Below are 57,504 nucleotides of genomic sequence, written 5' to 3'. Positions count from 1 at the left end.
ATTCAGAAAGCACGCGTTATCGTTGACGTTTTTCGCGAGCAAGCTCGCTCCTACAAAAAAATCCTTAACTGACTGGCATTACACCAACAACAGCCAGCCTTCGCACATCCCTACTTGAGCTCCTTCACCAGATACTGCGCAGAAATCTGCGTAATCCCGGTCAACGCCCGGCGCAAAGCTTCAGGGTCGGTGCGGTAAGTGAGCGGCGTGTAGCCATAGACATTCTGACCATTGAACGGCGTGACCGCTTCAAAGGTGCGCCAGATCATCTCATCGCCGCGATCCATCTGCGCTAACACGTTAAGGGTCGGATAAATCACACTGCTGAAACCCTGGGTCAGGCGAAAGCCCCACTCGGACACGGTCAGCTGAATCTGCGCATCAGCCGGCTCATCGTCGCCGACCACCTTGAGCGTCGACGTCTTACCCAACTCATCGACAAAGCCCTGCTTGAGCAACACGCCTACATCGAGTTTTTCCGCCTCCATCACCGTCAGAATAGCCACCGGCGTCGGCATCTCGGCCAACTGCCCAAGCTTCATGCCGCCGGCAAACCCGGCACCGCTCAACGCCGCAGTACCCAGCTTGGACGCCCCGCTGGCCATGCCAACACCGGCGCCAACCCCGGCACCCAGGGCCGCGCCCCAGGCCTGTTCGCGGCCGAAGTACACCATGTTCTTTTCCCACTTCACGGGCAGGACTTTGACGGTCTTGATCTGCGCGCGGTTTTCGGGAGTGAGGGGGTGGCTGACGCAGCCGCCGAGGATGAGGGTGGTGAGGAGAATGAGGAGGAGGTTTTTCACATCAATCCTTTAATGCTTGCAGTGAATACGAGAAGTCGGCAAGGCCTGGACCCTGCCGACACACTGGCTCAACTCATTTGCTTTCTTTGGCAATGGTGCCCAAGGACGCATCCTTGACCAGATAACGGCCTTCAACTTCGCTCAGCGCTTTGAGGCTGTTACGCGCCACGGCGAAGCCCATTTCGACTTCCTGCTTGAGGTAAACCACCTCACCCGCTTTGACATCAATCGGCATGTCCGCCCAGTTTTCAGCCTTGGAGCTGATCACGTGTTTGCCCGGCGTCACGAAAAAATAGATGTACTGGTTACCACGGTTGTAACCCATCTCCGAGTCGGCTTCCTTGTCATCCAGGAACACGTTGAACCGCACCAACATTCCTACGTTGCTCGGGCGCACGACGTACACCAGGCCTTTATCAGCCACGGCAGCCTTGGGCAGCGAATAGTTCGCCACGTCAGCCTGCATCTTCTCCACCGACGGCGTCGAGGAACAGCCAAACAGCGTGGCCAGGGACAGAACGACAGCGGCTTTGCAGAACAGCTTGATCATGTATTTCTTCCTTGTGGGTAACGGTGGAGCGGTTTTGAGAGTGCCGATGATGGCGGGATCTCATTTTTATGGCATGGCCCGAAGCATTGTGCCATTGCTGTGATGCCTTGCGCGGTTTTGGGTGAGGGGCTTATAGTCCGGCCGTCGCCCAACAGGGCGATCGGATTTGGCGATCCGTTGACCGTATGCGAAAGCTTTCTGCTTGCTTGCAGGGGCTTCCGTACCCGCATTGCTGCTTTATGGCAGCTGTGCGCGGGAGACCTTCGGGTCTGCCGGAACTCGGTCCCGGTTCGCCAACCTGCGTACAGCTGTCACCCATTCGTTTGGCGACGACAAGTGACAGCCTCACTTACTGACCGAGGTTGTACCCATGAATAGATACATGCCCCTAACCGGCCACGACTGCACCGTCCCAGCCCTGATCATCGACACCCAGGCACCTCTGGACGTCCTTCACGACGCCGCCGTGCACCGTATTCGGGCCGTCACCCAACTGCTGGAAAACCTGGCCTTCCGCGAACAACTCAGCAGCGATGCCGTAGTGCTTTCAGACTTCGCCCACTTGCTGGCCATTCCGCTGCGCGATGGGTGTGATTTGCTGGATGTCATCAGTCGCAGGCTTAATGCCGATCCGTCCTGAGTGAAAACCGGGCGGCCTTTGTGTCGCCCGCTTTGGCCTCGTGCGGGGAGGGTAAAGGCTAAATAAACCTGCCCTTTCGCACTGCTCCGCCTTGATGACCAAGCGTTTACAAAGAACCTTCACAACTAATAAAGGGGACAGATTTATTTAATAGGCTTTTCAACTCTATTTTAAATAAATTTTTCCCCCTTTTTTTCAGTCCCCTTTTTTCATTTCCATATTATTGCTAACACACCCTCATCTCTACCCCAAAAAATCTATCCTACCTTTTAAAATACAACACTTGGAAATACTTTACGAAACATATGCTGTATCGCTGGCAACCGGGCTAGCTCGTCCAACATTTCGGCAGCCGAAAGCGGCATATCGGAGGGTACCGTGCCACGGAGCAGTGCTATTCCATACAAAGCATATTCCTCGTTTTTAGAGTGACTCCATTTTGGAACATAGCCAATTACTTTGTAGATCTTGAAAATAGGCTCATCAAATTCAATCAAATCATATAAAAAATCTGGAGCTCCCTCCGCCCCTAAAAATCCTGCGCACCACGATTGTAACTCTGATATATCAATAGCCTCGCAGAACAGACAGGTAATTACAAACCCTAAAAGTTCATCACTGTAACGCTCAGTTTTTTCTATAATCACTTTCCGCCCCCCATAGTTTCACCACCTATGGGTCCAGTTTTGCAGTGAATCAGCTCCGGAACGAGCTGCATCCGTCCGCTATCTTGGTGATGATGCCAAAAACAAAAGGGGACATCTGATACCGATGTCGCCTTAGAAATTAAATTTTGTCCGACACCACCTCCCATTAGATCCTTCGAAACTTCTTATTATTCGGGCGGCCGCTCAAATAACTGGTCTAAAAATTTTGAAAATGAGGAAGCGACAAATGATAGTTCTGAATCGCTACCTGGAACGGCTTCATGATGCCACATCATAACTTCTGGATCATCAGAAAGCCGATCTTTACGATAGTCAAAACAGAGCGCATCTCCGTTCCCTAATACTGAGAAAATAATTAGGCCTTGAACAAAATCTTCTGGCGGATGACGGTATTTCACCTCCATTGTCTCGAATGAGCCTTCGATTTCACCGAAAGGTAAAAACATACCAGCGCTGCTCGTAACATCTTCGCCGAGAAGACGATTGTAAAAATTGAAAACAGGTTTATTTAAAATAAACGCGCCATTAAATTTCGCTGAAACTTCTTTGTATTTCGCAGGAAAAACTATACCCGCCAATGCTTCAAAAGCTTCTATGTCAGCAGCATTACCTTGACCATAATAAGAATCAAAACTTACTCCAGCGATCATTTATTGCCCCTTACTCATCGATTCCCACCCGACGTGACGCGCACCATTATGAAAAACCTCGCAAAAAGGGGACAGATTTATTTAATAGATCCCAGCGCAAATTTAAATAAATCACCCCCCTTTTCTCGCGTCATTTAACGCAGCACACCTGATCATCAGAAAGATAATAAAGTCCCTCCAGCTTTCCGCAAATGGAAGGAAGACCGAAAACCGATTCCGAGGCATAAGAAATAGGCAGCTCGGATCTAATCGAACCGGCAAACTCTGAACTTTCCCACGCGGGAGTTACTATATCGCTCCAAAAATTTACGACGGCTCCCTTATCAGACAATACAACAGGCTTTAAGCATTCAATTGCGGAATTGGAGTTCCAATACAAATAGCCGCGATACACAGAGTGTCTTTCACCAAAAAAATCAGCTCGAACGATAATCTGAAAGTCTGAGCACGTTTCCTGCTCGGCGAGGGGGCGTACAGTTAACTCATCCTCCACGGTATCGTCCATCGGAAAAAACCAAACGCTGTAGCGATCAAGATCATCAATCGTTAGCTCATATACTTGTTTGTCCGACACAAATCGCCCCCCCATGTAATTAAACACAACAAAAGGGGGCAGATTTAATCAATGGTCTTTGCACTACCACCACGAATTAAACAAATTCGCCGCCTTCCCCCAACTACCTGACTAACTAGGTAACGGTTTCTTGATCACCATTAACAGAATCAAACAGTACGCCGACAACACCAGCTGCCACAAGTCGCCGTTTCACTTCTTCACTTACTATGATCGCACCCAAATATTTTTTAAGTCTAAATATATGACTTGATCCGCCCCTACCCGGGTCAACCACCAAATTGTAGAAAGCACGATAGTTGCCGGCCATATCTGGCCTAACAGGATCATCTACCTCAAACTTTTTATAGCGAGAGCGCTTTTCATCCACGCAATCAATTTGCGTTTCAATAATCATCAAAAAATAGCTCTGGCAAACCACTTTATTGTTTATCTTCACCGGCTCAAAAACGACATGCTGATAAAGTTCGTCTGTCTCTGGCAAACCGGCGAGCGAATTTTTTGCCCTCTCGCTTAAAACAGGAATACTGGCGTATCCAGCGAGGGAATAATCAACTTCTTTACCGTCGAACCTTACATCGAGGGTATATGTGCCTGGCTCCATAAAATTAACTGGAGGATCACTGAAATGCCAGTTATCTACATGATGTACATCTCCGAGCACCCACCTATCGCAGACAGTTACATCTTGTCGCATTAAGTAATATCTCATTTCAGTCCCTCGTAAGCCATTTATTAACTTCACTACCCACGATTACTGCTTCTGACTTAATCCCTTCCAATATTTTTGTCACGAATCAACGAAAAAAGGGGACTGTCTAGTCCTGAAATAGGTTTACACCTGCTTCAGGACTAGACAGCCTTTAAACTCTAGTCTAGATAAATCTGCCCTCTTTTCTTGTCCCTTTTCTTCAGTCCCCTTTTCTTCAACTTATTCATCATCCCAAAACTGCCCCGGCGGCGCATAGTTACCATCTTCCAAGATGCTGCACCATCCAAAAAGCCTATAAAACATTTCAAGATCCAATATTTGGTAGATATCAATATCAACTTTTTTTAACGACACCCGACCGTGTGCATAGTGAGAGTATTGCCCACCTACCCCACCTATCGCTCTTTTTTCAAGTTCTGCACGATCCCACTCCAGAACGGTTCCTGCAGCTTCTGGCAAAGGGTCCAAAAATTCAATTTCAAACTCCGTTGCAATTTTGCAAATGCAAGGAATCAGCCTTTGCTCGAGCAGGCTGTGGGTTAACAAATTCTCGGGAAACTTAATGCTTAATTTCATTTCAGAGCATCCTTTGGAACAACAACATAACCTGAAAAATTCTTTTCAAAAGTAGTCGCGGGGCTAAAGTACTGCTTACCATGAGGATCACTGCAAAAGGGGACAGATTTATTTAATGCGCCTTTAAACTCTAATTTAAATAAATCTGTCCCCTTTTCTCGTGAGATTAAAAGGTGGTACCTACCCATCCATCTTTACTGGATACCCACGCAGACCGTGACGGCGCGCAACCCACAATCAGAAATACAACTACCATTATTACGCTAATTTTTTTCACGTTTTCTCTCCGTGAAAATGTGAAAAATGGGACATATTTATTTAATACGTTTTTCAACTCTAATTCTAAATAAGCCTTTCCCTTTTCTCACTTTTTTATTCATCTCCGCTCTGGCACCGACTCAACTTTTTCCATTTATATGATTTCGCCACGGCACGAGCAGTCCCTCCAACAAGACTCGATCAACAACACCATCATCAATGGCGCCGACAAAAGTTGTATCCAACTGAAACTCAAAGGAAATATTTTCCTTTTCCGATAACTTTTTTACGGCACAGACTATTTCTTCCACTTCATCTAGATTTTTTGAATCCATATCAACAGACAGTATATTCGGTTGCAGTGCTGAATAAATCTCCAACATTCCACCCACCACTTCCGCGCCCCCTTCGTCTATCGCGTCAATAAAGGTTGGCGGGGCAATGCTCCATATTCTTGACGCAGCGAGCTCATTCACGAGCTGCTGCACATTAGATCTAATAGACTGATCTAAGTCTTGAGCCACGTAGAAAATCAACTTTTGCTTCTCATGTTCTAGCGGTACGGAATGCATTATTCAGCTCCTTTTTTTGGAGGGTATGCCGGGAGAACCGACCCTGGCCCCCCTTTTCTACTGATATTTTGCTCATTCAGGATATCTATTGCCCTATCGAACAAAAGGGCGAATAAAAGGGAACAGATTTGTTTAATAGTTTTTTCAACCCTAACTCAAATAAATCTGCTCCCTTTTTTCACTTCTCTAGCTAGATCAAACAAACCGCCTCCTTTTGTTCTCAATTATTTTTTGGCAAATTTATCGAAAAAGCCGAAAGGAAAGTCTCAATAATTTTTCGATCTGCATCACTCTTTGCAAAACGCTTAAGCACTGGGACAAGATGATAAAACAATAGCTCGAGCCTGCTAGGATCTTTGGGCAATGCATCGTTAATGCATGCAACCATTAACTTAACTGGCATAATTGACGCGAACGCTTCATATCCTCTAGCGCTAGAGAACGGAATTTTCTTAAAATAATAATCCGCTAAACGTTTCTGCTCTGGTTTTTTCCAAGATCTATGAGGAAGGAGTAATAAAGCTTCACCCCAATTATCTGAAGCAAGCGGGTACCGGCTCAATATCCAAGCTGCCGCCTGATCAGAAGTCATTTTCGCCAACTCTTTACAGAGTGATATCAATCTTGAATCCATACCAAACTATTTCCTTCGAATAAAGGGGACAGATTTATTTAATACAAATAAACCCACCCCTTTTATATAACCCTCTTTGACACAAACCAAATGGACAATCAATCACACTCAAACATTAATTTCACACTTTTACTCACGGATAAACGAAATTCGTCTTTACTTGCCCACCAACATCGTAACTCATCACAAAAGAACTCCAGTTCTCACCCCGCGATGCTGCGCTAGCCTTCAACTCCTTAATTAATCGATACAAAACAGCACCATTGAAATCAGTTTGCGGCTGCTCATTTCCCACCCCATTTTTCTCAATGGTGACTTCTTCAACCATGTATCTATCGCACAACTCAGCTTCATACCTGAATGCATCATAATCTTCAACAATTCCTGACTGAAGCAATTCAAAAATACTTTTAACAATTTCTATATCTTTGGTAATCATTATTTATGCTCCTGTATTCTGCGAGCTTCATTTTCGGAGAATAAAGGGATAGATTTATTTAATACGCTTATCCCAGTACAAATTTAAATAAATCTGTCCCCTTTTTCGCTTCCAATTATGCCTCGCGATGCAGCAGTACGGTGCCGACGAACAAGACGATGGGGTACCGAATTTACTCAGGTTGATCGCCAGGAAACGTGTCGGAAACCGGCCGGGACGGATTGAGCCTCGCGCCATAAAACGAAGGCCCAAGCCTTACCCGATGCTGATGCAGACGCGCTCGGCGGCTAGGACCGAGGTCAGGAGAAATGGACACCCGAAGAAGGTTAAGTAAGTGCCATTCAAATCCGCCCCCATTTCTCCGAAATTTTATCCCGCAGGAACCGCATCGATATCAAACTCACCTTGCTCGTCAATTTCGGCGTCTGCTCTCAACACCTCAAAATCGCAGCCCCCTAAATTCAAATGGACATTTATTTCATACACTCCACTTGAGGAGGGTCTTATAAATTCGACCTGAAGAGAATAATCTCCTTCAGGCAGTTCTAGAGGAACCGTACTCGAAATACTACCAACCTCAATATTTCTATCTCTCACCGCGAAGGGAACTTTAAAGGCCCGAACCACGTCTGCGCTTATAGCGGGCACTTGTTCGTTAATGAAAAGGCTAATTATATGGTCCCCTTCGTCAATCAAAGCTCTAAAAGAAACACTCCCTAACCTCCACGCAAATCCTTGCGCATAACTACGATCACTCCAATCATTATACGGCTGATCAAGCGAACTCAAAAACACGCAAAATTGCGAATAAGACAAATATATACTTTCTCTAAACCTAGCCATTAGTCCACCACCTTAATTCTGACTTTCTCGCCATCGGGCAGTCCGCGACATGCATTACCTATACATGCGCCAGCCCCCATATTATCTTTCGGGCTTATGGGTCTAACACTCGCTCCAGTCCCACCCTCTTTAAACATTGCCGGTGGATACTCATCTAACTGTTTCCCAGGGACCTTAGGAAGACCACCAATTGAGTCCTTTCTGTTCCCGGGAGCACCAGGCCTATCAATTGTTAATACATCAGGATGACCGGCGTTTTGCGCATCTGAAATATGCTCTGCCGCTTCCCCATATTTCCCCCGGGATATTAATATTTCCTTTGACACTAACGGTACTTCAGGAGACGCAGTTTCACCCTGAGTAGCCTTCCCTTTCCCTCCCCCAGAGCGAGACGGTAATGCTACTCCGACTCCAGCCTTTATAGCCTCTGCACCCAGCTTAACCAATGCTCCGCCACCTGCGGAGCTGATATCTGCTGCAATTTTGCTAGAAGCGTCGAGATTGTTCCCTATCACGAAACCTACAGCGGAGGCAGCGCCACCCTGCTTTTCGGATCTAAGCTTACCTACCAGATCGACAAGTTTCTGATCATCGTTCGCCAGGGAAGTGGCAATACCTCGGCAGCGTTGAGGATCGCGTGCGCAAAGCGCATCCAACTCGTCATTTCTCTGCTGATCAAGTTCCGCATAGCGCTGCCTGACCTCACGCTTCTCTTGCTCCGTAGTCTTGCTATCTACCTCCCGAAGCATTTCCTCGACTTCTTCGTGGTAAAGATAGTTGAACGTCGTCGCCTTCTGAGCAATCTGAGAGCCTTTTTCCAAATCTCCATCGACCGCCGCAGCTGCTAACAAGCCTGTCAGCTGTGAAAGCATCAGCGTGATGTCGTCATTGCCTTGAGCAGCCCACACCAACTGATTGATGAGTGCCTCATTCAGCCCGGCAGCGGCAGCCCCGGTTTTGAAATCGCTACCTGTGGCTTCAGCCAGCAATCCCCCCATCAAAGCGTGCGCAATAATCTTTTGAGGGCTGCCATTGGGGAACGTGACGTAGTCACCCACCCAATTAAAACCGGTAGCCATTGCAACGTTGCCAGCCTCTCCCAACAGGGCCGCATTGAAGTTGTCGCCGAAGCTTCCCCCTTGAATGGCCGTCGATATTCCGCTAGAGATTACCGCCCGGCCACCGGTACGCAGCGCGATATCGCCTGCTGACGTCCAGGTGAAAATATCTTTGGAGGAGTTCGTAACCGCCAAGGTTGAACCCGTACTCGGGGTAACACCTTGGACTGTGCTTGTACTTGTGCCTGCACCTGCACCTGCACCGTCAGCACCAGCGAACCAATTGGTGTCGGCATACTCAAGAGCCCCCGCCGTGAACCCGGCGACTGCTGCGCTTTTCAGGCTATTGGCGCTGACCGTTTCCTTAAGCGCTGCACCCAAATTGCCTTTGTTGTTGATGGTGCTAGTGACTGCCGTCGTACTCAGGCTGGTGCTCACCGCAAGGGTGGCTCCCTGCAACCCGAATCCTACCGGCCCCATGATCGCCGCCATCATGATCGCAATCGCAATCTTGGCACCGGCGCCCAACCCTGAGTTGTCGTACTTGAAGCTCTCGTGAATCTCCTTTACCTGGCGCCAATCAATGTCGCCACGTGCCTCAGCTTGCTTGAGCCAGGCCAAATTAGGATCAGCCTTGACCATCGCATCAACGGTCTGGCTTACAGTCTGCTGATCGACCTGTTTGACGTCGATACGAATGCCTTCGGCGGCCTTGATGACAAGCTGTCCTTGGGCAACCAACTCGCTCTGACGCAAGGTTTCGTCTGTATTACCTTTGCCCTTAGCGCTGAACCACGAGAGGTCGCTTTTGCTCTTAGTGTGGCTCTCATCGTGCAGGTCCTTGACGCCTTCAAAGACAATTGCACCACCGCTATCAAGGATGATGTCCTTGCCGCTATTAAGCTTCGCAACTTGATACAGCTGGTCGCCGTCGCTTTTAAGGACTAGGTTGCCACCTGTCTTGATCTCGGTCCCTACCTGGGTGGTGCGGGTCACTTCATCCATCTGCGCCTTTTTAGCGCCCCAGCTTCCCTTCTCCTTCATGTCATACAACGTATGCGTACTGTTCTCAGCCGCCAACAAACTCAACTTATCCCCGCTATACAGATAAGCCTCATTCCCCGCACTGATCCTGCTCGCCACAATCGTGGTATCACGCCCCGCCTGGCTGACAAAATCCCCACCCGCCGTCAGCACGCTTGCCACTTGAGTAGTCTGGTCGTCCGAGGTCTTGATGCGTTTTTTGCCGTCCTTTTCCTTGCCCTCGACGTTGTGCATGTCGCTGACCGAGGCGACGTTGAGGTCGCGGCCGGCGGCGATGTTGAGGTCTTTGCCGGCGGTGGCATTGCTGCCGATGATGTTGACGTCTTGCCCGGCCTGCATGTTGAGGTTGCCGCCCGCCGTGACGCTGGCGGCGAGGTTTTTGACGTCGGTGGTGATGCTGGATTTCTCGCCGCCGTCGCGGGTCTCGTGTTTGACGCGGGTGTCGCTGGCGGCGATGAGGTTGAGGTCGCGGCCGGCGGTTAAGTTGGCGTCGTTACCAGCGGTGAGTGCGCCTCGGTTGGTGAGGTCGCGGCCGGCGTCGATGGCGAGGTTTTCGCGGGCGACGATGGTGCCGGCGCTGGTGTCGGTGAGGGTGCGCATGCCGGCGCCGTCACGCACCTGGATGGCGGTGGTGTCGTTGGTGATGTCGCCTTTGAGCGCCGTGAGGCTGACTTGTTTGCCGCGGATTTCGCCGGCCATGGCGTTGCGGATGCTGTCTTGGGCGAGCAGGTTGAGGTTGTTGCCGGCTTCGACCAGGCCACCGGTGTAGATACTGCCGCTGCTGATGGCGGAGAGGTTGTTGCTGGCGCGCAGGGTGCCGACGTTGATCAGGTCGCCGCCGGTGACCAGGTTGAGGTCGCGGCCCTGGATGAGGCTGTTGCCGCGCACATTGCGCGAGTCGGTCTGGGCCAGGTACAGCACTGGCACGAGCACGGTCTGGCCGTCGATGACGCGGTTTTCCATCCACACGATGTCGTGGGTCAGGGCGCCGACTTGCTGGTCGGTGAGGGCCACACCCAGGCTCAGGCGCAGGGCGTCTTTGCTGGCAAGGCCGTTGTCCATCAGGTAGCGGAACTGGTCGGCGTCGCTGTACAGGCCGCCGGCGAGGAAGCGCTGGCCGGTTTGCGCGAGGACGGCGTCGCGGATCAGGCGGGTTTCGTACTGGCCGTCACCGAGGCGGCGCCAGGCGTTGTCGGCGGTGAAACCGAGTTTGCCGAGCATGTAGTCGGAGCTGAAGAAGCCCGACACCGAGGTGAACTCGGGGTTGGTCTCGATCAGGTAGTGGCTGGTGGGGTCGGCGTTTTTGACGAACAGGCCGTACTCGCCCTTGGGCAGTTGGAAGGTCGGCGAGGTGGTGGGATCGACCGGGGCGAAGGCGGTGCCGGTGTAGTCCACGGGCACGAAGCCGCCACCAGGGGCCACGCCTACCACGGGCAATACGCTGCCAGGCGCCTGGGCGCTCGGGTCGTTGGCGTGTTTGCTCAGGTTGATGTTGATGCCGCCGACGGGGATGCCGGCCTGATCGTCGCCGAGGGTGCCGGTCAACTGGGCCAGGGTGTTGTTGTGCAGCGTGCCGTTTTGCAGGGTGCGGGCGACGTTGAGGTTGACCGTGCCGCCCGCTTGCAGGGTGGCGTCGTAACCGGGGCCGCTGTTGTTGGTCCAGGTGGTGACGTCACTTGCGTAGGCGAACGGCAGGCTATTGGGTGAGCGGCTTTTGAGTTCTTCGAAGCGCGCCTTGTCGAAATTCCCGGCCGCCGTGGCCGCATTGAACGCGGGCACATCGACATATTGCATGCGCTCAAACAAATCGTCGGAGACGTGACCTGGCGTGCCAATGACAAGCTTGCGCTGGCCCGTGCGCGTGGCGGCGCCCTGGTTGAGCAGGTCACCGGCAGTGATGCTCAGGTCGCCATTGGCGGCCATCAGGCTGTAGCGGTTCTGCACAGTGTCGCCTTGCAGCAGCATGTTTTTGCCCGCCACCAGGCGCGCCGCTACCGAGTCCTTGGTGGCCGCCTCAAGGTACGTCTCGTAGATGGTGATCTCGCCACGTTCCCAGTTGTCGCTTTCGCCGCAGTGCTGGCCACAGATCCAACTCAAGCTGCCGGTGGTCAGTGTTTGCCCGAGTTCGAATTCATCTTTGGCGTTTTCGATAAAGCCCGCATTGATGCCGATCGAGCCTTCGCTTTCCACGGTGCCGGAGCGGTTGCTGAACAGCACGGCACGCCCGCCATCGCGGGCGGCGAAGCTCAGGTTGCCTTTGCTGTAGACATCGCCATAGCTGTTGCTGAAGCCATTGCTGCGCAAGGTCATGTCGCCGCCGCTGAACAGCAGCGTGTTGGCGGCATTGGTGATGCCGTTGACTGCGGTGAGGTTCACCGCGCCCTGGGCACCGAGAGTGCCACGGTTGTTGATTTGCGCGGCGGCGATGTCCAGTTGCTGGCGGGCGGTGAGGAACCCGAGGTTGTCCAGGGTGCCGCCCAGGGTCAGGCGCGTATTGGTGGCTGCCAGGCGGCCGCCGTTCTGGCTAAGGTTGTTGGCGGCGACGGTGAGTGTTTGCAGGGCCGAGACGCGGCCGCTGTTGGTGATATCGCCGGTGGTGATGCTGATGTCGCCGTCGCTGAGCAGTTCGCCGCCGTTGTCCAGGCTGGCCACGTTGAGGATCAAGCCCTTGGCGCTGGCCATGCGGTCACCGGCCTTGAGGACCAGCGCCTGTTCGCTTTTGTAGGTGAGCACGTCGTTAAGTTGCACGCGGCCCAGTCCGTCGACCTTGCCGAATGCCCAGTCGGCGCTGCCCATGCCCTGGATATTGCCCTGGCTGCCTTCGAGGCTGGCGGTGTTGAGGTGGAACAGGCCGGTGCCGGCGTGTTGCAGCATGCCGTTCTGGTTGTTGAGGCTGGCGGCGTCAAGGCTGAAGGCCTGGCTGCCGAATTCGAGGGTGCCGTTCTGGTTGTTCAACGCGCCGCTGAGGTTGAGCTTGCTGCTGGCGCCGCCCAGGGCACGCAGTTGGCCGTTGGCGCTGTTATCCAGGTTGCCGCCGGTGAGGGTCAGGCCCTGGTTGGCTTCGATCAGGCCGCCCTGGTTGGTGAGGGTGTCGCGGGAGGTCAGGTTGATCTGATTGCCGCTGACCTGGCCGCCCGCGCTGTTGTCGAGGCTGGCGCCGCTGACGGTCACTTGTTCTTTGCCGAACAGCTTGCCGCCACGGTTGGCCAGGGCTTCTACGGTCAGTTGCAGGTTGCCGACCAGGCTGGCCATCAGGCCGCCGCTGGCGTTGTCGACGCTGTTGGCGGTGACGCTCAGGCTATCGCCCTGCACGGTGCCGCCCTGGTTATCCAGGCGGGTGGTGTTCAGTTCGGTGAGGGCGCCGCCGCTGAGGATCAGGCCCTTGCGGTTACTCACATCCTGGCCGCTGGAGCTCAGGCCTTCGGCGCCGGCCAGCAGTTGGCCGTTGTCGTTGTTCAGGTGCTGGGCGGCGATGTCCAGGCGCTTGCCGCGCAGGGTGCCGCCGTCGTTGTTGAGGGTGGTGAGCTGCTTGACCAGCACGCTGCGCTCGCCCGCGTCGATCTGGCCGCCGACGTTGGTGAGCAGGTCGCTGACCTTGAGCACCACATCACCGCCATCGCTGACCAGCACGCCTTTGTTGCTGTTGTTGAAGGTCTGCGCGGTGACGTCGACGGTCTGCCCCAGCAGGATGCCGGCGCTGTTGTCCAAGCGCTCGCCTTGCAGTTGCAGCAGGCCCTCGCTCTGGATGCGGCCCTGGGCGTTGAGCAACTGGCCAGGGCCTTTGAGCAGCAGGCTTACGCCCTGGGCACCACCGGCCAGCAGGCCGGCGTTGCGGTTGTCCAGGCCCGAGGCGCGCACGTCGAGGTGGTCGCCCAACACGCGCCCGGCGCGGTTGTCGATATCGCCGCCAGCCACGTCGAGCAGCAGTTGCTTGCCGACGATTGTGCCGCTCTGGTTATCCAGGTTGGCGGCGTGCAGTTCGATATCGCCCTGCCCGGCCTGCAAGCGGCCCTGGGCGTTGTTGAGCTGTTGTGCGGCGGTGAGGGTGAGCTTGCCGGTGTCGGCGCTCAGTACGCCGCCTGCGTTGCTGCTGAGGGTGCCGGCCGTAACGTTCAGATCGGTGCTGGCCTGGGCGAAACCCTGATTGTTGTTGAAGGTGTTGGAAACGGCGAGGTTGAGCGCGCCGCCGTCGGCCTGGATCAGGCCCTTGAGGCTGTTGTCGAGGTTGCTGGCAGTGACGGTCGCGGTTTTGGCCACCAATACACCGTTCTGGTTGTTCAGGGTGCCGGCGTTGACGGTCAGGTCGTTGGCGATGACTTGCCCGCCGCTGTTGTTCAGGTCGGCACTGGTGAGCACCAGGCTGCCGCCGGCCATTTCGATACGGCCCTGACGGTTGTCCAGGGACGCGCTGTTGAGCGTAGCAGCCTGGCCTTCGCCGAAGCGGATCAGGCCGCCGAGGTTGACGATGGCCGGCGAGTTGATCGCCAGGCTCTGCTCGCCAAACAGGCGAGCGCTGGCGCCCTGGTTGGTGAGTTTGGCGCTGCTGACCTCGACGGTCTTGGCCTGGATGATCGCGCCCTGGTTGGTCAGCGCTTGTGCGGCAGTGATCGCCAGGGCGCGGCTGGCCAAAAGGTTGCCGCTGGTGGTGACGGTCTGCGCGTTCACCACCAGGTCGCCCGTGGTGTTGCGGCTGTTATCGGCGGCGACGCCGGCTTCGATGATGCCGGGGTTGTTCACGCTGGCCGCGTTGATCTCGATGCGCTGGCCGGCGGCGATGCTCTTGCGGTTGACCAGGGCCTGGGCGCTGGTGACCTGCACGTTGCCGTTGGCGTAGACCTTGTCGGTGAGGTCGACGTTTTGCGCGGTGACTTTGACGTTACCGGTGGCCACCGTTTGCGCCATGCTCAGGCGCCCGTTGGCGTCGAGCTGAATATCGCCACCACTGGCCGCCAGGGTGCCGTCGAGCTTCACGCCCACGCCGGCCTCGGTGCCCACCAGTTTGATTGCGCCGGCATACATGCCGCCCAAGGCCGAGGAGTCGATTGCCAACTCGGGCTTGGCGCTGCCGTCATCGGCGCGGGCGGTGGTTTTCAGGCTTTGCGCATCGACGTCGTTGCGCCCGGCGATCACGTTGAGTTCGCGGGCGTTGATTTGTGCGTTGATCTTGGCCGAGCGGGTGATGATGTCGAAGCGTTCGACGTTGCTGGCGTTCAAGCCCTGGCCGTCGATGGTCACGGCGCCGCCATCCACTTCATAGCGCTGCAATTGACCGCTGGCGTCGAGCACCGGTTTGCCGGTGGTGAGGGTGACGTTGGGGGTGTTGATAAAGCCGCAACCGCTGCACGTCACGCCGTACGGGTTGGCGACGATGACCTTGGCCGACTGCCCCGCCACTTCGGTATAGCCGCGCAACTGGCTGGGGCTGCCGCCGTTGACTTCGTTGAGGATGACGTTCGCCGCGCCGCCCTTGAGGTTGGGGTTGCCGACAATGATCCCGCCCAGTTGGGTGTTGACCATGGCGGTGTTGCCGTTGTTGAGGATCACACCGTTGGGGCCGACGTTGTAGTCCTTGAACTGGTTATGGGACAAGCCCGCGCCATTGGGGGTGGCAATGTTTACCACCGGCACGCCATTGCCTGCCGCGCCCACGGTGGTGCCCGGCGCACTGACCACAATGCCCTCGGCCTGGGCCAGCAGCGGCTGCCAGAACAGTGCGTTGGCAAGGATCAACGCCAGCCCGCGCTTGGGCAGGCCGAAGAACGCGTCCCGGCGCTTCAGGGCGGCAGAAGGTTGGCGGGCCAGGAAGGCGAATTGGCGAACATCCATTGTCAGGCTCTCATGCAGCGGGGCGTTGAATTACAGGAAGAAATCCATGCGAAAGTAGATCGGCGCTTCGCGCTCGGTGACTACACCGGGTCTTTCTAACGAATGAGCAAAGGTCACGCTGGTGCTGACGTGTTTGCCACGGGCGAACAGCTCCAGGGAGTTGCTGGACACCCGGCCATGAACGTTGTCGTTGTAGCGGTCGTTGCGGATCACGCCTTGGTCGTAGCCGACACTGGCGCCGTACTCGGCGAAGGCCGGGCGCATCCAGTCGAGGGTCACCGGGCGCGCCCAGCGCACTTCGTTGCGCCAGTAGCCGCCGCTGTCGCCGGTCAGTAATTGGTCCTTGAAGCCACGCACCGAGGCCGAGCCGCCGAGGCTCATGCGTTGCGGCGAAAACAGCGGGTCTTCGCTGCGCTGCCCGGTGGCCAGGCTGCTGAAGCTGAACGACTCGCCCCACAGGCTGAAGGGTTGCAGGTAGCTGACCGTGGCGGTGTATTTGCGGTAGCGCGAGTTCGGCTGGCGACGGCCTGCTGGGTCACGCTCGTCTTGCGCCTGGGCGTCGAGCAGGCCGATGCCGCTTTGCATGCCCAGGTCCAGGTTGACGAAGGCACTGCCGATGCGCCGCCCGTGGTTGACGCCCAGTTGCAGTTCGCTGAGGCGGTTGCTGCTGGGCGCGGTGCGCACGTCGAGGATGTAGTTGTTGGTGCGCAGGTGCGCCAGGCCGACGTTGACCGAGGTCTTGCTGACGTCGTCGCGATGGATCACCCGCTCGGCGCGCAGTTGGTGGTTCTGGTTGTCGCCGTCCTGCTTGTATTTGAAGCCGTCGGCGATGCCGTAGGTGCGGTAGTCGCTCTCGCTGTAGGTGTAGCTGAAGTTCCACCAGCCCCATGGCACGTTGTAGTAGAGCATGGTGTTTTTCGAGGTTTTCTGGTGGTCGCTGATGGCGTCGTGGCCGCCGCGCAGCATCAGTTGGTCGCCAAGGCCGAGTGGGCTGTCCCACTCCAGGCCGGCGCCCCATTGCTGTTCGCCGGTGCTTTTCTGCCCGTCGTTGTTGCGCGACAGGCTGGCGCGCCAGGGCTTTTGCGCAGTGTTCTTGACCACCACATCGCTGCCGCCGATTTGCTTGCCGGGGGTGAGTTCCATCTGCGCCTGTTTGGACGGCAGGCGGTTGAGTTGATCCACCAGTTGCTCGATTTCACGCAGGTTCAGCGCTTCGCCGACTTTGCCGGGAAAGGCCATGGCCAGTTCGCGGTCGGTCACTGTGCTGCCATCGGCGCTGCGCAGGGCTTCGAGCTTGCCCTCCACCACCAGCACTTGCAGATGGCCGGTGGAGAGGTCTTGCTGTGGCAGGTAGGCACGGCTGGTAACGCGGCCTTTGCCCAAGTAGTAGTCGGTGATGACCTTGAGCAGCTCGTTGAGCTGGGACACGCCCAGGCATTGGCCGATATAGGGCTTTAGCAGGCGCTCGCGGTCGGCCGCCGGCAGGCTGTCGGCGCCTTTGAGTTCGATGGTTTTGATGGGGAAGCAACGGGTGTCGGCCGGGGTTGCCGGGGCTTGGGGCTTGTCCGCTTTGCCGGGCAGGTCCTGGAGTTCCTGGAGCCGCCGCTGTTGCTCTTCAAGCAAGCGGTTCTGCCGGTCGCGGATCAAATCCTGATCGCCAGGCGTGGGGGCGGCGGATGCACTGTTCAGGCCCACGCAGGTGAGCAGGAAGGTGCAGAGCAATAACCGGGTCCATGGCAATAACGAAGACATGTTCGATCCATCGAAAATCAAGGGCCGCGAAACTAACATCGAACTTCCAGCTCGCCTAGAAACGGGCGAAGTGGGGCCGTTCGACTGATTAGTTTTCTAACCTGTTGATTATTAATAATAATTTTTCATCAAAAGAGTTTAAGTCGGGCACTTACAGTGATTATTCCGACAAGCGGCAACTGTTTTGATGGCGATTCGACGAATGACTTTCTGACTGCCATTACTTAGCCATCAGGTGTTCGTCGAGTTAGGTTAGTACCGGAGAAGGGGGAAAAGTTCGCGGGGGTTTTGTGAATTGGATCCCATTTATCGGAATTCCAACAAGAGGAGTGAACCACTGCAGCGATGGGTGGAAATACTACCTGTGGGAGCGGGCTTGCCCGCGAAGGCGGTGTGTCAGTTAATAAAACTCTTACTGCACTACCGCTTTCGCAGGCAAGCCAGCTCCCACATTGGATCTTCATTGCTTTGAGCATTGCGTTCGCTTAACGCTAGCCAATGCCCTTGTCTTTGTCGGGCACCAGGGTCAGGCCGGGGCGTTCGACGTCGCGGGAGACGTGGGATTTCACTTCTTCGACGCCGCCTTCTTCGTCGTTGTGGATCACCAGCACGCCAGGGCGGCGCAGTTGTTCGAGGTCGCCATCGCCCAGGTTGAAACTTTCACTCAGGTGCTGGTCGCTCAGTGCATTCGCCTCGGCGCGGCGCTGGGCGAATTTGCGCCCGCGATGCTGCTGATAGCGTGCCCAGCTGATCAGGATCACCGCATTGAACAGCGCGATCCACAGGTAAACCTGCAAGGTGTTGAGCGCAGCAAAGATAGGCGCCTCAATGCGTGGGCCGCCGTGGGTTTCAAGCATGGCGCTGATGCCTCGCGCCAGCAGCCAGATCAACCCACCCCAGGCCAGCAGGGTCAGCAGCACATCGACGACCCACATCAGTGTGTTTTGGCGAGTTCTGACCAGTTTCATGCTCACGCCTCCTCTTGTGCAGGTTTGATACCGCGGTCCGGGCTGACCCAGCGGGCGCGTTTCTGGTGTTGGTTGAACAACACCTTGGGAAAGCTGACCAGGGTGGTGAGCAGGCTCACCAGCCAGAACACCATCGGGTACCACACGGTCCAGAACAGGGTTTTCCACAGGTCTTTTTCGTAGCGCCGGTCGATCAGGATGCTCACCGCAAACTGCAGCAGGCACACCATCGCCAGCACCAGGCCGGTGAACGCGGGCGGCACCAACGAGCTCACGGTGATCGCCGCCGGCAACGTGACGAATTTACCCACGGCCCAGAAGATCACCGACAGCAGGAAGGTGAAGGCCCAGCCGGTGGACAGGCAGTATTCGAACAACAGCGGCCACAGGTAGCGGTGGCGCCATTGCCAGATGCCACGGATGTTCTTGAACAGCACTTCGGCGCCGCCCTGGGCCCAGCGCAGGCGTTGTTTCCAGAGGCCGCCGACGGTTTCGGGCATGAGGATCCAGCACAGCGCGCGCGGCTCGTAGAAGATCGCCCAGTGATCGAGTTGCAGCTTCCAACTGACATCGATGTCCTCGGTGATCATGTCGGTGCTCCAGTAGTCGATGCGGTCCAGGGCCTTCTTGCGAAACGCCACCACCACACCGGAGACCGTGAAGATCCGGCCAAACACCCGCTGGGTACGCTTGATCAAACCGATGATCGAGGAGAACTCGCCCACCTGCACCCGGCCGATCAGGGTGGAGCGGGTACGAATGCGTGGGTTGCCGGTGACGGCACCCAGGCGCGGGTTGTCGAGCATCGGCGCGACCATGTAGGCGGCCGCGTTTTTGTCGAGCAAGGCATCGCCGTCGATGCAGACCAGGTATTCGCTGCGGGCAGCCACGGCGCCCATGCGCAGGGCCACGGCCTTGCCCTGGTTCTGTGCCAGATGCAGCACGCGCAAGCGCGGGTGTTGCAGCGCCAGGGCATCGAGTACTGCGGCGGTGTTGTCGCTGGAGCCGTCGTTGACCGCGATCACTTCGATGTTCGGGTACACCTGGCCGAGGGCCGCGCCAATGGTGTCAGCGACGTTATCGCCCTCGTTGTAGCAAGGGATGATGATCGAGATCAGCGGCTCGCCGGCCAGGGTCGGCGCCGGCGTGTCTTCTTTCCACGGCCAGTGGCGTTCCCAGTGCAGCCAGAAATACAGGCCACCGGCGATCCACAACGCCGACATGAACAACGGGTAGAAGAACACGAAGTCCATCAGGAACTGCCCGGTCACCAGGAAGATCAGGCCCAGGGGCAAGCCCAGTACCAGTGCCAGCACGAATATAGCCAGGATTCTGTCAACCATGATCAAGGGTTCCACTGGTTGGAAAGGGCCGGACGTATGGTCTTCAAGTCCGGGGAGTTTTCCAGGAAGTTGTCCGGGTAGTAGCCGAAACTGGTGACGCCCTGGCGTTTGAGTACACCCATCCACTCTGCCAATTGCTCAGCGCTGATATCCGGCGCGGCTTGGGTGCGCCAGTCTTTGGCTTGCAATTCGAAGATGGTTTTTTCCATGGCGCCAGGGCGCGTCTTGACCGTGGCGATGAGTTTTTCCAGCCAGGCGTTGGAGGTTTTCACTTCCTGGCCTTCCATCAACGGCATGGCCATCGGCGCGGTCCAGTCGTAGGCCTGGAGGAAGTCATCGAGGTTCTGCGCGAACCAGGTTTCGCTGCCAGGGTTGAGCATGGGCTCGGCGAAGATATTGCGCGCCGTCAGCACCTGCGGGCCACGGATGGCGCGGACCTTGGCGGTGAGCTCATGGGTAAAGTCGATCAGGTAGCGGCTTTTGAAGCGGGTCCAGCGCTGCATCACGGCAGGGTCAGCCCGCAGGGCGGCGATGCTGTCCGGCAAACCTTGGGCCGCATAGGCCTTGAGCGCTGCGGGGCTGGCGTCCTCGAAGTCGTTGAAGACCGCGTCATCGTGGTAAAGGATGCCGTCAATCGGCCCTACACGCGCCAGGTCTTGGTAGATCTCACCGATGATCTGCCGCACCTTGGGATCAAACGGCGACAGGCGTTTGTATTGATCCGGGTCGGGGCCGACCTGGCCGGTTTTCGGGTCCCAGCGGGTGACACGCGGCAACTTGGGGTCCAGGGCAAAACTCAGCACCGGCATCCAGGCGTACACACTGGCATGGGCGCGGGTGTGCAATTGCCAGGCAACCCGGTTGAACAGGTCGGCACGCATCGGCAGGTGGCGGTTGGGGAAGTACAGCGAATGCACCAGGCCGTCGCCCTTGGGGTCGGCAAAGGCTTGCAGGAAGACGGTGCCAGCGCCCATGTCCACCACGCGCTGAACCAACACGTCGAGGTTGCGCGCCTGTTGGGCTGGGTCGGGGTCGTACACGTTGTCCAGGTCTACGTGCAGCACGCGCATCGGCGCCTTGGTCTGCACGGCCACCATGCTGTTGGCAAAATGCTCGCCGTCCGGGTCGGAGGCCACCAGAAAGCGTGGGCTGTTCATCAGGTTGCCGAGGTCGTCGAGCCCGTCCTCCAGGGTCAACGCCATTTCATAGCCGTGCTCGCCGACCACCGCCAACGAGGTGCCATCGGCGGCCCCGTACGGCCACACCCACACACGCGGCGCCTTGCCGGTGACGGTACGGATTTTGTTCGAAATCGCGGCGACGTCAGCCCGCATGCGCGCCTGGAACTGCGCTTCGCTTTCATAGCCGTTGGTCTTGGGGTCAAAAACCCGCGTGGTGGCGGCCGGTTCCAGGTTGCCCTGGGGGTTGGCCAGGATGCCCTTGTGATTGGCATCGGTGTGGGCGGCAATTTCCACCAGGCCCGACTGCGACACTTCGCGAATCTGCTGCCACGTCAGGAACTCTGCGCGTGGTCGTGGTGTACCGGCAAAATCCACCGGTTGATTCAACGGCGTGTCGATCCAGGACCCCACCGGCGCCAGCAATGCAGGCCAGTGGTAGGCGCGCAGAATCGGCATCACGCGGGTGTAGAAGCTGGAATAACCGTCATCGAAGCTGAGCATCACCGCCTTGGGCGGCAATGCCGGGCCGCCGCGCCGGGCTGCCAGGATCTGGTCGACGCTGACCGCCTGGTAGCCGTTTTCGCGCAGCCAGGCCAGCTGCTCGATCAATCGCTCTGTGCGCACCGCCACCACGGCTTGATCGGGGTCGCGATCTTCCACGTCGTGATAGGCAATGCCCAAAAAGTGGTTCTTCGGCCACGGCGCTTCGTTGGGCGCTATCGGCCGTTCGGCGGGTGGGGTGTAGGGCGCGGGTTGTTGGGCGCAGGCGGCGGCCAGCATTACACCCAGGACCAACAAGCAACGGCTGAGGACGGTCATGGTCAGGCTCTTTTAGAAACGGTAAGTGAGGTCGACGAGCAGGCGCAGATCGCGTTCGCGATCACCGTCATAAGGTCGGCTGATCAGGCTGAGGTTGGCGCCCATTTCCAGTACGTCGTTCCAGCGATAGCGTTGGCCGTAGCCAATCAAGCCGATACCGCCGGTGGAATAGTCACGCTGACTGTAGGTACCCGCGCCGATTTGGAACTGCTGACTCCACTGGGTTTCGTAGCGGTGATAGAGCACGTGATTGACGTTGATCATGGGCAACACTGTGAAGTCCGACTTCGGGTTGAAGTACACGGTGTCTTCCTTGCTGTTGCGGCTGGCGCCCACTTCCAGGCCCAGGTCCACTTGCACATGGGGCGAGCTGTAGAGGCCTTCGCGGCCGGTGAGCAAGGCTTCGAAGCGGTCGTTGCCATCGCTGAAATGGGACGGGCTGAGGGTCAGCTTCCATTCGCGGCTTTCGTTGGCGCGCCAGCGGATAAAACCGCTGCCGCCGTTGGCTGTGACGCCGTCATTCAGGGCCCGCAACGGTGTGGTGCTGAGCAAATAGCCAAGGCTGCCGCCGTATTGCCAGTGGTCGTTGATGTCGCGGGCAATCGACACGCTGGCGCCTTGCTTGGAACCGTCGCCATAGGAGTGGTTGGACACTTCGGCTTCGATGGTCATGTCACGGGTACGACGCTCCACGCCCACGCGCTGCCAGCGATGTTGGCCAGTGCCTTCCTCGAAGTCGGCGGTGGCATAGCCGGCACCGGCGAACAGGCGCCAGTCTTCGTCGATGGGCGGCGTGTAGATCACGCTTTCAATGCCCCAGTCTCGGCTGCCGGAGACGGCACCGGCGTCGTTGTTATTACCGCCACCGTAGCTTTTGCCGGTGTAGGCCTCGACACGCAGCTCGGCCATGTCGTGCACATCGCGCAGGCGGCTCAGGCGCTGCACCTGACGGTTGTCCGGGTTGCGGGCGAGCACGTCGTCGGTGAGCGTGTCCATCTGCCGCCACTCTTGCAAGTCCATGGCGGTATAGGCTTGGGAGACTTCCAGGCCGATGTCGCGGGGGGCCTGGGTTTCGGTTTCCTTGAGCGTGCCTTCGGCGCGGCGCGGCCAGTCGCGGGCACGGTACATGTCGGCCTGGGCCAGGCGCAGACCCACGTTGCCCGGTGCCTTGGCCACCAGCGCTTCCAGGCTGGCCTCGCTGCCAGGCAGGTCACCGCCATAGGTACCGGCCTGGGCGGATAATTGTTGGGCGTCCATCCAGTTGTCATTGGGGTTGCCAATGGGCAAGCCCTTGAGTTCAACGCGGGGGTTTTGCTCCTTGGCCAGGTTGTTGGCGACCTGGCGGGCCTCTTCGACCTTGTCGCTTTCCAACAAGGCGTAGAACAGCGCCGTGCTGTCATCGACCCGATAGCTGGCGTCGGTGTCGGGGGCGGTGAGTACCTGGCGATACAACGGCTCGGCCTTTTCCGGCTGGCGCTGTTCCAGGTAAGAGCCGGCGACCCAACGCAAGGCGTAGGTGGGCAGTTGCACGCCTTCGCCAGTGAGGGTCTGGTAATCGCGGATCACCTCGGCATGCCGTGCTCGCGCTTTGAGCGCGCCCAGACGGTCGATGCGCCAGCGGATGACATCGCCCTTCGCTGTGGCGTCGGGGGCCCAGCGGCTGATCAGTTTGTCGTAGTCCTGCAGGGCACGGTCAGCGATGACGTAGCGTTCCTTTTCGCTGCGCGTGGCGAACTCGGCCATACGCACACGCTCGGCGGCAAGGTCGCCTTCGAGGCGGCGCTGGGTGACGGCGTCCACCAGCCCCGGGCGCTTGGCTGAGAGGCGCAGTGCCGGCTCCGGCAGCCGCGCCTTTTGCAGGGCGACGATGTATTCACGGGCCACTTCGGGCTTGTCACCGGCGCGGATAAAGGCTTGGTCAAATTCGAACAGCGCGTCGTAGTTCAAACCGGCACGTGTCAGCGCATAGCCCAGGGCCATGCGGCGGTTGGGGTCATTGGGTTGGGCCGCCACCAGCGTACGCAGGCGTTGCACCGCTTCGTTGGCTTTACCGCCATCGGCCTGGGTGAGGGCCTGGCCTAGTTGCAGGTCGATGTTATTGGGTTCACGCAGCAACGCCTGGCGATAGACCGCTTCGGCCTGAGCCCACTGCTTTTGATTGCGATAAGTGCGCGCCACGGTGGCGAGTGCCTGGGTGGTAAGGTTGCGATGCTTGCCCTGCGCTTCGTACACCTTGAGCACTTCGGCGTCTTGCCCGGCCCAGCCGGCAATCACCAGGTGGTCACTGACCTGGCCTGGGGTCTGGCGTTCGGCGGAGAGTTGGCGCAGTTGGGTCAGCGCCGGCGTGAAGTGGCCGTTGCGGGCCTGGATGATCAGGGCGTCGTAGGCTGGGTCGGCAAACGCAAGGCCTGGAACCAGCAATTGGCTGCACAGGGCGGCCCCGATAAGCAGACGCAACCGGCCTGAGGCACTGTAGGGGTGGTTTCGCAGCATATCGTGAGCTTCCTTACACACGGAAAGCCCTAACGATAGATGGTCCTGAGCGAAACGCATCAGGGTGTCGGCGTCTCGGGACCCGACCTAGCTTTCCTGTAGGAACTATCTCTTAGCGAAGTAGGGGGAAGCACAATTTCGAACAATTGTTCAGAATTGTACGATTAATATTTTTTGCCCCTCACAAAAAACAAACGTGGGAGCCGGATTCGGGTGGGAGCCGGGCTTGCCCGCGATGCAGGCACCTCGGTTATTCAGCCAGACCGAGGCGATGCTATCGCAGGCAAGCCAGCTCCCACACAAGCCCGCTCCCACATTTTTTACTGCATTTCAGGTTTATTGGGCGCCGCTGACCGCACCGGCTTTGGACATCACAAAGCTGAGGAACTGCTCAACGGTCATCTTCTGGCCGTTGAAGGTCACTTCGTTATTGGCGTAGTGCAGCTTGGAGACCACATCGGTACCCACCAGGGTCGCCAGTTGAGTGCCGACCGCCATGCTGCTGACCATCTCGGCCGCCATCTGCGATTGCTGCTCGATGGCTTGCGGGTCGGTCACGCCGCCCACCTGGGCTTGCAGGGCCGCCACGTCGCTGATCATCGGCTTGGACAGGGTGAGGTTGGCATCCAGCAGCGAGACCATTTGCTTGCCCAGCTCAACCGGTGGCAGTTCCATGGACGTTGGCTTGGTCAGGTCCACCACCAGGTTGAACTTGCTTTCGCCACGGGTGGTTTTGAGCGACAGGTTTTCCACGGCCAGTTGCGGCTTGGCGGCCAGCACCTGGTTGACGTTGGCTTCGGCCAGGGCTTGCTCGGCTTCGGTCATTTGCAGCTCCGGCACCGGTTGACCGGCAGCGGCGGCGGCTTGCACCGGTTGCATTTTGTCCTGGTAGAGCTTGGTCAGCACCAGCATCGCCGGGATGTCGACGTTCTTCATGCTCACGGCCATGGCGGCCGAACCGACTGCTTTGCCCTGGTAGCCGATCTCGTCGATCTTGTAGTCGACGCGGCCAGCCAGGTTGTTGTCCTTGGTCTCGCTGGAGTCTTTCTGCTCGAAGCCTTTGAGGGTCAACACGGCTTTCTGCGGGCCGAAGGTGACCTTGGTGTCGGTCAGCTCCACGGTGTTCTGGCCGGTGTAGAAACCGAAGGTGGTTTTTTCCAGGTTGCTGGCCACGGTCAGGCCGGCCAGTTCCGCTTCGAACGGTGCGCCTTCGGCGTCCACTGCGGCAACTTTGAGGCTGTTCATGAAGCCTTCGGCCTTGACCTTCTGGCCTTCGGCGCTGCTGTCGAAGTTGAGGTTGGCGCCGGAGAAGCTCACCGACGAGGTGGCATCCTTGAATTCCAGAGGCAGCAATTCGATGTTGCCGCTGACCGAACGGCTATAGCCGATATTCGCCACGCCTTTGAGCGGCGACACGTCTTTGCTGGCGGCGAACCATTTTTCGGTGGTGGGGTTCTTTTCCAGTTCGTAGTGACTGGTGGCCATGACCGGCAACCACTTGAGGGTCACCAGGCGCGAGAACGGCAGCGGGCCGTGTTCGATATGGTCGACGAACAGCAATTCAGGGTTCGGGTTGTCTTCGCCGAACACGCTGCCTTGGCCCTTGAGGCGATAATGCGCGGTGCTGCTGAACACGCCACGGTCCAGGGACACCAGCTCCAGGGTCACGCTGCCATCGACGCCGGCCATGGAGGTCTGCAGTTCTTTATTGGCGCTCTGGATAGCGGTTTGCAGGACCGGCTCCAGTTGTTTACCGGTGTACCAGGCACCGCCCGCACTGACGGCGCCGACGGCGACAACAAAACCCAAGAAAACAACGGCTGGCTTATTCATGAAGTGACCTGATCAAATCCTGTGAGAAGTGGGCTGTCTTCCTTGAACCCCTGAGGGGATTGGCTCAAGCCCGCCGAAAACGGGGGAAGATTAGCACTGGCGGGCGTAAACGGCCCAGCCTTTCAGAGGGATCAGTTCAGCAGGAGTTCAGGAGTACTCTTGTTCGACTTCATCCAGTTGGTGATCAAAACTCTTCAAGCGCGCGGTCCAGGTGTACACCAGCACCTCGAACTCGCGGTGTATCACGGCATTGCCGGGGGTGTCGGCCTTGGGGTCGCAAAAGTCCAGCTGGTAGCGCTCGCGGGCCATTTGCGTGGCCACGTCGGACAATTCCCGCGCGTTATCCAGCCAGTGCCTACCGTCAGCAACCTGTCGGTCCAGCAGCACGCATTGTTTTTTCAGGACTTCGAGGCTTTTTTCCAGCGGCGTGCCGGTGAGGTCGCCCATGACTTCCTGGAACGTGCGCCCCGGCTGCCAGTAACTGCCCCAGAAATAGCGGTCGAACACGGTTTCGACGCGGCGCAGGGCGACCTTGGTGTCCCAGATCGCCACGCGGGTCTTGCCCTGTTCGAGGAGTTTTTTCTTCACCCGCTGGTTTTGATACGACGCCCAGGCCACCACGCCGATGGATAAGGTGCCGATCACCAGGCAGGCGCTGTCGAGGAACACCATGGCCTTGTCGAGTTGATGGGCGAGCATGACGCCGTAAAAATACGCGGCCGATAACAAAACCAGTGCGAAGAGCACGCACCAGAAAGCGGGAGCATAAGGGTTTTTCATTCTTGGAATCCCCATGAGCAAACGCGAGCTTTGTCGGGTGAAGCGTCACGACGCCTCACCTGACAAAGCATAGCAATCACCTCACGGTTTGCCGGGTTTGACCCCTTGCGTTCGTCCGCTTTCCCAACCGCCGCCCAGGGCCAGGAACAGATCGATCTGGCTCATGGCAACCTGGGTGTTGGCCGCCGCCAGTTGCGCACGCATATCGGTGTAGGTGCGCGTGGCTTGCAGGTCGGCCAGGAAGGATTCGCGGCCGGCCTGGAAGAAGCGATGGGTCTGGCCGGCGGCTTCTCGCGCCGACTGTTCGGCGTCGGCCAGGGCGTCGCGGCGTTGCAACACGGCGGTGTATTGGGCCAGGCCGGTCTGGGTTTCGCGGATGGCGTTGAGCACCACGCCGTCGAAGTGGGCCAAGGCGCCCTGGGTCGCGGCTTCAGCTTCATGCACGCGGGCGCGGGCGCCGTTGGTCGGTACAGTCCAGCTGATCATTGGGCCAAAGCCCCAGCGGTTGGTAGCAGGCGTGCCGAGGTTTTCCAGCAAGCCGACGGTGCCGACCGTGGCGCCGATGCTGATATCCGGGTACAACGCGCCGGTCGCCACGCCGATGCGTGCCGTGGCGGCGGCCAATTGGCGTTCGGCCTGGCGCACATCAGGGCGGCGCTTGAGCAGCGTGGCGCCGTCGCCTACTGGCAGCAATTGAGCGATATGCGGCAGCTCAGCGCAGGTGCCCGTGCCGGCTGGCAGTTGGTCGACCGGTTTGGCCAGCAACATCGACAGCCGGAACAGCGCCGCCTGACGCGAGGCTTCATAGCGCGGTATGTCGGCGCGCAAGGATTTGTATTGGGTTTGCGAGCGAGTCACCTGAGTCTCATCGCCCCGCCCGGCATCGCGCAGGCGCTGGGTCAGTTTGGTGCTCTGGGCTTGCAGGTCGAGGGACTCGTTGGCAATCGCCAGTTCTTCGTTGGCCGCGCACACCTGGGTATAGGAGCGCACCACATCGGCCACCAGGGTGATGCGGGCGATATCCGCCGCGGCCTGGGTCGCGTCGGCGCTGGCCTGGGCGCTTTCGATGCCACGCTGCAAGGTGCCGAACAGGTCGAATTGATAAGACGTGGTAATCCCGACGCTACCGATATTGCCGACCGGGACTTTGTCCGGCAGCAAGAAGGCCTCGCCAGACTCCTGCAAGCGCTGGGCCTCGGCCTTGACGCCGGCACTCCAGCCGCCAGCGGATTCAGCCTGCTGCACCTGGTAACGCGAGCGCTGCAGGTTGGCGGCGGCCACGCGCAGGTCGGTGTTGGAGGCCATGGCCTGGCGCACCAGTTCGTCCAGGCGCGGGTCTTTGTACAGCTTCCACCAATCGGCCGGCACCGGTGCCGAGACGACGTTGCTGCCCTCGCCCATGATCGGCCCTTGCAGGTCGCCACGGTTGACGGCGGCCTGTTCCGGCAGTTTGTAATCGGGCCCCACCACTTGGCAGGCCGACAGCAACAACCCCAGGGAAGCGGTTGCCAGAAGCCGCTTCATGGTTTGTCCCCGTCTTTGACCTTGTCGTCGATGATCGACACCGTCGCGGTGCGCCCGGCGATCATGCGAAAGTCCGCCGGCACGTCATCGAAGGCGATACGCACCGGGATCCGCTGGGCCAGGCGCACCCAGCTGAACGCCGGGTTGACGTTGGGCAACAGGTTGGAGCCGCTGCTGCGGTCGCGGTCTTCGATACCGGCGACGATGCTTTGCACGTGGCCATGCAGGCGCGCATTGTCGCCGATCACACGGATGTCCACGCCCATGCCGACATGGATGCCGTCGAGCTTGGTCTCTTCGAAGTAACCGTCGATGTGGAAGGAATTGCTGTCCACCACCGACAGCACCGGGCGCCCGGCGGTGACGAATTCCTGGGTACGCGGTGCGCGGTCGTTGACGTAGCCGTCCACGGGGCTGCGGATCACCGAGCGGTCGAGGTTGAGTTGGGCGGAGTCCACTGTCACCTGGGCTTCGGCCAGGGCCGACTGGGCGCGGGCGACGCGGGACTGGCTCTCTTCCAGTTGCTCGCTGGGCACCAGGTTGCCCAGGCCACGGTTACGCTTGTACTCACGCTGGGCCTGGGCCAGGGTTTCCTGGCGGTCGGCCACGGCAGCCTGGGCTTGGCGCAGGGCCAGCTTGAAGCGGTCCTGGTCAACGGCGAAGAGCACCTGGCCCTTGCTCACCAACTGGTTGTCGCGCACGTCCACGCGCTGGATCAGCCCGGACACGTCCGGAGCGATCTGCACGATGTCGGCACGGATGTGGCCGTCACGGGTCCAGGGCGCAAACATGTAATACATGACCATGCGCCACACCACGACGACCGCGAAACTCACGACCAACAACGTCAGGACGACACGGCCGATAGTCAAAAAAGGTTTTTTCATGTCATCAAATATCGACTGAGTGAGTCCACAGCGCCCAGCAACAGCGCGTAGAGCCCCACATTGAACAATGCCCGGTGCCAGACCAGGCGATAGAAGTGCATGCGCGTCAACAGCCCGTGCACCACCAGAAACAACACATAAGTAATGCCCATCAGCACCAGCAGCGTGGGCAGGAACACCCCGCTGATATCCAGGTCACCGATCATAAAGGCGCTCCATCGGGTAGCGGCGCTTCCATTTCCGTGCCGCCAATGAATTCCACACCGGGCAACAACGCCAGGCGCAGGCCGGCCAAGGCGTGCAGCAGGTGCAGGCGCGTGTCGTCTTCGTCTTGCAGGCCCTGGCCGTTGAGGGCGCGGCGCGTGCGGTCCAGGGTCATCAGCAGACCGCTGGGCGCGGGCAAGCGTTCACCCGCCTTCAGGCACGCCTTGAAGTAACCGCCCACGCCTTCCACCACCTGGTTGAGCAACACCCGTGGCACACCGAGGATGCGTGGCGAGTAGGCCAACAAGTCGAGCAGGTTCAGCGCCACGCGCAGGTCGCGCAGGGCGATGCCGGTGTCCTGGCCGGTGAGGGCCAGGCGCGGCAGGTGCTGCATCAGGCGGTCGAGCATTTGTGCGGCCATGTGCCGGTGCTCGGCCAGGGTGGCAGGCTCGGTGAGGCTGACGATGTCGCGCCAGCTGAAACGGGTGAGGCGCTTGGCCGCCAGTTCAGCGCCGAAGGGTCGGGCGATCAAGGTCCACACGAACGCGAACAGCAGGCCCACCGGCCCCGCCAAGTTGACGTTGGCGAAGTTGAGAAAGTCGGCGTCATAGGCGCCCTGGATGCTGATGAAGGACGACGTATTGACCAGCGTCAGCAACATGCCCAGGTAGAAACGTGGCTGCACCGTAAGCGTGCCGATGCAGATAAACGGCACGGCGAAGGCCAGCACCAGCATGGGGAAGTCATGCAGGTTGGGCAGCACCAGAAACAGGTACAGGCTGGCGAACAGCACCGACATGGCGGTCCAGAAAAAGAACCGATAGATCTGCGGCGCCGGGTCGTCCATCGAGGCGAAAAAGCTGCAGGCGACGGCGGCAAGGATCACGGCGCTGCCGCCGTCGGTCCAGCCCAGCAGAATCCACAATACCGAAGCGACAATGATTGCGGTGACGGTGGAAAACGCCGAGTAGAACATCAGCCCACGGTCGAGGAATGGCGTGAGCCGGCCCAGGCGCCAGTGGCGGTAGACAGCGCGCCAGGTGTCCTGGCTTTCGCACTGAATGGCGGCTTGCAGGCTGCGGCAGTCTTGCCACAGGTCGACCCATTCGCCCAGGCGGTATAGGGCGTTGGAGAACAGCAAGGTGTGACGGTCATCCAGCGCTTCGCCTTGGGGTTGCGCGGCGTCGATCTTGTCACGCAGCACGCGCCAGCGATCCAGGGGCGCTTGTTCGGTGGTGCTTTGCAGCCAGGCATTGGCCTCTTCCAACAGCGGCGTGAGCTGATCGAGAAACTCCGGCGCACGGTGCTCAATGGCGTACACCGCATCATCCAACGCGTCGATCACCGGCAGCAGGTGAATCATGCGCCCGCGCAGTTCCTTGGTGTTGCGCACCGTCTGCGGGCGCGCGCCTTCGTGGGGCAGTTGGCCGATCATCAATTCGAGGGTGTTGAAGGTGGCGACCATGCCGCCGCGCAGGTTGCTGACTTCTTCGGGGTCGACCTTGCGGCTGAGAAAGCGCTGGCTGTAGACCTGCGCGTCGCTGAACCACTTGGCCACCGAGCCATCGAACACCGGCATCAGGCGCCGGGGCCAGAACATCGCGCCCACCACCGCCGCGACCGCAATGCCGAGGAAGATTTCTTCGGTACGCGCCTCCGCCACATCCCAGACCGCCAAGGGGTTATCCACCACCGGCAGAGCAATCAGCGGCAAGGTGTAGCCGGCCAGCATCAGGGCGTAGTTATTCGCGGTGCGCAGGTGCATGGACAGAAACAGCAAAGTGCCGGTCCACAACGCAATCACCACTACCAGAATGTAGGGTGACTGCACGAACATCGGCACAAACAGCACCGCCGCCGCCGCGCCCATCAAGGTGCCGATGGCGCGGTACAGGGCTTTGGAACTGGTAGGGCCGACAAACGGGCTGGAGACGATATACACCGTGGCCATCGCCCAGTACGGACGCGGCATTTGCATAAGCATGGCGATGTACAGCGCGATCATCGACGCGGCGAAGGTACGCACCCCGTAGAACCAGTCGCGGGCAGGCGGGAAGCCGGTAAAAAATCCGTTCAAGACGACACAGCCTCAGCCGCTTCGAAGGCGCGCAAGACACGCAGTGCGGCTTGCAGATCGTCGGGGGCGATATCTGCTAACACATCCTTGCGCAGGCGCACCAGTTGCGCTTCCACCGCTTGCACCAACTCACGGCCACGCTCGGTAAGGCTCAGGGCCTTGGCGCGGCGGTCGTGGATGTCTTCGGTGCGGCAGACGTAGCCGTCACCGCACAGCCGGTCGAGCAGGCGCACCAGTGATGGGCTTTCCATACCGGACGCCTGGGCTACTTTGACCTGATGCACACCGTCGCCCAAGCGACCGATCATCAACAACGGCACGGCGCAGGCTTCGGAGATGCCATAGCTGACCAGCGTGGTCTGGCAGATTTTGCGCCAATTACGGGCGCCCACCACCATGCTGCTGCTGAGGCTCATCTGGAGTTGTTCGAGGGATTGAGGCACTGGATAGTTCGCATACAGTTAGTTTGCTAACTATCAATATGGTGGAGGAAGGGTTCGCCGTCAAGTTTTGAAACAATTTCGCAGATGAGTGGTGGGATGTGGCTTGAGTAAAGCGGGTTTTAGGGTAGGCATCAGCAAATCGCTGATATTCGCCATACGACAAACAAAATGTGGGAGCTGGCTTGCCTGCGAAAGCGGTGGTTCAGTTGAATATTCAGTGACTGACACGCCGCCTTCGCGGGCAAGCCCGCTCCCACATTAGGCCAGCGTCAGCATTTTTTGCTCCATCGCCACACGCTCCAGACTTTTAAAATCTCCGACGCACCGATCAATCCAGCCATTGCCAGCACGTTGTACTGCGGCAAAACTCGAGCGCCAATCAACAGGAGCGAAACGGAGGGGATAACGAGCACAAGTCGTAAGGGGGTTTGAAAAAAGACAAGCCACACGACTGATTTTTTCTGAAGAAAAAACATGGCGCAGGATGCAAAAATTGAGGCCTGTAAAACCAACGCCCCCACAAACATAACTATTTGCACATCACCGTGCGCTCGCAAAACATTTGAAGCGCTTATCACATCACTTAAATACGGAATTCTATTGTTTAAAAAACTATTGGACGCATACCAAATGAGATAAATCGCATCCATCGCTCCCCAAAACAGCCAAATTCTGCGACGGCTCATTTTGCACCCTCCTTTTTTTCATACGCCTCATCTGGTGTGACTGGCTGCCAGTGCCATGATTTCCCGCCAATCTGCCACTTGTCCTCGCCCTCCAGAAACCTTTGCGGAGTATGCCGAAGCTCGCCATATCGACGTACGGCAGAGTCGGCGATGCGGTGCTCTTCGAAATCATTCAGTGGTACCCATTGCTGGATAAGTGTTCTGGTCGTGTTTGCTAAATCTTTGCCGTCAGAACCAAATACTCGACCTTGGTCACCCATAGACCCTAAACGATTGGCAGCTATAATCGCGGTGTTCTTCACTGCGTCATAGTCAATGCTGAAAAAAGCCCATTTTCCCGGCCCTACCTCCTCCTCGCTTTCAAACCGGCCAGAAGAGAACCCACTTGGAATACATCGCTGTGCATGCAAGTGATTCAAAGCCCCCGTCCGTTCTGAAACAAGCAACCACTCTCCGCTTTTAATCTTGTAAAGTATCGTTTTTCGCACCTTCCAATTTACACACGAATTTAAACCTACATCACACTCTTTAATAAGCTCAGACAGCCCAAGCAAACCAGAAGTAAACGGAAGATGAAATTCAACAATTGACGTCGCAGAAAATGGACTTATGAGTTCAATAGTCGAAGGATCAAAACTCTGTAGTTTTCCGCGCGGAATTAGCTTTTGCATGTCGCACCCGCTCATCAATAGGAGATATCCCTTTGATAAGGAAAACCGTCTGCGGCGGCTATAGTCCATTTCCCCATGAAAAATAGGACGTTTCCCATATTTTTTCGTATCCGGGCTTTTTCAGAAAAAAATAATTTGCGCGGTCAAAACCAAATTTTTTTCAACCCTTACCAGATTTTTTCAAGTTAGAGCCTGGCAGCTATTTTTTTTGCACCCCTCGCCCACCCCGCAACATCAGATTCAACTCATCCACCACCACCGCCCAATCCGCATCCTCCAGAATCTCTTCACGCAAAAATGCCTTCTGGGCGTCGCTCCAAAAAAACGCCTCCGCCAGTTTCAAATCCGGCTTGAGCGGCGAATGAGAGGCGACAAATTGCTCAATACTGACCGGGTCATCCGGCAAGCCAAGCTGTTTGAACAAAGCCGGCAAGCTGTGCAGTGGCGATTCCATGAAAGGCTCCTCATCAGTAGGTTGAAGTGAGTCTAGCGGCAGCCTTCAGGTTGCGGCGCCGGTGCGTTGCATAGCACGAACAACCGGGCCCTGGCGCCACCGCCGTCCTGGCGACTGAGTTCGCGCCAGCCGTTGGGCAGTGGCGCGAATTCATCCGGGGCTTCGTTGCTGCTGATCAACCATACCCGTCGCGTTTGAGCAGGCAGTGCTGAGAGGCGGTCCAGATAGATGCGGCCACCGTCCTGGTCCACCAGTGTGCCGAAACCATAGGCGTTCGGGCGAGTGGCAGTGCCGTCGGGCTTGGGCGGCGTGTAGAGCTGCAGTTGGGCGTCGGTCTGGTCGTAATACACGTAGCTGAGGTACCACATCATGTCACTCAGGACGATGCGGTCGCCTTCCTGATAGTTGCGATTGACGAACTCCACCGGCACGTTGAACTGGTCGTGTTCATCCACCTCGAAATTGTTCTTTAACCCCAGCAGTTCTACGCCCACAAACAGCGCGAACAACGCCACGCCCAGCCAGGACAAACGGGAAGGCAAACGGTCGATGGCAAGCGCCAGGACTATCGGCAGGCCTAACGCATACACCGTGAGGTAGCGCTCGATAAACACTGGCGAGATAAAGGACACGCCATAGACCAGCAGCAGCGGCAGCAGGCAAAACAGGGCAGGCAGGCGCGCCGCGCGGTTGCGCCAGGCCTCCAGAACAACCACCACGGCCAGCAGCAGGGGGAACAGCCAGAACAGCGGCGGCCACAGGCCGAGACCGTCATCCTGCAACAGGAACTGCCAGACCATCGACGGCAGCGACAGCAGGTTGACCGGCTCTTCCCAACCAATGTCGCCGCCGACTTTGAGCTGTTCGACGTGCTGCACCAAATCCAGCAGGTTGGGCAGCCAGGGCAGATACAACAACACTATCGCTATGTTGGCGGCCCACCAGGCAGGTCGCGTAATCAAGCGTTGAGCTGGCGCCTGCAATCCCAGATACGCCCAATGCACCAGCACGCACAGCGCGGTGAAGTAGTGGGTATAGAACCCGGCGCTCATTAACAGCACATATACAGCCAAATAACGCGCGCGCTCGGGCTGCCTCACCCAGTACACCAGTGCCAGCGTGGCGCCCAGTAGCCACACGCCCAGCAGCGAATACATGCGCACTTCCTGGCTGTAGCGCACCGCCGTGGGCAGTAGAGCCAGCAGGATCCCCGCCAGCACGGCCGCGCGGCGGGTGGACAGTTGCCGTGTCAGCCAGATGCCCAGGCCCACTACGGCCACACCGGGGATCGCACTCAGGCTGCGAATCGAGCCGATGCTATCGCCGAACACCTCGATCCAACCGCGCAGCAGCAAGAAATACAGCGGCGGGTGCACATCATGGGCTGCGTGAAACCACAGGTCGGCCAGGGCGTATTCGCTGAGCAACAGGCTTGAGCCTTCGTCGCCCCAGATCGCCGCCGAGGTGAGGTGGTAAAACCGCAGGGCCATGGCGAGCGCCAGGATCGGTACCCACCACAGGCGGCTGAGCCAGCCGGCACCTTCCCAGGTCAAGCGATGGAAGGCAGGCAATGCCCCGACTTTTTCGTGTTGCTCTACCACAGACCGACGCATATCGACTCCGCTACTACTGCCCTCTTACAGGACAAACACTGCGCATGCACAAACACCGCCACTCTAGGCCAAAAGCCCTGGCCTCGTCGCTGGAATCGGACAAATCAGCAATTTGTGTAGGCCTTCACCGAAGCACTCGTCGGATCAGGCTATTATTGCCCCTTCTCCAAGGACTCAGGATCAAGGAAACGTTATGCGTATCGGTTTGCTGTCACCTCTGGCCCTGGCCCTGCTGGCCGGTTTTTCCCTACCGGCCCAGGCCAGTTCTGACGACTCGTGCTACCCCGACTGGCGGGTATCGCGTGACGGCTACGAGCCGTGCAGCAACCAACCGTTTCTCAGCCCTGGTAACGACAGCCGGGTGAACCTGCGCCTGTTGCTGGCCGACAAAAAAGCCGCGCCCCTGGCCCCCAATGCCTTGGGCGAAGACGACTTGGCCCAAGGCTTCGGCCCGGTGCCGTTTCCGGTGTATCGCCTGGTGCCGGTTGCGGCCACGGCTGAGGAGCCAGATAACAAGGCTGACGATTCACGCACAGCCGAACTCGACACGCTGCTCCAGCCCCTGGGTATCAAGCGCGAGGAGTACAAGACCGCAGGCCAGGCCTTCCTGAATGGCGAAGGCAGCCGTTGCCGCAGCAATGACGATGACAGCGCCACGGCGTTTATCAGCCAGGTGATCAAGGCCCAGATGCCGCCCGCCGAGCGCGATGTGTTGGTCAAAGCACGCCTGCAATTACTGACCACCTGTGACTGGAGCCGCCAGGTGGTGGACGCACAGCTGACCCCCTCGGCCAACGCCCAGTTGTTTCGTACCTATTTGCAGGCCGCCGGCGATTTCTACAGCGGGCGCTTCGATTACGCCGAGCGCGGGTTCGCCGCCGCCGCCACCAGCGATGTGCCATGGCTGAAGGAAACAGCGCTGTACATGACTGCGCGTACGTCGCTGAATCAGGCCCAGGCCGAAGCCTTCGACGAATACGGCATGCCGCAGCGCGAGCATGTGGATAAGTCGGCCTTGAGCGATGCCGAAGAAGGTTTTCTCAGTTACCTGAAACATTATCCACAGGGCGATTACGTTGCGTCCGCCCGTGGCCTGTTGCGCCGTGTGCACTGGCTGGCGAACGACGACGCCAAGCTTGCCGAAGACTTCACCTGGCAATTTACCGAGGCCACCGACGCCCAGCGCAATGTGAGCGTGGACGAACTGGTGGAAGAGGCCGACCTCAAGTTACTGATGGTCGGCAACAAAGCCGCGAACAGCCCCATGCTGCAAGTGGTCAGCGACCTGATGGCGATGCGCGCACACACTCCGCCGCTGTTGAGCCGTGAAGACCTGGATAAGCAAAAGAGCACCTTCGCCACTGAGCCGGCGCTGTTTGACTTCCTGCAAGCGAGCTATGCCCTGTACGTCGAACACCAACCCGACGCGGCCTTGAAGCACCTGCCGGCGGATGTGCCGTCGAGCCTGGATTACTTCGCCTTCAGCCAACAGACCCTGCGCGCCCTGGCCCTGGAAGCCAAGCAGGACTGGAGGGCCGCCGAAGCCCTGTGGCTGCAACTGCTGCCGCTGGCCAAGCAGCCGCTGCAACGCGACCAGCTGGAACTGGCCCTGGCCATGAATTACGAGCGCAGCGGCCAATTGGCCAAGGTGTTCGCCGCCGACTCGCCGATCAGCGCCAAGCAAGTGCGCTACATCCTGCTGCGCAACGTCGCCGGCCCCGATCTGCTGCGTCAGCAGATCGCCAACGCCAGCGACCCGATCGAGCGCCAGAGTGCGCAATTCGTGCTGCTCTACAAAGACCTGCTGCGCGGCCAGTACGCCACCTTCGCCGATGACCTCAAGCAGGCCTCGCTCTCTGACGACAAGCTCGGCACCAGCCTGGGCTACACCTATACCAGCGGCCAGACCTTGAAGCTGTTCCAATGGAACGGCGACAAGGCCGAGTCCGGCTACGCCTGCCCAAGCATCGCGCAAACCGCGACGACCTTGCAGAACGAGGCCAAAAACCCGCACGCCTTGAACTGCTTCGGCGAGTTCATCCTGCGCAACGGCCTGGACGGCATGCCCCTGGAACAACCCCGCGCCGCCGGCAGCCTGGGCAGCACCGCCTCGGACTTCAAGGGTGAAACCTTCTCGCGCCTGGACGGCTACAAACAGGTGATCGCCAACGCCAAGGCGCCGAAAACCGACAAGGCCTACGCGTTGTTCCGCGCCATCAACTGCTACGCGCCGGCCGGCTACAACAGCTGCGGCGGCGAAGATGTCGCGCCAGCGGTGCGCAAAGCCTGGTTCCGCCAACTCAAAACCGGTTTTGCCGATACCCAGTGGGGCAAATCGCTGCAGTACTACTGGTGAAGCCGCTGTGGCTAGGCTTGCTGTTGCTGGCAAGCCCGGCTTTTGGCGCCGTTAACGCCGGGGACTATGACGCCTTCTGGCTGTGGAGCGGTGTCACGCCGCAGCCAGTGATCAAGCAGGCAAAAACCCTGTACATCCTGCAAGGCCAGATCAACTCCACCCGCCGCGCGCCCCAGCGCGGCGTACAACTCATCGCCCAGGGCATGAGCGTGCCGCGCATTACTCAAGGCCACGTCTGGGTGGTGTACCGCGCCCACACCCTGCGCTGGCCGGAACGGGTCTACACCCAGGTGCTGGGCCAGGTGCAACGCTGGCGAGACGCCGGCAACCCAGTGATCGGTATCCAGATCGATTTCGATGCCCGCACCCAATACCTGCACGAATACGCCGACTTCCTGCGCGACCTGCGCCAACGCCTGCCCGCCGACCTGCGCCTGAGCATCACCGGCCTGATGGACTGGAGCAGCAACGCCGACCCGGCCGCCATCGCCCAGCTCAAGGGCGTGGTGGATGAAGTGGTGGTACAGACGTATCAGGGGCGTCACAGCATCCCGGATTACGCGGCGTATTTGCCGCGGATGAATCGGCTGGGGGTGCCGTTCAAGATTGGCTTGATTCAGGGCGGGGAATGGCAAGAGCCGGGATATTTGCAGGGCAATGAGTGGTTTCGGGGGTATGTGGTGTTTTTGCAGAATCTTTGAAGTTTGGTAACACCTGTAGGAGCGAGCTTGCTCGCTCCTACAAAAAGCCATTAGGGCATCGAGCCGATTTTTTGCAGGTGGCCTTAGAGACTTGGATGATATAAGTTACCTCTACTGCTTTAAAGGGTGATATATCATGCAAGAAACAGCCAAGCCCTACCCCCACAAAGGGTACATCTCAGAGAGAAGCGATGAACTGATGAGAGGTATCGGCAACGGTATCGAAATAGCCCGCATTCGTCGTCGGTTGAAAATTTCCACCATATGCAGCCGCGCGGGCATTACACGGCAGACGTATCAGCGGCTGAGACAGGGCGAGCCCGGCGTCTCCCTCGGCGTGCTGATGAATGTGCTGAGCGCGATGGACTTGGAAGAAGGTATGGCGAGCATTGCGTCACCAGAACTTGACCAGGTTGGCATTACCATGAGCCTCGCCCGTGAGCCTGAGCGAATTCGCACTGAAGGAGAACCCGATGTCCTGGAAGCCGATTGGTAATGCCTTTGTTTTTTCAGCTCACTTAGTCGGTGACCCGGTCCCTGTTGGCGAGGTGGCCATGCATGGGAATGGATTCGTTTTTCGCTACGCCAACAGTTGGCTCGCGCGGCCCGACGCATTTGCGATTGACCCGCTGAGTTTGCCACTGACCCCTAACCAGTATTCCTCGACGCGCATGTTTGGTGTGCTCGACGACGCAACGCCCGACAATTGGGGCCGGCGTGTTCTGCTGGCGACCCACAAACAGCATCCACAAAACGAAGTTGAATGGCTGCTTGCCTCGCGGGGAGCAGGAGTGGGTTGCCTGCTGTTCAGTGCGTCACGAAGTCAGCTGCCACCCCTGCACCACCCCCCGCAATTTGAAGACCTTGAGAAAATCATGGTGGGCCTTGATCGAGTCGAGAAGGGTGACGTCGACCTGCCTGCGGAAATCGCACGGTTATTCGAGTTTGGGAGTTCCATGGGCGGCGCCAGGCCGAAGGTCACCGTGACCCATGAAGGCAAGGAATGGATTGCTAAACTCGGCCGTAGCGACGATGTGTTCGATCAGCCACGGGCGGAATTCGCCAGCCTTCAAATGGCGGATGCAGCAGGCCTACCCGCAGCCGGGCACAAGTTGGTAGAGGTCGCCGGCAAACCGGTGTTGATGGTCGAGCGTTTTGACCGACATGAAGGCGCTGGCCGCGAGCACTATGTCAGCTGCAACTCTTTGGTAAGCACAGAGAAGCCAAGAATGCGGGTTGATGCGGCTGACGGTGCCGTTTCCTATTCCAGGATCGCCGACGTGTTGAAGAAGGTCTGCGACGATGCCACCTTTGACATGCGCGAGCTTTACAAGCGTATGGCCTTCAACGTGCTCATCGGCAATAGCGACGACCACCTGAAACAAACCGGGCTGCTGCTGACCAGCGCCTCGGGTTATTCCCTTGCGCCAGTATTTGACGTGTTGCCCCACCCTACCCAACTAGGCTTGCAGGCGCTCATCATCGGCAATGAAGGCCGGGTATCGTCTGTCAGTAATTTGCTGAGTACGCCTGAACGCTTTGGGTTGGGGGCGGATGAAGCAAGGTCCATCGTCACGGATATATATGCCGTCGTGCGAGAAGCCTCCGGCTTTTTCGAAGCGGCAGGCTGTAGCGGTGCCGAGGTGCGCATGCTTTCCAATGTGTGTACACGATTTGCAGCGGACCTGGTGTAGGGCGGCAACAGAGCGCACCCTTGAAGGGTGCGCGCCGCAGCCAATATCACCTAAACGCTAAGTTACCAATCGTACGTCAGGCTCGACACCACCGTACGCCCTTCCCCGTAGTAGCAATCCAGATCACTGGTGCACTGCGAGACGTAGGTCTTGTTGCTGAGGTTCTGCACGTTCATCGCCAGTTTCACGCCCTTGAGCTTGAGCGGCGAGGCGCCCAGGTCGTAGCTCAGGCTTGCATCGTAGACGCTGTAGGACGGCACGTTGAAGGCGCCTTCGTAGTAGTCGCCCAGGCTTTGACGGGCGTAACGCACGCCAAGCCCTGCACCCAGCCCCGCCAAGGGCGTGTCGCCGAGCACGGTGTAGTTGACCCACATCGAGGCGGTGAGTGGGGAGATGCCGGCCGGGTGGCGACCTTGGCGGCCATCGTTGTCCTTGGTGTATTTGACGTCATTGCGCGCAGCCGAGGCGACCACGTCCCAGGCATCGCTCAAGACGGCCTTGGCTTCCAGTTCAACACCTCGCGAGCGCAGGGCGCCGCTTTGGGTGCTGAAGGTGGTATCCACCGGGTTGGTGGTCAGCACGTTTTCCTGATCCAGTTGGTACACAGAAGCCTGGATGAAGCTCTTCTGGCCCGGTGGCTGGTACTTCACGCCGACTTCGTACTGTTTGCCGGTGGAGGGTTCGAAGGGTTTTCGGTTCGCATCGGTGCCGGCCAGCGGAAGGAAGGATTCCGAATAGCTGACGAAGGGCGACACGCCGTTATCGAACAGGTACACCAGGCCCGCACGACCGGTGAACGCCTGGTCTTTGCTGGCAAAGCGGGTGTCCTGTATCGGCTCCTTGTTCACCACATTCGCCCAGTCGTAGCGGCCACCGAGTACCAGCACCCATTTATCCAATTTGATCTGGTCCTGCAGATACAGGCCGGTCTGGGTAATGGTGCGATCCCAGCGGTACGGTTGGCCGAAGTTCAAGGGCTGGCCGTACACCGGTTTGAACAGGTCAATGATCGGCGGGTTGCGGTCATACAGGCCATGGAACTGCGAGTTGGAATGGTAGTAGTCCAGGCCAACGATGAAGGTATGGGACAGCGCGCCCGTGTCAAATTCAGCCTGGGCGATGCTGTCCACGCCGAACACTTTGTTGGTCTGCGACCAGTCCACGCCGAAGCGTTGCAGGTAACGCTGGTCTTGCACGCCGGTGTTTGGGTTGGCGACGAAGCGGTAGCCGTGCAATGGCGCGGTGTAGCGGTCGTCGACCTCGGCGTAACGGGCGTTTTGCTTGAGGGTCCAGATGTCGTTGAGGCGATGGGAAACTTCGTAGCCCAGCACGTATTGCTCGCGGTTGTACTGGTTGACGCCCGGCTCGCCGATAAACACATCGCGCTTGATCTTGCCGTTGGGGTTGTCCCACAGCGTGCCGGACGCCGGCAGGCCTTGGGCTTCGGGCACGCCTTTATCTTTCTGGTATTGGGCGAACAGGGTCAGGCTGGTGTCGTCGTTGGGGCGCCAGGTGAGGCTGGGGGCGATGAACTGGCGCTTGTTTTCGACGTAATTGATTTCGTCTTGCGCGTCATTCGCCAGGCCGGTCAGGCGGTAGAGAAACTGGCCCTCCTCGTCCAGCGGGCCGCTCAGGTCGATGGCCGCGCTTTTGTGTTCGTAGGTGCCGGCTTCCAGCACCACTTGGTGTATCGGCGTTTCGCTGGGGCGCTTGCTGACCATATTAACAATGCCGCCCGGCTGGTTCTGGCCGTAAAGCACGGACGCCGGGCCCTTGAGCACTTCGATGCGCTCCAGGGAATACGGCTCGATCTGCAACGCACCGCCTGTGCTGCCGCCGCCGTAGGGCAAGTGCAAGCCGTCCAAATACAACGGCGTAGGCGAGAAGCCGCGTGACGTCGGCTCATCGAACAATTTGACCCGGTCGGCAAAACCGCCGGCGCTCATGCCTGGGGTGTAGAGCAACGCCTGGGTGACACTCTGGGCGCCGCGTGCCTTGATCTCGGCGGCGGTGATCACGTTGATGGTCTGGGGGATTTCCACCAGCGCCGAGTCAGTCTTGCTGCCCGAGGCGCTGCGCTTGGCGACAATACCGTCCACCGGACCCCAGGCGCTTTCCTGCTCCTGCCGGCCGCTGATCTGGGTCGCGCCCAACTGCAAGGCTCCGTCGCCGGAGAGGGCCTGCAACGACCAACCGCCCTGGGATTGCACCGCCGCCAAACCGCTGCCCGCCAGCAAGCGCTGCAACCCCGAACCTACGCCATAACGCCCTTTCAAGCCGGCGCTGCGCTTGCCTTCGGTGAGCGTAGCGTCAACCGACAGCAGGATGCCAGAAGCACTGGCGAAACGGTTCAACGCCTGGTCGAGGCTGCCCGCCGGAATGTCATAGCTGCGCAGCGCTTCGGTGCTTTCCTCGGCTTGAACCATGCTCGGCAGTACAGGAGCCGCCGCCAGCAGGCCGGCAAACAGGCCACGACGCAGCGCGCGGGCCAAAGGTTGGATTGGGTGGTGCGACATTGCAGGACTCCCCGTGAGAACGCTTCTTGATTGGCTTTCAAGAGGTATCCCGAACGGGCCACAAAAACCGACAAGCCCTGTACAAAGTATTTTCAGACCCGCGCCTTGATCGTTACCCAGTAACGGGTCACCGCCTGCACGTGCACGGGCAATGAACGCTCCAAGGCCGCCAGGATCGCGTCGGTGTCGCTCAGCGGGAACACGCCGGTCAACAGCAGGTTCGACACCGCCTGATCACAGCGCAACAGGCCAGGGCGATACCGGCTCAGTTGCGCCACGAACTCACCCAACGGCTGGCGCTCGGCAACCAGACGATGCTCGGTCCAACTGCTGGCATTGGCGCTCACTGCCGGCAACGCGGTGCTTTGACGGGCGTTGAACCACAGGCTGTCCCCCGCCTGCATATGCACCGGCGTGCCCTGCAACGGCGTGACCCGCAGGCGACCTTCGTACAAATCCACACGGCTGCCGTCGGGCAGTTCACGTACCGCAAAGCGCGTGCCCAACGCGTGCACATCGCCGGCTGGCGTTTCGACGATCAACGGGCGCAAGGCGTCGTGGCCGCTGGTCAGCAAGACCTCGCCACGGATCAGCCGAATACGCCGTTCGGTAGCGCTGAAACGCAGGTCTACGGCACTGTCACTGTTGAGGTCCAGTTGCGTGCCGTCGCTCAAGGTCATATGGCGAATTTCGCCCGTGGCGGTACGCAGCTCTGCGAAGGCCGCTTGCCAGGGCTCGCTGCGTTGCACCAGATAGCCGCTGCCACCGGCCACCAACAACAGGCCGAGCAGTTTGAGCGCGGCACGGCGTTGGGTATCCGGGGTGTCGCGCAATACTGCGCGAGCGCTGTCGGCAGGTACGCCGCCGAGGGTGTGTTGCAGCTGCTGCAAGCGCTGCCAGGCGCGACGATGCTCCGGGTCAGCGGCCTGCCACCGGGCAAACGCCTGGCGCTGCTCGCCCTTGAGCTCACCGCCCCATTGCAGCATCAACCACTCGCTGGCTTGCTCAACAATCGCGGGGGCAATGGGCGCGTCGTGCTTCATTCTTCGTACACCACCTGGTAGCAGGCGACGATGGCACGGGTCATGTACTTTTGCACCGAGCTGACGGTGACGCCCAGGCGCTCGGCGATTTGCGCATAGCTCAAGCCTTCGAACTGCGAAAGTAAAAACGCACGGCGTACATTATCGGGCATGCGGTCGAGCATGGCGTCGATCTGCATCAAGGTTTCGAGGATCAGGGCGCGGGTTTCCAGGGAAGGCGACTCGGGCTCGGGCAAGTGCGCGATGCTTTCCAGGTAAGCACGCTCGATGCGCAGGCGGCGCCATTGGTCGATCACCAGGTTGCGGGCGATCTGCGCCAAGTAGCTGCGGCTTTCCTTGTCACCCGGGAAACGCCCGGCCACCAGCAGGCGCAGGAAGGTGTCCTGCGCCACATCGGCGGCCTGTTCGCGGTCGCCCAGGCGCTTGCGCAACCAGCCTTGCAGCCAGCCGTGATGGTCGCGGTACAGGATGTGAAGCTGTTGCTGGCCGTCAGTCGCGCTGGCCATGAAAAGCTCAGAAGTGTTATTGAGAGCAATTATCATTACATCTTATTTGGCGACTGACAAAAACTCTTTGTTGCTCAGCGCCCAGCGGTCTGCAACGGGTACACCGACTCCCACCCTCCTCCCAACGCTTTGTACAGCCCGACCATGGCCAATGACACGCCGGTGGAGCTTTCCACCCACTGCTCCTGCGTTGCCAGCAACGCGCTCTGCACGGTGAGTACATTGACGAAATCCGCCACGCCTTCGACGTACTGGTGTTGTGCGGTAGTGAGGGCGATCTGGTTCTGGCGCACGGCTTCAGCCAGGCTGTCGCGGCGCAGTTGGCTGGCGTTGTAGCGGGTCAGTTGGTCGTCGATTTCATGCCAGGCACGCAGCACGGTTTGCTGGTAGGCCAGGGCCGCTTCCTGTTGCTGGGCTTCACGTAAATCCACCATGCCTTGCAGGCGCCCGCCGTTGAACAGCGGCAGGCTCAATTGCGGGCCGAAGGCAAAGGCGCGGGAACCCCAGGAGCCGAAATCCGAGAGTTGCATGGCTTGGGAGCCGAGGCTGCCGGACAGGGTGATGCGTGGGTAAAAGTCGCCCTTGGCCACGCCGATGCTGGCAGTGGCAGCGTGCAGGCGCGCTTCGGCCTGGCGGATGTCGGGGCGGCGCTCGGCGAGTTCCGATGGCAGGCCGATCGCGACCTGGCGCTGGGTTTGCGGCACAGGGGCGTCTTTGGACAACTGCGCGTGCAGGGCCTGAGGCGGCTCGCCCATCAGCAGGCTCAGGGCGTTGATCAACTGGTCCTGGCGCTGCTGTAGATCCGGCAGGCGCGCTTCGATAGCCGCGACCTGGGCGGCGGCTTCGGCCACATCCAGGTCGGTGGCCACGCCGTCGGCCAACCGCAACTGCGAGAGCTTGAGGCTGTGGCGCGCAACGTCGAGGTTTTGCTCGGTGACAGCGCGGGTGTTTTGCACGCCGCGCAGTTGGATATAGTCCTGGGCGGTCTCGGCCAGCACCGACAACAACACGGCGCGACGATCGTTTTCGGCAACTTCCAGCGTGGCGTCGGCTGCTTCGGTTTCACGCTTGACCCGGCCCCAGAAATCCAGCTCCCAAGAGGCCGAGAAGCCCATGTCCCATTGGTTGAAGGCCGAGCGGCCATTCTCGCCGGAGGGGTCGCTCAAGCCTTTGCCGCTGTTGCGCTTGCGCTGGTAGGCGCCGCCGGCATCGACGTTGGGGTAGCGCTCGGCCGTAGTCACCTGGCGGATGGCGCGGCTTTGTTGCAGGCGGCTGCTGGCCAGCTTCAGGTCGAGGTTATCGCTGAGGGCGCGGCGCGTAAGGGCCGAGAGCTGCTCATCGTGGAACACGTCCCACCAGCGTTCCTGCAACGGGTCGCTGACGGCGCGGCTGGCGGCTTGGCGGCCCTGGGGTTCGCTCCACTGGCCGACGCGCGGGGCATCGGGCCGTTGGAAATCCGGGCCGACCGTGCAGGCACTCAGGCTGATCAGGCTCAAGGTGAGCCAGGCGAGGTGTCTCATTGCTGGGCCACCTCACGCTGCTGCTCGACGGGCCGGATATCGACGCTGGCTTCCACCGACATGCCGACGCGCAGGCGCTCGGTCAGTGGCTGGTTCGGCTCAAGCACGATCTTCACCGGAATACGCTGTACCACCTTGGTGAAGTTGCCGGTGGCGTTGTCGGGTTTGACCGAGGCGAAGGTCACACCCGTGGCTGGCGCCAGGCTTTCCAGATGGCCTTTGAGCAGTTCGCCGTCAAGACTGTCGACGCTGACTTGCACCGCTTGCCCCGCGTGCATGTGCGACAGTTGGGTCTCCTGGAAATTTGCCACCACATAGGCTTCGGCCAGTGGCACCACCGCAAGGATCTTGCTGCCCGGTGTCACATAGGCGCCGACCCGCACCGCACGTTCACCGACCATGCCATCCACCGGTGCGACAATGCGCGTGTAAGACAGCTGATAACTGGCCATTTCCAACGCCGCCTGGGCACGCTTGAGTCCACCTTCGGCGGCGTCACGCTGGGCGGTGAGGATTTCCACCTGCTTGCGTTCGGCGGCCAGCACGGCGGTGGATTTAGCCAGGCGCGCAGTGGCCTGGTCGATGCGCGTCTTGGCTTGCTGGGCGTTCTGCACGGTGCCCGCACCGACGCCGGCGAGGTGGTTGTAGCGGTTCAGTTCATGTTCGGCAAAGGCCACTTCGGCGCGATCTGCTGCCACGGTGGCCTGGGCCTGGGCGATCACCGAGCTTTGGCGCTCCAGGGTCGCGCTGGCGTTTTTCAGCTGGGCCTGGGCGACGAGGGTGTCGGCATCGGCGGCCTGGGCGGCGGCGCGAAAATCGCGGTCGTCGATCAACGCCAGCAGTTGCCCGGCTTTGACACGCTGGTTGTCTTCCACCAGCACTTCCTTGATGAAACCGGCAACGCGGGGGGCGACCAGGGTGAAATCAGCCGCGACGAAGGCGTCGTTGGTGCTCTGGTGCTTGCTGCCCAGTACGCCCGGGGCGACCAGGTAAACCAGCACGCCGACGGCAAATACAGCAATAACGGAGACGGCAATTTTGTCTTTGCGTTTCATGGAAAGTCCTTGTGGTCAGGCCGGAGCGCGAGGCGGATAGATCCGCGTGGGCATCCAGAAAATCAGCAGGATCAACGCCACCGCGACACCGGCCATGACGACGTAAAGATCCGAAGAGGTCAGCACCACGGTCTGCTCGTGCACGCGGTGGGCGAGGCCCGGCGCGTCAGCGTCGGCAAGGGGCGAATTGCCCAGGCGGTCCACCAACATGGTTGAATGGAAATGCCCGCGCTGGGTGGTCAATGTATCCAGCACCGCAGTGGCGATTACAGCAGCCAGGCCCTTGACGGTGTTGAACCAGGCCGAGGCGAACGGCCCTTCGATGGGCTGGATGCTGCCGGTGGACAGCATCAGCAGCGGCAACACGGCCATCGGCTGGCCGAAAATCTGCAGCAGGTACCAGCCATAAAAGTCGTCGCGAATCCACGCCGAAGTCAGGTGTGAACTGCCGAGGCAGCACAGCACCAACATACTCAGGCCAATGCCCAGCACCCAGCGGCAGTCGACCCAGCGCAGGTTGCACAGCGCCGCCACCAGCGGCAGCGCGATCAACTGCGGCAACGCCATCAGCAGCATCACCGGTGCGGTCTGCAGCGGCCGGTAGCCCTGGACTTGGGCGAGGAAACTGGACGGGATGATGATCACCGAGGTCAGCACCATCAGCACGCCGGCCAGCACGATCAGGGCAAACGCCAGGTTACGCAGGCCAAGCATCTGCAAGTTGAAGAAGGGCAGCGGCTGTGACCATTCGTTGAGCATGAACAGCACCAGCAACACTGTGCCGCCACACAGCAGGAAGGTAATCAGGCCCGATTCGAACCAGTCCAGGCGATTGCCCTGCAACAGGCCGATCACCAGCATGCAGATCGCCGGGAAGCCCAATAGCAGGCCACGCCAGTTGAATTGCTTGAAGCGCTCCAGGCGCAGCGGGTCTTGTGGCAAGCCGTAGGCCACGGCCGCCATGGCCAGCAGGCACGGCGCGACGATCTGCCAGAACGCCCACTGCCAGCCGACGTATTCGGTCCATAACGCCGCCAGCGGCGTGCCCAGGCTGGGGCCGAAAGTGGCGGTCAGTGCGTAACCGGCCAACCCGTACAATTTGACGTTGGCCGGCAAGAAACGCAGCGCCACGGTCATCAGCATCGGCGGCAGTGCGCCACCGGCCAGGCCTTGCACGGTACGCAGCAGCAACAGGCTTTCGTAGTTCGGCGCGAACGGGCAGAGGATGCCCAGCGCGGTGAACAAACCGATAGCGCACAGCGTGAAGCGACGCAGGGAAAACGTCACCGAACACCACGGCGCGAAGGCCATGGCCGCGACCGAAGTGGCGGTGTAGGCAGCGACCAGCCAGGTGCCTTCGTCAAAACCGATGTACAGCGCACCGCGGATATCGGCGAGGGCGACCTTGGTGACCATCTCGTTGAGACCGGAGACCAGCACCGCCAGCAATACGCCAAGCAGGCCGATGATGATGCGCGGTCCGAACACGGGTGGGCTCAGGGCCGTAGGTTTGGCTGCGGCCTGGATAGCGGGGGCAGCGAGGGACGTCATGAACAGGTAACTCGGAATGAGAAATACCTGAGCAGTTTAATCGGGCACTCTCATGACAAAAAGTTACTTGTTGGCAGGTTATAAGTGCGTCAGACGCAACTTTGAACATCAACACTGAACCCTGTGGGAGCTGGCTTGGCTGCGATAGCGGCCTGACAGATGAAAATATGTTGTCTGACGCGCCGCTATCGCAGGCAAGCCAGCTCCCACATTGATTGCGTTCGCTTTATACCGGCTGGGCTTCAAGCCAGGTGGCATGACAGCTTTCGCGCATGGTTTCACGCAGCCATTTATGGGCCGGGTCTTTGTCGAAGCGCGGGTGCCAGGATTGCGCCAAGACTAGGGTTTGCAGTGGAATCGGCAGGGCAAATGCGCGCAGTGGCAGGTTCAGACGCTTGGCGCTCAGGAGGGCTTCCTTGGGTACCGGCAACAGCAGGTCGGAATCGGGCAGCATGAACATCGCACCGTGAAAGCCTGGGGCGATCATGGCCACACGGCGCTCCAGGCCTTGAGCATTCAACGCGGTATCAATGGGCCCACGGGCGATGCCACGCCGGGAGATGCTGATGTGGGAATAGCTGGCAAAGCGTGCCGCCGTGATTTCTTCGTCGAACAACGGGTGGTCTTGCCGCGCCAGGCCGACAAAGGTGGTGGAGAACAGGTTCTGCACCTTCACTTCCGGGCTGGCAGGCATGGTGTTGCTCACCCGCAAGTCCAACCGCCCTTCGCGCAGGGCTTCATCGTCGGTGTCGCCTTCGGGTACGAAACGCAGCTCACACAGCGGCGCCACGCGCTCCATGGTGTCGAACAGCCGCCCGCCATACACGCCGATGAAAAAGTCATTGGCGCGCACGCTGAAACGACGGCGCAAGGTGCTCAAATCAACTTGGTCCGCCGAACGGAACAACAACGCAGCCTGCTCCACCACATTGCGCACCTGGCCTTGCAGCTCAAGCGCCTTGGGCGTCGGCACCAGGCCACGGCCGGCACGTACCAGGATCGGGTCACCGACCGCTTCACGAATACGCGTGAGGGTGCGGCTCATGGCGGCCGGGCTCAGATTCATCCGCCGTGCGGCGCCCACCACACTGCCCTCGTCGAGCAACGCGTCGAGGGCGACCAGCAGGTTCATGTCCGGTAGTTGCATGCCAAGCACTCGTGGTCCGTTGAGAGTGAACTGGGCGCAATCCTAGCAGGCTTTATCGGGTTAGAAAGGCGCATCCCCCTGAATGGTGGTACGGAACAATTTGCGCCGCAGGTGGCTTGGGCAACCGGCGGCCAGGTGGATCAGCGAGCGGTTGTCCCAGAACACCAGGTCGTGGGGCTGCCACTGATGGCGGTAGATGTTTTCCGGCAGCACGCTGTGGGCATAGAGTTGGCCCAGCAGGTCACGGCTTTCGTCATCGGGCAGGCCGACGATACGGGTGGTGAAGCCCTCGCTGACGAACAGTGCCTTACGGCCGTTTTCCGGGTGGGTGCGCACAACGGGGTGCACCACTTCGGCAACCTGGGCGAGCTGTTCGGGGGTAAGGGTTGGGCGCCAGTTGCCTTCGAATTTGGTCTCGCTGTAGCGCGCCGTGTAGGAATGCGCGGCGCTGCGGCCTTCGACGGCGTTGCGCAGGTGGCCTGGCAGGTGCTCCCAGGCTTTGTGCATATCGGCGAACAGGGTGTCGCCGCCTTCAGAGGGCAGTTCCTGAGCATGCAGCATTGAGCCCAGGCTAGGCAGTTCTTTGTATGACAGGTCCGAATGCCAGAACTTGCCCGCATCCCCCAGGCCGATGGATTGGCCGTTCTCGATGATGTTGGAGACGATCAGGATTTCAGGGTGGTTGGCCAATAGGAATTGTTTGAGCACATGGATTTGCAGCACACCGAAACGGCGGCTGAAGGCGATCTGTTGTGCGGGGGTAATGCGTTGGTCGCGGAACACGATGACATGGTGGTCCAGGTGAGCGCGATGGATGCGGGTGAAGTCCTGGTCGTTGACTGGGCGGGACAAGTCCAGGCCGATGATCTCGGCGCCTACACTGCCGGGGAAGGGGCGGATGTCGAAGGTTTGGGGGGCGGTGGTGGCAGACATTGGATTCATTCCCGGCGGACAGGGGAGTGAATTTATAGGCATAAGGATGGAAGCTTAAATACCGTTAGCGCATATGGATATGGCGTTTGGTTTGAGCTGTAGCGTGATGCTGACGGCCTCATCGGGGGCAAGCCCCCTCCCACATTTTGATTTGTGAACCCATTCAAATGTGGGAGCTGGCTTGCCTGCGATGAGGTCGGTACAGGCGCTGAAGATCAACGCTCGTGCAACGCCTCGGCCCGCGCCTTGATGATCGGCTTGAGCAGGTAGCTGAGGATGCTTTTCTTGCCGGTGATGATATCCACCGAAGCAACCATGCCGGGGATGATCAGCAGCGGCTTCTCATCGGTGCCCAAGTGGCTGCGGTCGGTGCGCAGAGTGATCATGTAGTAGGTGGTCTTCTTGTCTTCATCAGTGATGGTGTCGGCACCGATGCGTTCGAGCTTGGCCTTCAGGCCACCGTAGATGGTGTAGTCGTAAGCGGTGAACTTGACCACCGCTTCCTGCCCTGGGTGCAGGAAGGCGATGTCTTGCGGGCGGATCTTGGCTTCTACCAGCAGGGTGTCATCCAGCGGCACGATTTCGACCATGTCGCTGCCCGGCTGGATCACACCGCCAACGGTGTTGACCAGCAACTGCTTGACGATCCCGCGCACTGGCGAGGTAACCAGGGTGCGGCTGACCCGGTCTTCCAGCGCGCGGCCGGTGGACTCTGCCTTGTTCAGTTCAGTACGGGCTTCGTTGAGTTGGGTCAGGGCTTCGCTGCGGAATTTGCCGCGGGTTTCATCGATCTTGCGTTGCACTTCCTTGATCGCCGATTCAGCACGCGGGATCGCCAGGGTGGTGGCGTCCAACTGCCCACGGGTTTCCATTTCGGCGCGCTTGAGGCGCAGCACTTCTACCGGCGACACCGCACCCTGGGCCACCAACGGCTCGGACATGTTGATTTCCTGGCGTTGCAGCGACAACTGGCTGCGGTATTGGCCCTGCTTGGAGGTGAATTCGCGCAGTTCCTGTTGGCGCTGGACGAGTTGCTCCTGCAAGCCGCCGACTTCGTCTTTCAACTGCTGGCGGCGGCTTTCATACAAGGAGCGCTCGTTGGCGGCCTGGCTCGGCGCGGCCTTGAGCACGTCGTCGGGGATGTTCAGCGGGCGGTCATCCACCTGCGCGCTCAAACGCTCGACGCGCAGTTGCATGGCCAGGCGCAGGGCTTCGGTTTCGCCGGCGTTGGAGACAAACCGCGTGTCGTCGAGACGAATCAACGGCGCGCCGGCTTCTACGATCTGGCCTTCCTTGACGTACAGCTCAGCGACAATACCGCCTTCCAGGTTCTGGATTTTCTGCAATTTTGACGACGGAATCGCCTTGCCGTCGCCACGGGTCACTTCGTCGATCTGAGAGAAACCGGCCCACACCACCAGGAATATAAAGAACGCGATGATCGCCCAGATGGTCAGGCGGATCACCCGCGGCGCATCTTCGATCAGCGCCTTGTTGACCTCGGGCAGCGGCTGGCCCTGCAGCGAATCGGAGCCTTTGAAGTAGCGGCCGACCGCACTCTTGATGGAGTTAAGCAACACTGATCTGCCCCTTCTTCAACGCTTCCATGACCACGGCTTTCGGGCCGTCCGCGAGAATCTGCCCACGGTCGACCACCAGCAGGCGGTCGACCAGGGAGAGCAGTGAGGCTCGGTGCGTGACCAGCACCACGGTCTTGTTTTGCACCACGGCTTGCAGGCGTTGCTTCAAGCGTTCTTCACCGGTGTTGTCCATGGCGCTGGTGGGTTCGTCCAACAGCAGCATGGGCGGGTTGAGCAGCAGCGCACGGGCCAGGGCGACGTTCTGGCGCTGGCCGCCGGACAGGTTCTGCCCACGCTCGCCGACTTGCAGTTCGTAGCCTTGGGGATGTAGGCGGGCAAATTCGTGCACGCCGGCCAGTTCGGCAGCTTGCAGGACCATTTCATCCTCGACGTAGCGCGCACCGCTGACCAGGTTGTCGCGCAGGGTGCCGGCCAGCAATTGAATATCCTGGGCCACATAGCCGATGTTGTGACGCAGCTCGCTCACGTCGATCTGGCGCACGTCCACGCCATCCACCAGCAAGGAGCCGGAGTCGGGCTGGTAAAGGCCAACGATCAGCTTGGCCAGGGAGCTTTTGCCCGAGCCGCTGCGGCCGATGATGCCGATTTTTTCCCCTGGCTTGATCACCAGGTTGATGTTTTTAAGCGCCGGGTTCTGCTGGTTCGGGTAAGTGAAGTTCAGGCCCCGGCACTCGATGGCGCCTTGCAGGGTGCGACGGCTCATGGGGCGCTCTTCGAAGTTGCGCTCCTGGGGCAGCTCCATCATCTGGTCCACCGAGGTCATGGTGACCTTGGCTTGCTGGTAGCGCGTGAGCAGGCCCGACAACGAGGCCAGCGGGCTCAAGGCACGGCCACTGAGCATGTAGCAGGCAATCAGGCCGCCCATACTGAGGTTGCCGTCGATGATCTGGTACACGCCGAACACGATCATGATTACGCCAGCCAGTTGCTGGATCAGCAGGGTCATGTTCATTGACAGGCCCGACAGCAACTTCACCCGCAGCTCAAGCCGGCTCAGGGTGCCGATGGTCTGTTCCCAGCCGTACTGACGCTCGCTCTCGGCGTTGTTGACCTTGACCGCATCGAGCCCGGCGAGGGTTTCGATCAGGCTCGACTGGCGCTCGGCGGCCAGCGCCATGGTGCGCTCCATGGTCGCGACCAGGGGCTTTTGCAAGGCGTAGCCGATGCCTAGGGCCAGAGGGAATGCCAGCACCGGAATCCACACCAGGTGCCCGCCGAGGATGGCGATGACCAGGAAGATCAGCAGCGTAAACGGCAGGTCGATCAGGCTGGTGAGGGTCAAAGACGCGAGGAAGTCGCGCAGGCTTTGAAACTCGTGGATGTTCTGCGCAAAGCTGCCGACCCGCGCCGGGCGGTACTTCATGGACATGCCGACGATGCGCTCGAACAACGTGGCCGAGATGATCAGGTCGGTTTTTTTACCGGCCAGGTCCAGGCAAAGGCTGCGCAGGCTTTTGAGGATCAGGTCGAACAGGTAGGCACCGCAGATGCCCACGGCCAGCACCCACAGGGTAGCGGTGGCCTGGTTCGGCACGACGCGGTCGTACACGTTCATCACGAACAGCGGCGCGGCCATGGCGATGATGTTGATCAGAAAGCTGGCGGCGATGGCGTCGGTGTAGAGCCAGCGCGAACGCATGAGGGTGTCACGGAACCACGAGCGCGCCCGTGGAATCAGGCTGCCGTGGTTGACGTCGAATTTGTGTTGCGGCTGTGCAAAGAAGACTTTGCCGATGTAGTCGTCGGCCAATGCTTCGCGCTTGATCAGCACTTCACCGCCGTCGCTTTCACTGAGCAGGATCCGCGCTTGATCTTCGCCCTGCCAGCCGAGCAGCACGGTACTGCGACCGTCCTTGAGCAACAGCAGCGCCGGCAATGCAATGGTAGGGATCTGATCCAGCTTGCGTTGCAGCAGCCGGCCTTGCAGCCCGGCCCGCGCAGCGGCACGCGACAGCAACTCGGCACTCAACCGTTGCGAAGGCAGCGGCAGGCCGGTGGTGAGCATGGCCGCACTGGCCGGTTTCTGATGCAGGGCGCAGAGCGCCAACAACCCGTCGAGTAACGGGTCATCGTGCAGTGCGCGTGGATCATGACTGAGATGAACTCGACTGACTTCAGGTTCCACGCGGCGCACTCTCGACTAACAGATGGGGCTATTGGGGTGGCTCAATTCATCCCAGGCAGTTGGACTTTAGGTTTCACGTCGTTCTGCACGACGGAGGCCATTGGTGCAACCACTCCCTGGCTCTTGAGCAATTCGCCCATGGTCGCCTTGATTCGGTACTGAGTAAATAACTGAATGTTCTTGATTTCTTCCAGGCGGCGGGAAGCAGTGAACAATTCATTCTCGCTGTCGAGCAAATCCAACAGAGTACGTTGACCAAGGCTGAACTGTTGCTGGTAGGACGTGCGTACGCGGGTGCTGTGATCCACGTACTGCTGGGCGACCGGCAATTGCGCGTTGGCGTTGTTCAGGGCGTTCCAAGCCAAGCCTAGCTCTTCATTGAGTTGGCGCAAGGCGTTGTTGCGGATGTCGAGCGCCTGGTTGGCCTGGTAGGACTTCGATTGCAGGTCGGCCTTGTTGCTGCCACCGGCGAACAGGTTGAAGCGCATGCGCACCATGGCTTCCCAGCCATTGCTGTGGTTGGGATCACCTGAGACGTTGTTGTCGGCGTTGGTGCCCAGTTCAGCGTCAAAGCGCGGATAGAATGTGGATTTGGCAGCGTCGTACTGTTTCTCGGCGGCAGAGATATCCGACTCGGCCGAACGCAGCACCGGGCTGTTGTCGAGCATCTGACGGCGCGCTTCGTTCAGGTCGGCTGGCAGCATGGCCATGAACGGGGCCGGACGCTCGAGTTCGTCGGGCATCTGGCCGACGGCGCTGAGGTAGTTGACCTGCGCGTCGGCCAGGTTTGTCTGCTCGGTGATCAAGTTGTTGCGGGCCTGAGCCAGGCGCGCTTCGGCCTGGTCCTGGTCGGCACCGTTGCCGACGCCACGCTGGGTGCGCAACTTGATCTGATCGTAGATGCGCTCGTGGTTGCGCAGGTTGTCTTCGGCCAGGCGCACGAACTCACGACGGGTCAATACTTCCAGGTAAACCTGGGCAACGGTCAGCGCAGTGCGCTCGGAAGTCCCCAGCAAGGAGTAAGCGCGGGAATTAACGTTGGCTTGTTGACGCCCGACTTCGCTGGAGGTAGCAAAACCGTCAAAAATCATTTGCTGCAGGCGCAGGCTGGATTCGCCGCGGTTGAGCGTCTCCCAGTGATTGCCGCCAGGGTTATTGGCACGGCTGGTGGCATTGTCGGTTCCTTGGCGGCCGTAACCGGCGTTCAAGTCGACACGCGGCAGGTAGCCACCTTGTGCGGCGCGCAATTGGTAATCGGCGGCGATGCGGCTGTTAACACCCGCCTGAATTTCCGGGTGTACGTCCAATGCCTGTTGCATGGCTTGGGGCAGTGTCTGGGCTTGTACGAAACTGGCGGCGAGAGCGAACGGTATTGCCTTGAACAGGTGCAGACGCATTTAAAATTTCCCCAAGACTTCTTGTCTTAAATCACAGCGATTGGCACCGCTGCGTCGGATAATGGCTACCGTAATGACCGTACGTCGGAAAGTTCGAAAAGCGGAACTGCTTCACACATGTAGGACGGTTCGCCGCATAAATATCAATGTGACATTACTAGGGCGATTGTTTAGGATGGCGACCATAAGGTCAATAGTTTGGCACAAACTAGATAGCTAAAAAATCCAGCCAAATATTTGACGTCAATGCATTTATAGACTACGCCCCCAGATTGGCAGCGCTAATAGCGCGCTGCGAAATGGATTTGTCGAAACGGATCGCCGGAGAAAATTTTAATGAGCAGTGTTGTTGCCACCGTCAAAAGCATTGTTGGTCAAGTTTTCGTAATTTCTCCGGAAGGTACTCGTCGCGTCCTCATTGAAGGTGATCGCTTGTTCGCGGGCGACCAGATCGACACCGGTATGTCGGGCGCCGTGAGCCTGGAGCTGGCCGACGGTCGCATCCTGGACCTGGGCCGTGACACCCAGTGGAGCGCCGATATGCCGGACTCCACCACCGACCTGGCGGCGGCCAGCGAGCAAGCCGCGCCATCGGTGGCCGAGTTGCAACAAGCCATCGCCGCCGGCGCTGACCCGACCACCGACCTGGAAGCCACCGCAGCTGGCGCAAACGCTGCCGGTAACGGTGCCGCCGGGGGCGGCCATAGCTTCGTGGTGCTGGATGCGACCGCCGGCCGTGTAGACCCGACCATCGGCTTCCCCACCGCCCCTATCGGCCAAGGCACTTCAGCACTCAACGCCCTGAGCGGAGCACCAGGCTCGGCGGACTCGGGCAACCAAGTGCTGCAGCCTTCGACCTTGACCCTGAGCGCGACGCCAACCATCACCGAAGCGGGCGGCGTGCTGACCTACACCGCCACCGTGACCCGGCCTTCCACCAGCGATCTGACCGTCACTTTGACCAATGGCGCGGTGATTACCATCCCGTCGGGCCAGTTGACCGGCACCGTGAATGTACCTCTGGCCCCTAATGACAGCCCGTACATCGACCCGGGCCAGATCAGCGTCGGCGTTACCGGTACCACCGGCGGCGGCAACCTGGTATTGACCATCGACCCTAACCCGGCCGTGACGCAGATCACCGATACCATCGACACCACCACGGTCACTCTGACCGCTGGCTCGACCGTAACCGAAGGTGGCCAGATCACCTACACCGCCACGCTGACCAACCCGGCACAAACCCCGGTGAACGTCACCTTGAGCAATGGCTCGGTGATCACCATCAAGGCTGGCGAGTCGACAGGTACCGTTGTGGTCGATACTCCGGCTAACGACGTCTATAACAACGGTTCGACCGTCAGCACCACCATTACCGGTGCAACCGGCGGCAACTTTGAAAACCTGGTACCGAGCACTACGCCGGCAGTCACCACCATTACCGATTCGGTCGACACCACCACCGTTACCCTGACAGCCGACGGCAGCGTGACCGAAGGCGGGCAGATCACTTACACCGCCACCCTGACCAACCCGGCGCAGACCCCGGTGAATGTCACCTTGAGCAATGGCTCGGTGATCACCATCAAGGCTGGCGAGTCGACCGGCACCGTTGTGGTCGATACTCCGGCCAACGACGTCTATAACAACGGTTCGACCGTCAGCACCACCATCACCGGTGCAACCGGCGGCAACTTTGAAAACCTGGTACCGAGCACTACGCCGGCAGTCACCACCATTACCGATTCGGTCGACACCACCACCGTTACCCTCACAGCCAACGG

General features: G+C 59.3%; 45 protein-coding genes and 1 pseudogene. 7 read left to right on the top strand and 39 right to left on the bottom strand.

The window, feature by feature from the left end; translation table 11 throughout:
- Positions 1 to 110 precede the first annotated feature (110 nt).
- Together E1K68_RS01610 and E1K68_RS01605 are read right to left on the bottom strand one after the other, a co-directional pair.
- Positions 111 to 803, bottom strand: coding sequence for a hypothetical protein (locus tag E1K68_RS01610; protein ID WP_003187502.1), 693 nt, complete (start codon positions 801 to 803; stop codon positions 111 to 113).
- A 73-nt stretch (positions 804 to 876) separates the two neighbouring features.
- The gene (locus tag E1K68_RS01605; RefSeq protein WP_169913177.1) at positions 877 to 1,269 is read right to left on the bottom strand and encodes a DUF2846 domain-containing protein; all 393 of its coding nucleotides are present in this window, start codon (positions 1,267 to 1,269) and stop codon (positions 877 to 879) included.
- A 466-nt stretch (positions 1,270 to 1,735) separates the two neighbouring features.
- Here E1K68_RS01605 and E1K68_RS01600 point away from each other — a divergent pair, with 466 nt between their 5' ends.
- Positions 1,736 to 1,993 carry a hypothetical protein gene (locus E1K68_RS01600; protein WP_005783616.1) on the top strand — a complete coding sequence of 86 codons (258 nt, stop codon included), beginning with the start codon at positions 1,736 to 1,738 and terminating at the stop codon, positions 1,991 to 1,993.
- A gap of 269 nt (positions 1,994 to 2,262) precedes the next feature.
- On the opposite strand, the gene E1K68_RS01595 is transcribed toward E1K68_RS01600, so the two are convergent.
- The 8 genes from E1K68_RS01595 to E1K68_RS01555 form a co-directional block, all read right to left on the bottom strand.
- On the bottom strand, positions 2,263 to 2,640 hold the full coding sequence (locus tag E1K68_RS01595; RefSeq protein WP_003187497.1) for a hypothetical protein: 378 nt from the start codon (positions 2,638 to 2,640) through the stop codon (positions 2,263 to 2,265).
- 188 nt (positions 2,641 to 2,828) lie between these two features.
- Positions 2,829 to 3,311 carry an SMI1/KNR4 family protein gene (locus E1K68_RS01585; protein WP_003187496.1) on the bottom strand — a complete coding sequence of 161 codons (483 nt, stop codon included), beginning with the start codon at positions 3,309 to 3,311 and terminating at the stop codon, positions 2,829 to 2,831.
- A 130-nt stretch (positions 3,312 to 3,441) separates the two neighbouring features.
- Positions 3,442 to 3,885 (bottom strand): hypothetical protein, encoded by a 444-nt coding sequence (locus tag E1K68_RS01580; protein ID WP_212613701.1) that lies wholly within the window; start codon positions 3,883 to 3,885, stop codon positions 3,442 to 3,444.
- A 115-nt stretch (positions 3,886 to 4,000) separates the two neighbouring features.
- Entirely contained in the window at positions 4,001 to 4,597 is a 597-nt protein-coding gene (locus E1K68_RS01575; RefSeq protein WP_032900337.1) for a DUF1629 domain-containing protein, read from the bottom strand.
- Between the two features lie 219 nt (positions 4,598 to 4,816).
- On the bottom strand, positions 4,817 to 5,173 hold the full coding sequence (locus E1K68_RS01570) for a hypothetical protein (protein WP_003187492.1): 357 nt from the start codon (positions 5,171 to 5,173) through the stop codon (positions 4,817 to 4,819).
- Positions 5,174 to 5,571: 398 nt separating this feature from the next.
- Positions 5,572 to 6,003 carry a hypothetical protein gene (locus tag E1K68_RS01565; protein ID WP_003187491.1) on the bottom strand — a complete coding sequence of 144 codons (432 nt, stop codon included), beginning with the start codon at positions 6,001 to 6,003 and terminating at the stop codon, positions 5,572 to 5,574.
- Positions 6,004 to 6,223: 220 nt separating this feature from the next.
- On the bottom strand, positions 6,224 to 6,595 hold the full coding sequence (locus E1K68_RS01560; RefSeq protein ID WP_236468797.1) for a hypothetical protein: 372 nt from the start codon (positions 6,593 to 6,595) through the stop codon (positions 6,224 to 6,226).
- Between the two features lie 175 nt (positions 6,596 to 6,770).
- Positions 6,771 to 7,076: a hypothetical protein gene (locus tag E1K68_RS01555; protein WP_003187486.1), complete on the bottom strand. Its 306-nt coding sequence runs from the start codon at positions 7,074 to 7,076 to the stop codon at positions 6,771 to 6,773.
- Between the two features lie 169 nt (positions 7,077 to 7,245).
- Here E1K68_RS01555 and E1K68_RS27655 point away from each other — a divergent pair.
- Positions 7,246 to 7,410: pseudogene (locus tag E1K68_RS27655) on the top strand (IS4 family transposase); the annotation flags it as partial.
- 35 nt (positions 7,411 to 7,445) lie between these two features.
- Here E1K68_RS27655 and comJ read toward each other — a convergent pair.
- The 18 genes from comJ to E1K68_RS01465 form a co-directional block, all read right to left on the bottom strand.
- The gene (gene comJ / locus E1K68_RS01550) at positions 7,446 to 7,919 is read right to left on the bottom strand and encodes a competence protein ComJ (RefSeq protein ID WP_003187485.1); all 474 of its coding nucleotides are present in this window, start codon (positions 7,917 to 7,919) and stop codon (positions 7,446 to 7,448) included.
- The gene (locus E1K68_RS01545) at positions 7,919 to 15,847 is read right to left on the bottom strand and encodes a DUF637 domain-containing protein (protein ID WP_212613700.1); all 7,929 of its coding nucleotides are present in this window, start codon (positions 15,845 to 15,847) and stop codon (positions 7,919 to 7,921) included. Before E1K68_RS01545 ends, comJ begins: the two co-directional genes overlap by 1 nt.
- Positions 15,848 to 15,877: 30 nt before the next feature.
- The gene (locus E1K68_RS01540; RefSeq protein ID WP_212613699.1) at positions 15,878 to 17,599 is read right to left on the bottom strand and encodes a ShlB/FhaC/HecB family hemolysin secretion/activation protein; all 1,722 of its coding nucleotides are present in this window, start codon (positions 17,597 to 17,599) and stop codon (positions 15,878 to 15,880) included.
- 491 nt (positions 17,600 to 18,090) lie between these two features.
- Positions 18,091 to 18,567, bottom strand: coding sequence for a poly-beta-1,6-N-acetyl-D-glucosamine biosynthesis protein PgaD (pgaD, locus tag E1K68_RS01535; protein WP_137205043.1), 477 nt, complete (start codon positions 18,565 to 18,567; stop codon positions 18,091 to 18,093).
- Positions 18,568 to 18,569: 2 nt separating this feature from the next.
- A complete protein-coding gene (pgaC, locus tag E1K68_RS01530; RefSeq protein WP_034134577.1) occupies positions 18,570 to 19,910 on the bottom strand; it encodes a poly-beta-1,6-N-acetyl-D-glucosamine synthase in 1,341 nt (446 codons plus the stop codon).
- A gap of 2 nt (positions 19,911 to 19,912) precedes the next feature.
- Positions 19,913 to 21,910: a poly-beta-1,6-N-acetyl-D-glucosamine N-deacetylase PgaB gene (gene pgaB / locus E1K68_RS01525; RefSeq protein WP_212613698.1), complete on the bottom strand. Its 1,998-nt coding sequence runs from the start codon at positions 21,908 to 21,910 to the stop codon at positions 19,913 to 19,915.
- 12 nt (positions 21,911 to 21,922) lie between these two features.
- Entirely contained in the window at positions 21,923 to 24,403 is a 2,481-nt protein-coding gene (gene pgaA / locus E1K68_RS01520) for a poly-beta-1,6 N-acetyl-D-glucosamine export porin PgaA (protein ID WP_212613697.1), read from the bottom strand.
- Between the two features lie 336 nt (positions 24,404 to 24,739).
- Positions 24,740 to 26,236: a YdgA family protein gene (locus tag E1K68_RS01515; protein ID WP_003187474.1), complete on the bottom strand. Its 1,497-nt coding sequence runs from the start codon at positions 26,234 to 26,236 to the stop codon at positions 24,740 to 24,742.
- Positions 26,237 to 26,383: 147 nt separating this feature from the next.
- On the bottom strand, positions 26,384 to 27,016 hold the full coding sequence (locus tag E1K68_RS01510; protein WP_019819550.1) for a hypothetical protein: 633 nt from the start codon (positions 27,014 to 27,016) through the stop codon (positions 26,384 to 26,386).
- An 81-nt stretch (positions 27,017 to 27,097) separates the two neighbouring features.
- On the bottom strand, positions 27,098 to 28,540 hold the full coding sequence (locus E1K68_RS01505) for an efflux transporter outer membrane subunit (RefSeq protein ID WP_003187472.1): 1,443 nt from the start codon (positions 28,538 to 28,540) through the stop codon (positions 27,098 to 27,100).
- Positions 28,537 to 29,427: an efflux RND transporter periplasmic adaptor subunit gene (locus E1K68_RS01500; RefSeq protein ID WP_003187470.1), complete on the bottom strand. Its 891-nt coding sequence runs from the start codon at positions 29,425 to 29,427 to the stop codon at positions 28,537 to 28,539. The genes E1K68_RS01505 and E1K68_RS01500 overlap by 4 nt, the downstream gene beginning before the upstream one ends.
- Positions 29,424 to 29,633 (bottom strand): DUF1656 domain-containing protein, encoded by a 210-nt coding sequence (locus E1K68_RS01495; protein ID WP_003187469.1) that lies wholly within the window; start codon positions 29,631 to 29,633, stop codon positions 29,424 to 29,426. The genes E1K68_RS01500 and E1K68_RS01495 overlap by 4 nt, the downstream gene beginning before the upstream one ends.
- Positions 29,630 to 31,708 carry an FUSC family protein gene (locus E1K68_RS01490; protein ID WP_003187466.1) on the bottom strand — a complete coding sequence of 693 codons (2,079 nt, stop codon included), beginning with the start codon at positions 31,706 to 31,708 and terminating at the stop codon, positions 29,630 to 29,632. The genes E1K68_RS01495 and E1K68_RS01490 overlap by 4 nt, the downstream gene beginning before the upstream one ends.
- Entirely contained in the window at positions 31,705 to 32,124 is a 420-nt protein-coding gene (locus tag E1K68_RS01485) for a MarR family transcriptional regulator (RefSeq protein WP_003187465.1), read from the bottom strand. The genes E1K68_RS01490 and E1K68_RS01485 overlap by 4 nt, the downstream gene beginning before the upstream one ends.
- A gap of 296 nt (positions 32,125 to 32,420) precedes the next feature.
- Positions 32,421 to 32,837 (bottom strand): hypothetical protein, encoded by a 417-nt coding sequence (locus E1K68_RS01480; RefSeq protein WP_138761807.1) that lies wholly within the window; start codon positions 32,835 to 32,837, stop codon positions 32,421 to 32,423.
- Entirely contained in the window at positions 32,834 to 33,508 is a 675-nt protein-coding gene (locus E1K68_RS01475; protein ID WP_212613696.1) for a hypothetical protein, read from the bottom strand. Before E1K68_RS01475 ends, E1K68_RS01480 begins: the two co-directional genes overlap by 4 nt.
- A gap of 199 nt (positions 33,509 to 33,707) precedes the next feature.
- Entirely contained in the window at positions 33,708 to 33,962 is a 255-nt protein-coding gene (locus tag E1K68_RS01470; RefSeq protein WP_094774280.1) for a DUF2789 domain-containing protein, read from the bottom strand.
- 32 nt (positions 33,963 to 33,994) lie between these two features.
- On the bottom strand, positions 33,995 to 35,575 hold the full coding sequence (locus E1K68_RS01465; RefSeq protein WP_034134572.1) for a glycosyltransferase family 39 protein: 1,581 nt from the start codon (positions 35,573 to 35,575) through the stop codon (positions 33,995 to 33,997).
- A 193-nt stretch (positions 35,576 to 35,768) separates the two neighbouring features.
- Between E1K68_RS01465 and E1K68_RS01460 the strand changes: the two genes are divergently transcribed.
- The 4 genes from E1K68_RS01460 (at position 35,769) to E1K68_RS01445 (ending at position 40,326) form a co-directional block, all read left to right on the top strand.
- Positions 35,769 to 37,931: a hypothetical protein gene (locus E1K68_RS01460; RefSeq protein WP_003187459.1), complete on the top strand. Its 2,163-nt coding sequence runs from the start codon at positions 35,769 to 35,771 to the stop codon at positions 37,929 to 37,931.
- On the top strand, positions 37,928 to 38,632 hold the full coding sequence (locus E1K68_RS01455) for a DUF3142 domain-containing protein (protein WP_003187458.1): 705 nt from the start codon (positions 37,928 to 37,930) through the stop codon (positions 38,630 to 38,632). The genes E1K68_RS01460 and E1K68_RS01455 overlap by 4 nt, the downstream gene beginning before the upstream one ends.
- Positions 38,633 to 38,768: 136 nt before the next feature.
- On the top strand, positions 38,769 to 39,128 hold the full coding sequence (locus E1K68_RS01450; RefSeq protein ID WP_003187457.1) for a helix-turn-helix transcriptional regulator: 360 nt from the start codon (positions 38,769 to 38,771) through the stop codon (positions 39,126 to 39,128).
- Positions 39,106 to 40,326: a type II toxin-antitoxin system HipA family toxin gene (locus E1K68_RS01445; RefSeq protein ID WP_080765624.1), complete on the top strand. Its 1,221-nt coding sequence runs from the start codon at positions 39,106 to 39,108 to the stop codon at positions 40,324 to 40,326. The genes E1K68_RS01450 and E1K68_RS01445 overlap by 23 nt, the downstream gene beginning before the upstream one ends.
- A gap of 62 nt (positions 40,327 to 40,388) precedes the next feature.
- Here E1K68_RS01445 and E1K68_RS01440 read toward each other — a convergent pair whose 3' ends face one another.
- The 11 genes from E1K68_RS01440 to E1K68_RS01390 all read right to left on the bottom strand — a co-directional run bounded on the left by E1K68_RS01440 (position 40,389) and on the right by E1K68_RS01390 (position 55,720).
- Positions 40,389 to 42,842 carry a TonB-dependent siderophore receptor gene (locus tag E1K68_RS01440; RefSeq protein WP_094774276.1) on the bottom strand — a complete coding sequence of 818 codons (2,454 nt, stop codon included), beginning with the start codon at positions 42,840 to 42,842 and terminating at the stop codon, positions 40,389 to 40,391.
- A gap of 92 nt (positions 42,843 to 42,934) precedes the next feature.
- Positions 42,935 to 43,885 (bottom strand): FecR domain-containing protein, encoded by a 951-nt coding sequence (locus tag E1K68_RS01435; RefSeq protein ID WP_212613695.1) that lies wholly within the window; start codon positions 43,883 to 43,885, stop codon positions 42,935 to 42,937.
- On the bottom strand, positions 43,882 to 44,391 hold the full coding sequence (locus tag E1K68_RS01430) for a sigma-70 family RNA polymerase sigma factor (protein ID WP_212613694.1): 510 nt from the start codon (positions 44,389 to 44,391) through the stop codon (positions 43,882 to 43,884). The genes E1K68_RS01435 and E1K68_RS01430 overlap by 4 nt, the downstream gene beginning before the upstream one ends.
- A gap of 74 nt (positions 44,392 to 44,465) precedes the next feature.
- On the bottom strand, positions 44,466 to 45,911 hold the full coding sequence (locus tag E1K68_RS01425; protein ID WP_003187449.1) for an efflux transporter outer membrane subunit: 1,446 nt from the start codon (positions 45,909 to 45,911) through the stop codon (positions 44,466 to 44,468).
- Positions 45,908 to 46,966: an HlyD family secretion protein gene (locus E1K68_RS01420; RefSeq protein WP_003187448.1), complete on the bottom strand. Its 1,059-nt coding sequence runs from the start codon at positions 46,964 to 46,966 to the stop codon at positions 45,908 to 45,910. Before E1K68_RS01420 ends, E1K68_RS01425 begins: the two co-directional genes overlap by 4 nt.
- 15 nt (positions 46,967 to 46,981) lie before the next feature.
- Positions 46,982 to 48,517 carry an MFS transporter gene (locus E1K68_RS01415; protein WP_212613693.1) on the bottom strand — a complete coding sequence of 512 codons (1,536 nt, stop codon included), beginning with the start codon at positions 48,515 to 48,517 and terminating at the stop codon, positions 46,982 to 46,984.
- 226 nt (positions 48,518 to 48,743) lie between these two features.
- On the bottom strand, positions 48,744 to 49,664 hold the full coding sequence (locus E1K68_RS01410; protein WP_003187445.1) for a LysR family transcriptional regulator: 921 nt from the start codon (positions 49,662 to 49,664) through the stop codon (positions 48,744 to 48,746).
- A gap of 60 nt (positions 49,665 to 49,724) precedes the next feature.
- Positions 49,725 to 50,597, bottom strand: a complete 873-nt coding sequence (locus E1K68_RS01405; RefSeq protein ID WP_212613692.1) for a TauD/TfdA family dioxygenase — start codon at positions 50,595 to 50,597, stop codon at positions 49,725 to 49,727.
- 215 nt (positions 50,598 to 50,812) lie between these two features.
- Entirely contained in the window at positions 50,813 to 52,177 is a 1,365-nt protein-coding gene (locus E1K68_RS01400; RefSeq protein WP_003187442.1) for an HlyD family type I secretion periplasmic adaptor subunit, read from the bottom strand.
- Positions 52,167 to 54,323, bottom strand: coding sequence for a type I secretion system permease/ATPase (locus E1K68_RS01395; protein ID WP_212613691.1), 2,157 nt, complete (start codon positions 54,321 to 54,323; stop codon positions 52,167 to 52,169). The genes E1K68_RS01400 and E1K68_RS01395 overlap by 11 nt, the downstream gene beginning before the upstream one ends.
- A 41-nt stretch (positions 54,324 to 54,364) precedes the next feature.
- Positions 54,365 to 55,720, bottom strand: coding sequence for a TolC family outer membrane protein (locus E1K68_RS01390; protein ID WP_034135884.1), 1,356 nt, complete (start codon positions 55,718 to 55,720; stop codon positions 54,365 to 54,367).
- A 336-nt stretch (positions 55,721 to 56,056) separates the two neighbouring features.
- Between E1K68_RS01390 and E1K68_RS01385 the strand changes: the two genes are divergently transcribed.
- Positions 56,057 to 57,504 (top strand): retention module-containing protein (locus E1K68_RS01385; protein WP_212613690.1); only part of this gene is annotated, 1,448 nt, incomplete at its 3' end.

It is taken from the genome of Pseudomonas sp. B2021 (assembly GCF_018135665.1).
Taxonomy (GTDB): Bacteria; Pseudomonadota; Gammaproteobacteria; order Pseudomonadales; family Pseudomonadaceae; genus Aquipseudomonas; species Aquipseudomonas lactis.
The sequence above is the reverse complement of the archived record's forward strand: the minus strand, read 5'-3'. Positions and strand labels throughout refer to the sequence as shown.

Excerpts from the sequence above, each read along its gene's own strand:
- E1K68_RS01495 (WP_003187469.1), bottom strand. The coding sequence starts at position 29,633 with ATGATCGGTGACCTGGATATCAGCGGGGTGTTCCTGCCCACGCTGCTG.
- E1K68_RS01540 (WP_212613699.1), bottom strand. The coding sequence starts at position 17,599 with ATGTCTTCGTTATTGCCATGGACCCGGTTATTGCTCTGCACCTTCCTG.
- comJ (WP_003187485.1), bottom strand. The coding sequence starts at position 7,919 with ATGGCTAGGTTTAGAGAAAGTATATATTTGTCTTATTCGCAATTTTGC.
- E1K68_RS01585 (WP_003187496.1), bottom strand. The coding sequence starts at position 3,311 with ATGATCGCTGGAGTAAGTTTTGATTCTTATTATGGTCAAGGTAATGCT.
- E1K68_RS01425 (WP_003187449.1), bottom strand. The coding sequence starts at position 45,911 with ATGAGACACCTCGCCTGGCTCACCTTGAGCCTGATCAGCCTGAGTGCC.
- E1K68_RS01565 (WP_003187491.1), bottom strand. The coding sequence starts at position 6,003 with ATGCATTCCGTACCGCTAGAACATGAGAAGCAAAAGTTGATTTTCTAC.
- pgaC (WP_034134577.1), bottom strand. The coding sequence starts at position 19,910 with ATGGTTGACAGAATCCTGGCTATATTCGTGCTGGCACTGGTACTGGGC.
- E1K68_RS01545 (WP_212613700.1), bottom strand. The coding sequence starts at position 15,847 with ATGGATGTTCGCCAATTCGCCTTCCTGGCCCGCCAACCTTCTGCCGCC.
- E1K68_RS01480 (WP_138761807.1), bottom strand. The coding sequence starts at position 32,837 with ATGAGCCGTCGCAGAATTTGGCTGTTTTGGGGAGCGATGGATGCGATT.
- E1K68_RS01485 (WP_003187465.1), bottom strand. The coding sequence starts at position 32,124 with ATGAGCCTCAGCAGCAGCATGGTGGTGGGCGCCCGTAATTGGCGCAAA.
- E1K68_RS01600 (WP_005783616.1), top strand. The coding sequence starts at position 1,736 with ATGCCCCTAACCGGCCACGACTGCACCGTCCCAGCCCTGATCATCGAC.
- E1K68_RS01450 (WP_003187457.1), top strand. The coding sequence starts at position 38,769 with ATGCAAGAAACAGCCAAGCCCTACCCCCACAAAGGGTACATCTCAGAG.
- E1K68_RS01440 (WP_094774276.1), bottom strand. The coding sequence starts at position 42,842 with ATGTCGCACCACCCAATCCAACCTTTGGCCCGCGCGCTGCGTCGTGGC.
- E1K68_RS01570 (WP_003187492.1), bottom strand. The coding sequence starts at position 5,173 with ATGAAATTAAGCATTAAGTTTCCCGAGAATTTGTTAACCCACAGCCTG.
- E1K68_RS01465 (WP_034134572.1), bottom strand. The coding sequence starts at position 35,575 with ATGCGTCGGTCTGTGGTAGAGCAACACGAAAAAGTCGGGGCATTGCCT.
- E1K68_RS01510 (WP_019819550.1), bottom strand. The coding sequence starts at position 27,016 with ATGAAAAACCCTTATGCTCCCGCTTTCTGGTGCGTGCTCTTCGCACTG.
- E1K68_RS01435 (WP_212613695.1), bottom strand. The coding sequence starts at position 43,885 with ATGAAGCACGACGCGCCCATTGCCCCCGCGATTGTTGAGCAAGCCAGC.
- E1K68_RS01575 (WP_032900337.1), bottom strand. The coding sequence starts at position 4,597 with ATGAGATATTACTTAATGCGACAAGATGTAACTGTCTGCGATAGGTGG.
- pgaD (WP_137205043.1), bottom strand. The coding sequence starts at position 18,567 with ATGAAACTGGTCAGAACTCGCCAAAACACACTGATGTGGGTCGTCGAT.
- E1K68_RS01505 (WP_003187472.1), bottom strand. The coding sequence starts at position 28,540 with ATGAAGCGGCTTCTGGCAACCGCTTCCCTGGGGTTGTTGCTGTCGGCC.
- E1K68_RS01560 (WP_236468797.1), bottom strand. The coding sequence starts at position 6,595 with ATGACTTCTGATCAGGCGGCAGCTTGGATATTGAGCCGGTACCCGCTT.
- E1K68_RS01430 (WP_212613694.1), bottom strand. The coding sequence starts at position 44,391 with ATGGCCAGCGCGACTGACGGCCAGCAACAGCTTCACATCCTGTACCGC.
- E1K68_RS01605 (WP_169913177.1), bottom strand. The coding sequence starts at position 1,269 with ATGCAGGCTGACGTGGCGAACTATTCGCTGCCCAAGGCTGCCGTGGCT.
- E1K68_RS01390 (WP_034135884.1), bottom strand. The coding sequence starts at position 55,720 with ATGCGTCTGCACCTGTTCAAGGCAATACCGTTCGCTCTCGCCGCCAGT.
- E1K68_RS01500 (WP_003187470.1), bottom strand. The coding sequence starts at position 29,427 with ATGAAAAAACCTTTTTTGACTATCGGCCGTGTCGTCCTGACGTTGTTG.
- E1K68_RS01415 (WP_212613693.1), bottom strand. The coding sequence starts at position 48,517 with ATGACGTCCCTCGCTGCCCCCGCTATCCAGGCCGCAGCCAAACCTACG.
- E1K68_RS01475 (WP_212613696.1), bottom strand. The coding sequence starts at position 33,508 with ATGCAAAAGCTAATTCCGCGCGGAAAACTACAGAGTTTTGATCCTTCG.
- E1K68_RS01410 (WP_003187445.1), bottom strand. The coding sequence starts at position 49,664 with ATGCAACTACCGGACATGAACCTGCTGGTCGCCCTCGACGCGTTGCTC.
- E1K68_RS01515 (WP_003187474.1), bottom strand. The coding sequence starts at position 26,236 with ATGAATAAGCCAGCCGTTGTTTTCTTGGGTTTTGTTGTCGCCGTCGGC.
- E1K68_RS01405 (WP_212613692.1), bottom strand. The coding sequence starts at position 50,597 with ATGTCTGCCACCACCGCCCCCCAAACCTTCGACATCCGCCCCTTCCCC.
- E1K68_RS01445 (WP_080765624.1), top strand. The coding sequence starts at position 39,106 with ATGTCCTGGAAGCCGATTGGTAATGCCTTTGTTTTTTCAGCTCACTTA.
- E1K68_RS01470 (WP_094774280.1), bottom strand. The coding sequence starts at position 33,962 with ATGGAATCGCCACTGCACAGCTTGCCGGCTTTGTTCAAACAGCTTGGC.
- E1K68_RS01460 (WP_003187459.1), top strand. The coding sequence starts at position 35,769 with ATGCGTATCGGTTTGCTGTCACCTCTGGCCCTGGCCCTGCTGGCCGGT.
- pgaB (WP_212613698.1), bottom strand. The coding sequence starts at position 21,910 with ATGACCGTCCTCAGCCGTTGCTTGTTGGTCCTGGGTGTAATGCTGGCC.
- pgaA (WP_212613697.1), bottom strand. The coding sequence starts at position 24,403 with ATGCTGCGAAACCACCCCTACAGTGCCTCAGGCCGGTTGCGTCTGCTT.
- E1K68_RS01555 (WP_003187486.1), bottom strand. The coding sequence starts at position 7,076 with ATGATTACCAAAGATATAGAAATTGTTAAAAGTATTTTTGAATTGCTT.
- E1K68_RS01420 (WP_003187448.1), bottom strand. The coding sequence starts at position 46,966 with ATGAAACGCAAAGACAAAATTGCCGTCTCCGTTATTGCTGTATTTGCC.